This is a genomic window from Pseudidiomarina sp., assembly GCF_048267825.1.
In the GTDB taxonomy this organism is placed as follows: domain Bacteria; phylum Pseudomonadota; class Gammaproteobacteria; order Enterobacterales; family Alteromonadaceae; genus Pseudidiomarina.
Map to the genome: position 1 here is coordinate 57672 of NZ_JBLWWR010000008.1, position 45043 is coordinate 102714.

Sequence of the window (45043 nt, forward strand, 5' to 3'; positions counted from 1 at the left end):
GTTGTTCGAGAAAGTCTATCGCAGCGGTGTTTGTAAGGGCTGGCCGCGTTTTGGCCTGGTGGTGCAAGCGTATTCCAAGCGTGCGCTACCAACCCTGTGCTGGGTTACTGCGTTAGCACGCGAATGTGGTGACGAAATTCCCGTGCGTCTGGTAAAAGGTGCGTATTGGGATACCGAAATCAAACTTTGCCAGGTCAACGGCCTGCAAGGCTATCCAGTATTTACGCGCAAGGCGAACACCGACGTTTCTTATTTGGCATGTGCGCATTACTTACTCAGTGAAGCCACTGATGGCGCAATTTATCCTCAGTTTGCCACGCACAACGCACAAACTGTGGTTGCCATTAATGACCTTAATAAAGCCTACCAGCGCCGCATTGAGTTTCAGCGCTTGCATGGTATGGGTGATGACTTATACGACACGTTACTGGAACAAGACTCCAATATCACGGTCCGAATTTATGCACCGGTTGGCGCCCATAAAGATCTCCTACCCTACTTGGTACGCAGACTGTTGGAAAACGGCGCAAATACATCGTTCGTGCATAAATTGGTTGACCCACAGACGCCTGTGGCAGAGCTCACTGAGCACCCGCTACGCATCATGTTAAAGCATGAACATTTTGCAAATAACAAAATTCCATTACCGACGCAGATATTCAGTGATCGGAAAAACTCGTTAGGATTGAATATGAACATTCACTCACAAGCTGATGACTTTATTAACGCGGTTCACCAATACAGTGACAAACAATGGCAAGGTGGTCCAATTGTAAATGGCGATGTGGTCGATGCGCATCACCGCGTGGCAATTCATAGCCCGCAAAAAACTGATCACCAAGTTGGTACCATCTGCTGGGGCGACAAAGCGTTAGCGGAACAAGCATTAACAAGTGCTAATGCCGCTTACCGCCGCTGGCGCGACACTGATGTTGAAGTACGCGCAAAGTCGCTTGAGAAGCTTGCCGACTTAATGGAAGCGAACCGCAACGAACTGATTGCGTTGTGTAGCGTAGAAGCAGGTAAAAGCTTGCAAGATGGCATTGACGAAGTCCGTGAAGCTGTCGACTTCTGTCGCTATTACGCGCAGCAAGCGCGCGAGCTTATGGGTGAAGACACCACGCTTCCTGGGCCTACCGGCGAAACCAACGAACTATTGTTACAAGGCCGCGGTACATTCATTTGTATTAGCCCTTGGAACTTCCCGTTGGCAATATTTGTCGGTCAAGTTGCCGCAGCATTGGTTGCCGGCAACTGCGTTATTGCCAAACCTGCGGAACAAACGGGTCTTATTGCATTCCGTGCAGTTCAATTAGCACTTGAAGCCGGTATTCCTGGCGATGTATTGCACTTTATGCCGGGTAGCGGCGCAGAAGTAGGTAACTTTTTGGTGTCGCAAGAAGACATCGGCGGGGTTTGTTTCACCGGCTCAACCTACACTGCACAAGCTATAAACCGTGCATTAGCAGCACGTACTGGCGCCATCGTGCCATTTATTGCTGAAACCGGTGGCCAAAACACCATGCTCATCGACTCAACCGCATTACCTGAGCAAGCAGTAACGGACATTGTTGCCAGCGCATTTAAGAGTGCCGGCCAACGCTGCTCTGCGTTGCGTGTTTTGTTTGTTCAAGATGATATTGCCGACCGCATTATCGATCTACTGAAGGGCGCCATGGCGGAATTGAAAGTTGGTGACCCAATTTTCCATGAAACTGATGTTGGCCCAGTTATCGATGGCGTTGCGAAAAGTAACTTGGAACAACACATCAATGATATTTCTCAGGCAGGACGTCTGATTGCTCGTGCCCCCATGCCAGAATATACTGACGGCGGTACTTTCGTGGCGCCGACAGCCATCGAAATCGATAGCATTAACCAGTTAGTCAAAGAGAACTTTGGCCCTATCCTGCACGTGATTCGCTGGAAAACAAACGAACTCGACGATGTGATTAACAGCATTAACGGAACAGGTTTTGGTTTGACGTTTGGTATTCACAGCCGCAACGAAACCTTCGCTGCAGACGTGGCACGCCGCATGGATGTTGGTAACGTTTACATTAACCGTAATCAGATTGGTGCCGTTGTTGGTGTGCAGCCGTTTGGTGGCCGTGGTATGTCTGGCACTGGCCCGAAAGCTGGTGGCCCACATTACTTAGCACGTTTTGTGACGGAAAAAACACGCACCAACAACATCACTGCTGTTGGTGGTAACGCAACGCTGCTGTCGTTAGGTGACTAACGCCAACAGCATTGTCCTGTCTTAGCTATTGCAAAGTGGGCGATTAAAACTCGCCCACTTCATGCCGATACAAACTTTCACTGCCATCTCGAATAGCCCCAGCTAAACCATGAATACGTGGCAAAATACGAGCCATGTAAAACTTCGCTGTTTTTACCTTACTTGCCAAATAAGGGCGTTCAGCCACCAACGGGTCGGCGACAACGGCCATGCGCAACCATATATAGGCAAATGCGACGTATCCCACCAAATAGAGGTATTCAACGGCAACACTGTTGATAATATTTTCATCGTCACCAACGCGGTTAAGCACCTCACCCGTGATAGTGCGCAATAGCTCTGTTGCTTCAGCAAGTTGCTTAAACTCAGCCTCTAAACCTGCGAGTGGCTGATCAAGCAAGTCTTGAATGTCCTGCAGCAATGGTTGCAGTAACTCGCCACGCGAACCGGCTATCTTGCGTCCCAATAAATCAAGCGCTTGAATACCGTTGGTTCCTTCATAAATCTGAGCAATCCGCGCATCACGGACAAGCTGTTCTTGACCCCACTCGCGAATAAAGCCATGGCCACCAAACACTTGCTGGCCAATTACGGTCACTTCAAAGCCTGTATCCGTGAGAAATGCCTTGGCTACCGGTGTTAACAGCTGCACTAATGCTTCTGCGCGCGCCTTTTGTTGCGGTTCTTGTGCATATTTTGCAATATCAAGCTGTTGCCCAACGTAGGTAGAAAACCCTCGTCCACCTTCAACAAAGGCCTTCATCGTCAACAGCATGCGACGCACATCGCCGTGCACAATCAGTGGGTCAGCTTCTTTTTGCATCTCGCGAGTTGCTTTAGCGCCACGACCTTGCAGCCGATCTTGTGCATAGTCCAGCGCATTCTGATATGAGCGAGCGGCAGCACCAAGCCCCTGAATACCAACACCTAAACGTTCATAATTCATCATGGTGAACATTGCTGGCAAACCGCGATGGGGCTCGCCAACCAGCCAACCCTTGGCGCCGTCAAAGTTCAAGACGCACGTTGCCGAGGCGTGAATACCCATTTTATGTTCAATAGAGCCGCAATGAACACCATTGCGCTCCCCTAACGAGCCATCTTGCTGAACTAAAAATTTCGGTACAAGGAACAAGCTGATGCCTTTGCTACCCGCCGGTGCATCCGGTAATTTAGCCAGCACCAAATGCACAATATTGTCGACTAAATCATGCTCACCACCGGTAATGAATATTTTCGTACCGGTAATTGCAAAACTGCCGTCTTCGTTAGGCTCAGCCTTGGAGCGAATTATTCCCAAGTCAGTTCCTGCATGCGGTTCCGTTAGACACATGGACCCCGTCCACTGGCCACTAATCATTTTTTCAAGGTAGGTTGCTTTCAAACTGTCGTCAGCGTGCTGATCAATGGTCATGATCGCGCCAGCTGTTAAGCCAGAATAGAGCGAGAAGGAAATATCGGCGGCACATAACATTTCTTCGTATTGAGCAGAGATGCTTTTCGGAAGCCCCATGCCCCCAAATTCTGGATTGGCCGTAACGCCAACCCAACCGCCTTCAGCGAGCTGTTTAAAGTTCTCTTTGTAGCCTTTTGGCGTTGTCACGTTGCCGTTTTCGAACGTCACACCTTCTTCGTCAGCGGCACGAGCATTCGGTGCGATAAGCGTTTCTGCTAATTTGGCACCCTCATCAATAATCGCAACAGCAGTGTCCATATCTAACTCAGACAACTCAGCGAATTGGGCCCAATCCTGCTCAACTTTAAAAACATCTTGCAGCACAAACTGCATATCTTCACGAGGAACGCGATAGTCCGCCATGACAACACCTCTTAAATAACGCTGACTTCACTACGAAATCAAACAGTGGATTTAAACAGGTGTTTTAATAACAGATTAACTAGGGCTTTGTCCAGTCTTCCAAAGCGGGCTGTTGAAATGCTTGATTATTTCGTGACAGTACAACATGTGCCGGAGCTATTGTCAGTACAGTTAACCCCTGCCAACGCTCGCCCTCAAATAGCCTGACACCAGCTAATTCCACCCAGCGTGCTTGTGCGCGGGATGAATATTGATGCCCGTCATAGCTAAACGAAGGTACGGTGCGCTGAAAGTCCCGACTTAAGGTAGCCAAGGTAGGTACAACGCTTCGCCCTTCACCATCCTCATTAAGAGCATTCTCAAAAGCGCTCAATAATTCGGGAGAAACTTGATTTAAGTCAATGGTTTGATCATCGCTAACGACCGAATTTTCTGCCTGACGCTGTGCGGAGCTGGTAATAGCTTCACTCGGTTCCACTGCAGTAATTTGCTCGGCGGTTGATTGTTCTTGTTCTGGTTCTGATTCTGGCCACTGTGGCTCGATTACGGCTGCGATTGTTCCCAGTTGATAGGATGCCTGCGGTGCTGGCTCTACAACCGCTACGGTGTTGTTTGACAGCCAATACTGAACCCCTAGCCAGCCAATGCCAGCAGCAACGATGAGACTAACAAGCAGGATAACGATACGCCCTAGTGCCATTGCTGGCTTAACGGCCGATTCCAACGCTACTTGCGAATGCGCTTTAAGCAGTGGCGACTGTTGATTTCTGAGTGCTTTAAGTACCGACGACATTACTTATTCTCCTGCTCAACACTGTCTTGCAACCTTGGTCCACTAGGCGTGCTTTGAGCGGTCAACCACGATAAGGTTAATGCATCAAGGTGCCCTGTTACACGTAACCCTGCCTGTTGTTGCAACTGTTGCAATTGCTCCGAGAAGGTTGCCTCTGGTGCGCTGTCTGAATCCATAAGCTGCTGCGCTAGCCAGCGTTGATAAACCGATTCAGCCGTTTGCGCGTCGGCCGCCGAGTAACCCGGTGGTTGCGGCAATACCGCAATAAATTCTCCGGTCCAGTTGGCGTCAGGTTGCGTGTTCATACTGTCAACAAATTGCAATTCACCACCGCCTAAATCAAGTAAAACCGGGAATTTCGGAATTAATATCTGATCAAAACGCGCGCTACCACGCACGCACAACAATTCAAAGGTTCGTACCCAATCACAAAATGCAGGTTCTTGTGGGGGCCGCGGTAATTGCCAGGCAGCAGCTAATGATGCGATGGGGGATTCGCCAGAACCTCCCTGCTCCGCGCCATGAATTGGCGTGTTCTTATTCTCGAGATACCCAACATACCAAGCGGTGGTTGCACTCAGCGCAGCCACCAGCACGCTGGCAGCAACGATGCGAGTAAACCGGAATGCATTTGAACGCTGACTTTTTGCTTCGCCACCATCAAGCTCACGCACCGCAAGTTGAATGTGCTTAACTGAAACAACCGATTGCTGGTCATTGTACGCTGCCAGTAGGGCTCGATCACAAAGCAGATTCAAGCGCCGTGGTATCCCCTCACTGGCAATATGCACTTTCTTGATCGCTGCCCTGTCAAATAGACCACGTTGCGCGCCAGCAACCTGCAATCGGTAATTAATATAACGTTCTGAGTCAGCTAACTGCAGCGGTAACAAGTGATAGCGGGCAGTGATACGCTGTGCAAGTTGGCGCAATTCGCGCCGACGCAAAAGATCTTGTAGTTCAGGCTGACCAATGAGAATCACCCGCAGCAACTTTTGCTGGTTGGTTTCCAGATTCGTCAATAATCGCAGTTGTTCAAGAACTTGTGGCTGCAGGTGCTGAGCTTCATCAATAAGAACAACACACTGCGCATTATTGGCATGCGCCTGCAATAGAAAATGGCTGAGCTTGTCGGTGAGTTGTTTGGACGTGACGTGCCGTTTGTCGTAGCTGATACCGAATTCATCACACAACGTTGCCAGTAACTCATCAGAGTTAAGCATCGGGTTCAATATAAATGCGGTTTGAGTTTGCTCGGGCAACTGTTCGAGCAGGGCACGGGAAACTGTGGTTTTCCCGGTGCCAACCTCGCCGGTTAGCAGAATAAAGCCGCCGCTGCCTTGTAGCCCATAGCTCAAATGCGCCAGCGCTTCCTGATGCCGTTCACTAAGATAAAGAAACTGCGGATCAGGCGCTATTGAAAAAGGCTCTGTGTGCAATCCAAAATAATTGAGATACATAGTAACTTCACTGGGATAGTGGCTATTTTACCCATCAGTGTAACGACTCGCTTGCAACAGAGCCAGTGATTCGCGATCATCTTATGAAATGATAAGGAGTGAGCGTGAAAATATATTTAGTTGGTGGTGCTGTTCGTGATCAATTGCTGGGTAAACCAGTGCATGAGCGTGACTACGTTGTAGTCGGTGCTCGTGCTGAAGACATGCTGGCACGCGGCTTTCGCCAGGTAGGTAAGGATTTCCCGGTGTTTCTGCACCCCAAAACTGGGGAAGAATACGCGCTCGCTCGCACTGAACGTAAACAGGGACAAGGCTATACTGGATTTGCCGTGAGTGCTGATACGACAGTGACACTAGAAGAAGACCTATTGCGACGCGACCTCACCATCAATGCGATTGCACAAGATGACACTGGCCAGCTCATCGACCCCTACCATGGCTTAGATGATATTAAGCAAAAAAGTTTACGTCATGTGTCGCCCGCCTTTGCTGAAGATCCGTTAAGGGTATTACGCGTCGCGCGCTTCGCCGCACGTTTTGCTGAAGATGGATTTACCGTTGCACCCGAAACGCTTGCGTTAATGCAGGCTATGAGCGCTCAAGGTGAACTGAGCACGCTTGCTGCAGAGCGTGTGTGGCGGGAAACCGAAAAGGCACTGACCAGTTCATCGCCACATGTTTACTGGCAAGTTTTAACTGCGGCAAACGCACTGACACCGTGGTTTTCAGAACTCGCAAACACACTCAATACACGTGATATGGCCAGCCAACTTAAACGCATTCAGAGCGAAGCGGACACCACGATTGCCTGGGCGTTGACATGCCAGCGGCTTAACCATGTGCAACTAACCAGCTTACAACAGCGCTTGCGGGTGCCAAATGACTATCAAGACTTAACTGCGGCAGCATTAAAAATAAACTATCAGCCCCATCACGCTATTGACGCAAATTGGGCCTTTAATGCTATCGGCCAAGCGGATGGATGGCGTCGCCCTGAAAAGTTTGCGCGGTTAGTGACATTATGGAGAGCGCTGGGCCTGCCTGCGAGCGAAGCACAGCAGCTACGCTTGGCATTTGAACAAGCACAATTAGTGAAAGCCAAAGATGTTATCGCTAAAGCGGCCCAACACGGTGAGTCATTAAATGGGCCTGAGATTGGAGTGGCAGTAAGAGACGCGCAGCGTACTGCCATGCTGAATGCATGGCAGTAACGCAATTATATGAACAAGATAAATAAAAATGTACCAAGCGCGAGCCGATAAATAACAAACGGCAACATACCCATCCGGCTGATAACCTGCAGAAACACGTGAATACATACATAGGCCGCAACAAAGGATGTGAGCACGCCAATGATTACCGGCGACCAAGCCACGGGTTCAGCTTGCTGCACTAATTTAAGCCCTTGATAACCACCAGCCATAATAATTATCGGTATCGATAGTAAAAAGCTGAACCGCGCCGCATCCGTTTTAGTCAGCCCAAGCAACATGCCTGCAGTCATTGTTATTCCTGAACGCGATGTGCCAGGAATCAGGGCTAATGCCTGCATTGCGCCTATTATCATTACTTGTTTAAATGTTAACTGCTCCAGCTGTTGTTGTTGAGATGCCCGCGCGTCAGCAAACCAAAGCAATAAACCAAAAACAACTGTACTGGTTGCGATGACCAACGCTGAACGTCCGAAGTTTTCGACTAAATCACTGCCGAGTAATCCAGCTAAGCCAGCGGGAATAGTGCCCCAAATAATTAGCCACGCCAGTCGGCTATGCGCGTTGTGCCGACCACGCAAGCTAGCGACCCAATTCACCAGCAGCTCGCCCACTTCATTTCGGAAATATAAAACAACAGCCAACAATGTGCCGACATGAACAGCGACATCAAACGCTAAACCTTGATCTTCCCACCCAAACAATTGCGACGGTAAAATTAAATGTGCCGAACTCGATATCGGCAGAAACTCAGTAAAACCTTGAATTAACGCGAGAATAATAGCTTCCAAAGTGCTCACGATAATGACTTCCTTGTAGATGGTTGAATACGTTTAAGGTGTGGTAGTGCATCAAACTCGAAAGATAACGGCTCCAGCACTTGTTCGCCACGATAGTTTTGCCAATGTTCTGCAAAGCTTTTACCTGTTTGTGGATGCCGACTATTTGGACTGATTTCTGCCAATGGCCATAACACAAAAGCGTTGGTCAATATTTCGGCGCGTGGCAGTTGCACCGGACTCTCACTGATCACGTCGTCATAAAGCAGAATATCGATATCTAAAGTTCTCGGACTAAACCGCGTTGCACCATCGGCATGCCCGTGTTGGCGCTCAATGTCTTTACAAATAGCACTGACCGACTCAATGCCTAAATCAGTTGTAACGCGGGCCACGAGATTAAAGAAACGGTTCCCGGAAAAGCCAACGGCGTCACTTTCAAACACTCGTGACACGTACATTGGTTGGTCTGATGTTGCAAACGCATCATGTAATGCACTAATGCCAGCTCGCACGAAGCGCTCGCGCTCGCGGTTACTGCCAATACCAAACCAAACCGTACTCACACAGCAACCCTCACAATCTCAACCGCAGTTTGGCGCGCATTTGCAACCGCTTGAGGCTTACCGACTTTAACCCTGACGCGTGGGCATTTAAATTCCGTTAGTACAAGCGTCGCAACTTCTTCTGCGACCGTTTCGATTAAGGCACGAGGCCGCGATTGGATAAGCGCAGTCACGGCCTTACTCAATGCATCATAATCAAGTGCATCATTTAATTGCTCGGAGCGCGCTGCGGCCTGGTTATCCCAATCCATTTCTAGATCAAGCACCAACGGCTGAGTTTGCTCATGTTCCCAGTCATACACACCAATGTAGGCGTCAACAACCAAGCTCTCGATAAAAACTTTATCCATGCGTGGTACCGTATTAATAGAATTTCAGCGCTAAAGCGCTTATGCTATGGGTTTTGAATAGTAACGGAAAGCGGACCAGAAGCAAACGGCTTGTCTGCCGGTTTAAGTGACCTATGGGTGCATTAATTTTACTTGCCATTATCTCAGCCTATTTATTCGGCTCTATTAGCAGTGCTGTGCTAATTTGCCGCTTATTTGGGTTGCCAGACCCCCGCACCTCCGGCTCGAACAATCCAGGTGCCACCAATGTTTACCGTTTAGGCGGCAAAATTCCAGCTGCGTTGACGCTCTGGTTCGATGTACTCAAAGGGATGATTCCGGTTTGGGTATCGTATTTCCTTGGTATTGAACCCTTCTATCTCGGTATTATTGCCGTTGCCGCCTGCTTGGGTCATATATTCCCGCTGTATTTCCATTTTCGCGGTGGTAAAGCAGTTGCAACCGCGCTTGGTGCCATGTTCCCAGTTGCGTGGGAAATGGCTTTATTACTCATTGCTACTTGGTTACTGGTCTTTCGAATTAGCCGTGTATCATCAATGGCCGCGCTGGTTACGGTTAGCCTGGCACCCTTTTTCGCCTACTGGATTAAGCCCCAATATACCGTGCCAGTGATTATGATTTCGGTGCTGATTATGTGGCGCCATCAATCCAATATTGTGCGCTTACGTACTGGGCAAGAAAAGCGTACGACGCGCCGCAAAGACTAAAGTCATTTAACCAGGTGCGGTAAGCTGCTCAAGTGGCCAACGCGGAAAGGTTTTTATGTGAATGTCTGAGCGTTCACCAGCAACCAAGCGCTGCGCACCAGCAAATGCAATCATGGCGCCATTGTCAGTACAAAACTCGGTTCTCGGAAAGTAAACTTGCCCACCAATACGTTTGGTAAAATCATTCAGTTGCTGCCGCAGATGTTGGTTTGCACTTACGCCACCAGCGACCACCAAGCGCTTTAAACCCGTTTGCTCTAACGCTCGCCGGCATTTAATCACTAAGGTATCCACTACGGCATCCTGGAATGCCCGCGCAACATTGGCGAGCGCTTGCTCGGAGCCATCCGTACTGGCAATCGTATTGGCCGCAAAGGTTTTAAGGCCACTAAAAGAAAAATTCAAACCGGGACGGTCGGTCATCGGCCGAGGAAAGCGATAAGCGCCTTTCTCACCATGTTCGGCCATAGCCGCCAAGCGCGGCCCTCCGGGATAGTCCAGCCCCATCAGTTTCGCAGTTTTATCAAACGCCTCACCCGCGGCATCATCAACCGACTCACCCAGCAAGGTGTATTGGCCGATGCCGTCAACTTGAACCAGTTGGGTATGCCCGCCCGACACCAATAACGCCACAAATGGAAATTGCGGTGGTTGGTCTTCCAGCATCGGCGCCAATAAGTGGCCTTCCATATGGTGCACAGCGATTGCAGGAACATTCCAACCGAAAGCCAAACTACGACCAATGCAGGAGCCAACCAGCAGAGCACCAACAAGGCCAGGGCCTGCCGTATAGGCAACGCCGTCAATATCGGAGGATTTCAGATTGGCCTGAGTCAGTGCAGCTTGAATTAAAGGCAGGGTTTTACGAACATGATCACGTGACGCCAGTTCTGGAACAACACCGCCATAATCAGCATGCAACTTCACTTGGGAGTAAAGCTGGTGTGCCAGCAATCCGTGCTCGGTATCGTAAATAGCGATACCCGTTTCATCACAGGATGTTTCTATTCCTAGCACACGCATGAAAGCCCTCGAAATTCAGGTTAAAAAACGGCGCACAGTTTAACCCAAATTTCAGCCGAAGTCAGTCAAGATCAACTGTTGCACCTTGCAACGCGCTGTCATCGTCACTTGCATTACTGTCGCCACTGAGTTTAATCCGCAAGCGCAAGTCATTCGGCGCATCGGCATGACGTAACGTTTCTTCGTAACTGATACGCCCTGCTTTGTACAAATCAAATAAGGCTTGGTCAAATGTTTGCATACCGAGCTCGCGCGATTTCGCCATGATTTCCTTTATTTCACCCATGTCATTGGTTGCGATTTTTTCCGAAACAATTGGGCTATTTAGGAGAATCTCAATGGCTGCCACGCGGCCACCATCAATGGTAGGAACTAACTGTTGCGCGACAATTCCACGAAGGTTTAATGACAAATCAAACATTAATTTGCCAATTTTTTCCTTCGGCACCATATGCATGATCCGTTCGATGGCTTGGTTAGCGTTATTGGCGTGCAAGGTTGCAACACACAAGTGGCCCGTTTCAGCAAAAGTAAGTGCATACTCCATGGTTTCCTGCGAGCGAATTTCACCAACCAAAATTACATCTGGGGCCTGCCGTAGTGAACTTTTAAGCGCAGCTTCAAATGACTCTGTATCAGCACCCACTTCGCGCTGTGTCACCATCGACTTGCCGTGTTCATGAACAAATTCCACGGGGTCTTCAATGGTTAAAATATGGCCTTTTGAGTGATGGTTGCGGTAACCGATTAAAGCCGCGAGCGTTGTTGATTTACCGGTACCCGTTCCGCCAACGACCAACATCAAACCACGTTTATTCATGATTAACTTGGTCAGTACTTCAGGTAATTTCAATTCATCAACGGTTGGAATGTCAGTAACGATACGACGAACAACCATACCTGCGCGCTGACGCTGCCAGAATGCGCTCACCCGAAAGCGGCCGATGCCCTCACGAAAGATAGCGAAGTTAGATTCTTTCTCTTCCATAAATTCTTTAAGATGTTTTTCGCCAAGCGCTTCTTTCACGATGCCTAAGGCTGCATTATCGCTAAGCTTCTGCTCACTAAGCGGCAATAATTCACCGTTTATTTTGGCGCTTGGTGGTAAGCCCGCTGAGATAAACAAGTCAGAGCTGTTACGCTCGACCATTATTTTCAACAGTTTGTCTAAAACCATAATTAGAAACTATCCTTATTGGCCGATTTCGCCTTCGCATCAGCGCGTGACACCAGCCCTTGGTTCAACAAGTTCTGTAAGCACTGATCAAGTGTTTGCATACCGTGCGCTGCACCGGTTTGAATCGATGAATACATCTGCGCAATTTTATCTTCTCGAATCAGATTTTTAATTGCCGACGTTGCAATCATAATTTCATGCGCTGCGACACGGCCCCCGCCGACTTTCTTCAAGAGTGTTTGCGAAATAACAGCACGTAATGATTCTGACAGCATAGAACGAATCATCGGCTTTTCATCGCCAGGAAACACATCAACAATACGATCGATAGTTTTTGGTGCAGAGGTTGTGTGCAACGTACCAAATACTAAATGGCCGGTTTCCGCGGCCGTCATTGCCAGGCGGATGGTTTCTAAGTCACGCATCTCACCGACTAGAATAACATCAGGGTCTTCACGCAGTGCCGAACGTAACGCATTACTAAAACTATGCGTGTCGCGATGAACTTCACGTTGGTTAATCAGGCTGCGTTTATTTTTATGCACGAATTCTATTGGGTCTTCAATGGTGAGAATGTGGTGATACTTATTTTCATTCACATAATCAATCATTGCCGCCAAGGTAGTTGATTTACCAGAACCTGTCGGGCCGGTTACCAAGACTAGCCCACGGGGGTTATCAGAAATATTCTTGAATATCTCAGGCGCGCCTAACTGTTCAAGGGTCAAAACGTCGCTAGGAATGGTACGAAAAACCGCACCGGCGCCTCGGTTTTGCACAAATGCGTTAACACGAAAACGCGCTAAGTCTGGTACTTCAAATGAAAAATCGCACTCAAGGTTTTGTTCATATTCCTTGCGCTGGCGGTCATTCATAATGTCGTAGACCAGTTCCTGCACCTCTTTGTGACTCAGTGCTGGGATATTTATTTTACGAACGTCACCGTCTACCCGTATCATAGGAGGCGAATCTGCGGATAAATGTAAGTCGGACGATTTATGTTTAACAGAGAAACTGAGTAGCTCAGTGATATCCATATAACAGCCTCTTGTAAGTGAGTTTTAGCCATTGATGAATAGCATAGCTGAACGCATAAAAGAAGTCCGTAATGAAATTGCGCAGGTGTGTAGCACCAATAAGCGCAGTGCACAGAGCGTGCAATTAATAGCGGTGAGCAAAACAAAACCCGCAGCAGACATTGTCGCAGCCTACAATGCTGGGCAACGAGACTTTGGCGAAAATTATGTCCAAGAGGCTATTGCAAAAATTGTGCAATTGTCTGATTACCCGATTACCTGGCACTTTATTGGCCCCATTCAATCAAACAAGACCCGCGATATTGCAGAACATTTTGACTGGGTGCATAGCGTCGATCGAGAAAAAATAGCACGGCGTTTAGCGCAGCAACGTGCCGATGAACGTGAACCACTAAATGTATTAATTCAAATTAATATCGACGACGAAACGTCAAAAGCGGGCGTAGCACCAACACAAATGCTTGAACTCGCCGCGGTTATCTCAGAATTACCCCAGTTGCGCTTACGTGGGCTGATGACGATACCAGCCGCTCGGAGTGATGCGTCTGCCACATCTGAAAGCTTTGCCGCCATGCAGCGGTTGTTTTCTGAGTTAAAAGCCCAATATCAACAAGTAGATACATTATCAATGGGGATGAGTGCCGACTGGCCGTACGCTGTTGCGCAAGGCGCGACCATGGTTCGTATTGGCACGTCGTTATTCGGCGATCGGCTACCCAAAAATGAACAAACAGGAGAGATTACATGACGACATCGCCTCGTAAAATCGCATTTATCGGCGCGGGAAATATGACTCAAAGCATTGTTGGCGGCATGGTCAAAAGTGGCTATCCCAGCGATCTCATTTACGTGAGCAACCCAAGCCCAGCAAAACTAGAAAAGATGCGCGACACGTTGCATGTACACACCAGCCAAGATAATGCTGAAGTAGCGAACGCTGCAGACGTTATTGTGCTTTCTGTAAAACCACAACTCATGGCTGATGTTTGTGCTGCCCTAACCGAGCAGGTTGCCAATCTGAGTGATAAACTCATAGTAACCATCGCCGCGGGTATTCGAATTGAAAAATACCGCCAATATCTTGGTCATTCAATTCGTATGATTCGCGTTATGCCAAACACACCGTCTCTTGTCGGTAAAGGAATGTCTGGCTTAGTTGCCGATGACAGAGTCAGTGATGATGACCGTGCTTACATCACTGAAGCATTCGACGGTGTTGGCGCAACCTTGTGGGTTGCGAATGAAGATGAACTGGATATTTTAGGTGCCGTAGCAGGCAGTGGCCCTGCATATTTCTTTGAATTTATGGCCAGCTTGCAAAAAGCTGCGACCGCGCTAGGCTTTGACCGAGAGAAAGCGCGTCTTATGGTGCAACAAACCGCCTTAGGCGCAGCTGAAATGGCTATAGCAAGCGACTTGGAGCTGGAAGACTTACGTAAACAAGTGACCAGTAAAGGCGGCTCAACAGCTAAAGGTGTTGAAGTCTATCAAGGTGCTGACATTGACGATATATCTGCTAAAGCTGTGAAAGCTGCCGTAAAACGCAATCAAGAAATGGCAGAACTGTTTTAATGAACTGTTTTATTAACTATTTAGAGAGCCACTATGGATGCTTTTCGATTTTTGGTTGAAATTGTATTCGACCTGTTTTTAATCGTTGTCTTGTTGCGCGTGTGGATGCAAGCAGCGCGTGCCGACTTTTATAATCCAATGAGCCAGTTTGTGGTTAAAATGACCAACCCTTTAGTGCAACCAATGCGGCGCCTATTGCCGATGGTGGGCAACTGGGACATCGCAACGCTGTTGCTCGCTTATCTTGTCGGTATTGGAAAAATACTCGTGCTATCCAGCATGAGTGCTGGCATGACGCCGATGATAACGGATACCCTGATGATGGGCTTGGCCGTGGTGTTATTTCAGTTTTTGTCGCTGCTGTTCTGGCTGACCATTATCATGGCGATCATGAGCTGGTTTAATCGCGGTTACCATCCAATGATGGCTATTTTAGGTCAGTTAACCGAACCATTTTTAGCGCCGATACGGCGAATAACCCCCCCGATTGGTGGGCTTGACCTTTCTGTGCTAGTTCTTATTGTAGCGATTCAATTTGCTAGAATCTTACTCAACAATCTACTTAGTTTAGGTATGGGGTTATGAAACACGCACTTGTTGGGGCTGTAGCCCTTATCAGCATGCTTATTATGCCGGGTACTGCGGTAGCCGAGCAAAGTAAGCGAATTGGGCCGTGGGAAGTACACTATAATGCGTTTAACTCAACCTTGCTGCGGCCAGAAATGGCTCAGCAATATCAGTTGTCGCGCAGCGAAAATTTAGCCACGGTCAATATTTCAGTGCTGGATGCAGCAACTGCTGATAAGCCAGCTCAGCGAGTTACCTTAAGTGGCTACGTGATGAATCCACTGAGCCAGCAGCAGCGTCTCGAGTTTCGTGAAGTCATTGAAGGCGATGCCATTTATTACCTGGCACAAACACGCTTTTCGAATTTAGAAACCTTGCGCTTTTTCATAACCATTACGCAAGGCGATGAAACGCATGAATTGCGTTTTCATAAAGAATTTTGGGTCAACTAACGGCTGCTTTTATCTTCGAGCAGCTTTACACCCACTTGGCGGATATAACCTTCATCGGTAACCTCTCGCACTGTGAGCCGCACTGAGCCCAACTGAAGATGATCACCGACCACCACGCGTCGGTGAAACTTCTGGGTGAAATAGTCATGCAATGACATATTCATAATCCCGGAGTCTAATTCACCAACTGGATAGAACCCCGCCACTTCTTGTATGAGCAAGTCACCACGTAAGCTAAAGTCACCAAAGAATTGACTGGTTTGCAGCTCGGTTTGCTTACCACCCGCTGCCAGGACTCGGCTAATCGCGTCAACATGCTCCAGCTTGGCGACAACCAATACCGTGTCACCTTCACAGAGGCGCGGTTTGCTCATAGGCAACAGCCACTCGCCCCGGCGAATGACGCCGACAAATTCAACGGCGACATCCCAACGTAAATCATTCCAGTAATGGTCACACGCTGGTGAGCGCTCTGTGACCTGATAAGCCCAAAGCTCCATAGGATCATTACTGCCAACCCTATCTAATGGCATGCGCCGGTCAGGTTCGGCTGGTGCTGGCACTTCAAGACCTAACCAACGCGCCATAGGAGCTAACGACCATCCCTGTACAATCAGGGACACCATAACCACCATAAACGCGATATCAAAATACAATTCTTCGTTCGGAACACCCGTTAGCCAAGGATACAAAGCTAAAATAATAGGCACTGCACCGCGCAACCCTACCCAGCTAATAAATACTTGCTCACGCCACGGAAAGGAAAAAGGAATCAAGCTGGTAATCACCGCCAACGGCCGCGCAACGAAAATCATCAGTACGGCAACCGAGAGTGACAATGCCCAGTGTTCAACTAAGTGGGATGGCGTAACGAGCAGCCCTAATATCAGGAACATCATAATCTGACTTAGCCACGCTAAACCATCTTGCACTTGCAAAATATGGGGCAACTGCGGCAGTCGGGAGTTACCGATTTTATAACCCATCAAATAAACCGCGAGATAGCCACTCCCGCCTATTCCACTGGTGATAGAGAAAATAACGACCGCCGTTGCAGCCGCCAACAATGGAAAGAACGAAAATTGCACCGATATTTTTTGTGCCATCCAGACAAAAAAGCGTCCACCTACCCAACCCGCAAGATAACCCAGCGCAAGTTGCTGGAGAATATCAACGGTCATCCAGCCCCAAGAAAAACTCTCAGCGGCCGCAATCATCGATGTGAGCGTCATTGTGAGAATAATGGCCATGGGGTCGTTGGTGCCTGACTCAATTTCTAATGTTGAGGCTACCCGTTGTTTTATTTTTAAATTTTGAGATTGGAAAATACTGAAAACCGCGGCCGCATCGGTTGAACTTAGAATTGCACCAATTAATAGCGCTGTTGGCCAAGGTAAATCGAACAACCACACAACACCTGCTGCAGTTATTGCACAGGTAAGCGCAACCCCTACAGTTGCTAAGCTAATGGCAGGCCAGAGTGCAACACGAAAGCGCTCTTTATGCGTGCGCATGCCACCATCAAAAAGAATAATAACGAGTGCTAATGAACCAATGAAAAATGCTAATTCAGGATTACTAAACTCAATGCCCAGCAAGCCCTCTTCGCCAGCTAACATGCCGACGATCAAGAAAGTAAGTAGTAGCGGTGCGCCAAGTCGATTCGACACAACTGCAGCTAAAATGCTGATGAGCAACAGCGAGCCCATTAAAAGCATGATTCCTGTAATGCTGGTCAAACGCATCTCTCCTTGGTGACATAGCTAATGCCCCGTATAATAACAGGCAAATATTAAAAACGGGTGAAAACTTCATGCACGAATTAGTCTTAGCGACCGGCAACAAAGGTAAAGTTTCTGAGCTAGAAGGGCTACTTGCCCCACTGGGGTGGCATGTGCGTCCGCAGTCTGAGTGGTCATTTGAAGAAGTTGAGGAGACCGGACTAACTTTCGTCGAAAATGCGATTCTAAAAGCTCGTCACGCCGCCGCACACACTGGCTTACCCGCTTTGGCTGATGATTCTGGCCTTGCTGTTGATGCCTTGAACGGCGCACCCGGCATTTATTCAGCTCGTTATGCCGGCACCGGATGCAGCGATGCCGATAACATCGAAAAACTACTTGCCGCCATGGCCGGAGTTCCTGATGCACAGCGCCAAGCGAGCTTTCACTGTGTTCTAGCCTACCTTCGTGGGCCGAATGATCCAACCCCAATTATCTGTCATGGCCGCTGGGATGGCTATATTTTGAAAGCACCACAGGGAAATCAGGGGTTCGGTTACGATCCAGTTTTCTGGGTTCCCAGTGCACACTGCAGTGCCGCACAATTGTCGCGTGAACAAAAGCAGGAATTAAGTCACCGTGGCCAAGCTCTCAAACAACTGGTAGAAATGCTCCAACAGGCTAGCCAATGAGCTTATTACAACTTCCACCACTTTCTTTATATGTTCATGTGCCTTGGTGTATTCAAAAATGTCCGTATTGTGATTTTAATTCGCATGCACTGAAACACGACATTCCGGAAGCGGAATATGTCGGCCGTTTGCTCGATGATCTTCGCGCTGACTTAAGCTGGGTTCAAAACCGAGAATTAACGAGTATTTTTATCGGCGGCGGCACCCCGAGCCTATTTTCAGCCGAAAGTATCGCCAAATTACTGAAGGGTATCGGTAAATTAATCCCGCTTAGCCCAAACTGTGAAATCACGCTTGAGGCCAATCCGGGCACCTTTGAAACAGAGCGATTTTCTGGGTTTGTTGATGCCGGCGTAACACGCCTTTCCATTGGCGTGCAAAGCCTCCAAGACGAACAATTAAAGGCCTTGGGCCGTATACACGATCCCGAACAAGCTAAACAAGCTGCTGCGCACGCAGCTAAATTGCCATTGAAAAGCTTTAATCTTGATTTAATGCACGGATTACCCGGGCAGACAATTGACCAAGCTATGGCCGATTTAGACGGGATTATAGCTCTGGCTCCACCACATATTTCTTGGTATCAATTAACCATTGAGCCGAATACGGCTTTCGCCAGTCGGCCACCGAAGCTGCCCGAAGATGATGTTTTGTGGGACATTCAGGAACTCGGCCACGCGAAATTAGCTGCCGCTGGCTACCAGCAATACGAAGTGAGTGCTTACGCGAAACCTCAGCATCAAAGTCAGCACAACCGAAATTATTGGACCTTTGGCGATTATTTAGGGATAGGCTGCGGCGCTCACAGTAAAATCACCCTACCCACAGAAAATAAAATCATTCGCTGTGAGAAGATAAAGCATCCTCAAGGTTATTTAGATCTGACGAAACCGCTTCGCTATCGGCAGTGGGATGTGCCTACTGAAGAGTTAACGTTTGAGTTCTTTATGAACTACTTTAGACTCTATGAGCCTGTGTCTAAACTAGAATTTGAAGCTCGAACCGGCCTCCCCGCATCTGGGGCTGACCGCCTGCTTCAACAAGCAATTGAAAAGAACTTAGTTCTCGATAAAGGCGACGCCTGGGAAACCACAAGCCTGGGGCGCCGCTACCTGAACTCAGTATTGGATATGCTTATTTAGCTTCTGTTAGGCGGTGCGCTCGAACTTCAGATCCCAAACGCCATGTCCAAGCCGCTCGCCACGTTGTTCGAACTTGGTTAGCGGGCGTTCAGCTGGACGAGGCACGTAGGTATTGTCAGCAGACAGGTTGCGCCATTTGGGTGCAGCCTGCATCACCTCTAACATATGCTCGGCATAATTCTGCCAGTCTGTTGCTAAATGCAACACCCCACCGATAGCTAGCTTTTTACGCAGCAGCTCAACAAACTCAGGCTGAATCAAACGACGCTTGTGGTGACGCTTCTTATGCCATGGGTCTGGGAAAAACACTTGCACAGTGGCTAAGCTCCCGTCCGCAATGCAGTCTGCCAAAACTTCGACAGCATCATGCTCATAGACCCGTAAATTGCTGACCTCAGCCTCCTCGGCTTCTAGCAAACAAGCGCCGACACCCGGCCGATGAACCTCAATACCGATAAAATTTTTCTCGGGGGCAGCTTTAGCCATTGCAACCAACGAACGCCCCATACCGAAGCCGATTTCTAGTACGGTGGGAGCTTCACGACCAAACACCTCGGTCAAATTCAGTAAACCTTGACCATGAGTCAACCCCATCGTTGGCCAGCTTCGTTCTAACGCTGCAGCCTGGCCTTTGGTTAGTCGGCCCTCACGCTTAACGAAGCTGCGCACTTTGCGTATGTATTTACCCTCAGCTTGGGCTTTTTCAAGATTATCGGAGCTCATGAGGCCTCTATTTGGTTACACGACTTAGGTTAGTTATACGATTTAAATTTTTGCCGCGCTCATTATGCAAAAAGGCGCACCAAACGCAAGTTTGGCACGCCTCTTATCTTCTAGCTACAGGCAAGTTAGTCTTGAACTGGAACCTGCTTAGTAACTGACATTACAGCTTCAATGCGACGGTTTTTCGCACGGTTTTCAGCTGAGTCATTCGGGTACTTCGGACGGCTTTCACCGTAACCAACTGTGGTTACACGAGAAGCTGCAATACCGAAATCGTTGATTAAGCTGTCACCAACAGCATTGGCTCGACGATCGGATAACTGCTGGTTATAGGTTGCAGCACCGGTATCATCGGTGTGCCCTTCAATCACCACGTCTAGTTGCGGATATTCTTTTAAGAATTCTGCAGTATCACGGATGTCTGAGCTTTGCGCAGAAGAAATTTCTGCTGAATTCAATGCGAAGGTAACTGTTAATTCACGTGTTACCGTTTCATTTTCATACATGACACAACCGTCGGCATCAACTTTAAAACCAGCCTGAGTATTTGGACACTTGTCTTTGTCATCCATCACACCATCACCGTCCGAGTCTTTCATTACCGGAGGTGCAGGCTCTGGTTCTGGAGCAGGTGCTGGTTCAGGCTTGGTATAAGTCGGTTCTTGGCTGCCACCAAAATAATAGCGCAGCCCGGTCATGAACATAAACTCAGTCAAGTCACCATCATTCTGTTGCACAGCACCTTCTAAGGTAAGTGCCCAATTATCGTTGATATACTGTTTATAACCGGCACCAACACGTACAAATTGGTTGCTGAAATCACTAAACTCAGTTGAGTTGATACCAATCGAGCCAAAAACGTTCGGTGAAAAGTTGTAAATGATATCCATACCAAAGGCAGCGCCACTGGAGCTATCGTTCGAGGTTTCTAAGTCACCGCGTAAATAATCGTAGTAAACCCGGTAACCCCACTCTGGAGTAAACTGGTAACCACCTTCAATGCCGCCGAAGAAACTGTCAAAGCCACCACCAAACGATTGGACTTGGTTGTTTTCAATGACGCGACGGTCTGAGTCTGTTCCGAATAAGCCAATTCTTGGCCCAACATAGATGCTACCTGCCTCGTCACCCGAGACGGCCATTGCTGGCGCCGCAACAATCGCCGAAAGTACTGCTGCAGATACTATTGATAACCGTTTCATGAGATGCTCCTTTTATGTTCTCATAGGTCAATTTCAAATTGTTGGGCTTATTATAGGGTAAAATGGAAAAAAATGCCTGTAATGACACAACTTTACGATTTATTTTCTATTTTTTTAACATAGCGTTTACGTAAATTTCATGATTCATAAGACTTCCCAAGACGCGATCACTCCACTACAGCCAGCGGAGTTTGCAGACACCATTATTACTTGGCAGCACCAGCATGGTCGCAATACCTTGCCGTGGCAGCGCGAGGCTTCGCCCTACCACGTGTTAGTAAGCGAGCTGATGCTGCAACAAACGCAAGTGAGCACAGTCATTCCATACTTTGAACGCTGGATGAAGGCTTTTCCTGATCTGGCCACGCTAGCACAAGCTTCCGAAGATGAGGTTTTGGCCCAGTGGCAAGGGCTTGGTTACTACTCACGAGCAAGAAATCTGCATAAAGCTGCTGATTACGTCATGACAGAACTCAATGGGCAAATACCAGCCACGCTGGAGTCTTTGCGCGAAGTTCCAGGGGTCGGCCCCTATACCGCAGGTGCGATAACGGCATTTGCCTTTAATAAGCCTGCAGCCATTGTGGATGGCAACGTAAAGCGCCTCTTTTGTCGTTATTTTGGCATCGATGGCGACCCAAGCACCAGTGCGATAAACCGCCAAATATGGGCAAAAGCTGAAGAATACAAACCTCAAAGTAAAAGCCGCCAATACGCGCAAGCGCTGTTGGATCTCGGTGCGACGATTTGTACACCACGCAACCCGAAGTGCGAACTATGCCCACTGCAAAAGTCCTGTAATGCCTTAGCAACCGAAAGAGTCAATCTGCTCCCGCAAAAACGCGCTAAGCGTACGTTACCCACAAAGGATGGGTACTTTGCCCTTGACGTGAATGCCAACGGTGTCATCTTGGTGCAGCGTTCTGCCAACGGAATATGGCCACGGCTTTGGTGCCTTCCTGAGCTTTCTGAACTGCCACGTCAAGCGCACGTGCATGGAAGTTTTAAACACGTGTTTTCTCACTACCGCTTAAACGCTACGGTAATCAACTATACGCATTCCGATGCTAAGACACGCGTTCCACTCGATGCTTTAGCTCAATATGGACTGCCAGCGCCAATCCGCAAATATATTCATACACATGTTCTGGAAAATTAAAATTTTGGATACCGACAAGGTTTGCAATGGCGTGATTATGCAACGTAAAATGACTGCAACTTAAACTGACATGAGGTTGTCATGAGCCGTACTGTATATTGCGAATACCTAAAAAAAGAAGCTGAAGGCCTCGACTTTCAGCTTTACCCGGGGGAACTCGGAGAAAAGATTTTTCAGAGCATATCAAAGCAAGCGTGGGCTGAGTGGCAGAAAAAACAAACCATGCTTATCAATGAAAAGCGGTTAAATTTAATGGACCCAAATGCACGCAATTTTTTAGAAGAGCAGATGCAAGCTTTTCTGTTTGAAGGCAAAGACGTTGACATTGAAGGCTACACCCCACCAAGTCAATAAACCCCCCAAAAAGCCCCGCAAATCGGGGCTTTTTGCTATTCAAAACTCGTAAAGTTAGGCCTTGTTATCCCCCCATTCTCTTGTTTTATGAGCTTTATAGTGGGCATAGCTGTGGTTTATTGCTCCAAGCTAGAGAAACCCCCGTAAATCTGTTAGACTACATATGAATTTTTTCAAGAGGGAGTAGTTATGGAGATGCCTTCCTGGCGACGCGCTGTACTAAAAGTAGGCAGTGCATTAATCGCGCCAGACGACGCAGGAACGAGCAGTAAATATTTATTAGCCATAGCTCGGTTTATTATCGAGTGCCATGAACGTGGTCAAGAGATAGTTCTTGTCTCATCAGGCAGTGCTGCAGCAGGCCGGAAGCATATCAGCTATGACGGTGATAAGCTGCCAGTTACCATAAAAAAGGCAATGGCCGCTGTCGGACAAACCGACATGATGGCAAATTGGTCACGGTTTTTTGACTTTTCATGTGCCCAAGTGTTGCTAACGCACGGTGACTTGCGCGACCGCGCTCGCTACGTGAGCGTTCGAAACACATTACGTACATTGTTAGAACACAATGTATTACCTATCGTAAATGAAAATGACGCACTTGCCACCGACGAAATGAAAGTTGGTGATAACGATAATTTGGCAGCCATGGTCGCAACTCTAGTTGATGCTGACGCGCTGATTATCTGCTCCGATATTGACGGTCTTTTCGATGCTGATCCACGGGTTAAACCTGATGCTAAAAAGATTCCAGTCGTCGATGAGATTACTGAAGAAATCTTCGCACTCGCTGGCGGAACAACAAATAAAATCGCAACTGGCGGCATGCGTACCAAGATAGAGGCAGCCGAGAAAGCAACGTCTCATGGTATCGACACCTATATAGTGAACGGCCGCAAAGGTGCCACGTTTGAGCATTTGCTCCGCGGCAACAATCCGGGCACGTTATTTAAGCGTCAGCAAGACCCAATGAGTAATAAGAAACATTGGCTTCGCCATACATTAATTTCTCAAGGTGAGTTAGTCATTGATGATGTTTCAGCCGATGCACTTAATCGCGGCGAGTCGTTAACAATTAGCGGCATTATAGATGTTCAAGGCGACTTTAACCGTGGTGATGCAGTTGTCATTCGCAGCGCAAGTAACGCCGAAGCCATTGGCAAAGGTATTTGCCAATACAGTTCGCACGAGTTGATGCATATAAAAGGGCAAGAAGTCAGCGACATCGCTGAAGCTTACGGCTACAGCCCTATCTCGGAAGTGATTGAGAGCAACGATTTAATGATTCTGGAGGACGAATGAGTAACCAGTTAGCAGAACAAATTTCAAAACGCGCCGCCGTTGCGGCACGCGCAGTCGCAAATTTATCTGAAGCAAAAAAGAATCAGGTACTACAACGCATGGCTGATGCCATCCGTGACATGCAAAGTGACATATTAGAAGTTAACGAAAAAGACATGGCTGCAGGCCGTGATAAAGGCCTTTCTGATGCAATGCTCGATCGGCTGCAATTAAACGCTGAACGCATTGAAGGTATGGCGACAGCGATTGAAGAAATTATCGAACTGGCCGACCCAGTTGGCGAACGTACACCATTTGTGACACGCCCAAATGGTATTCAAGTGGACAAAATGAGAATTCCACTTGGTGTCATTTGCATGATTTACGAAGCACGCCCAAATGTAACAGCCGATGCCGGTGCGTTATGTTTCAAATCGGGTAACGCAGTTATCCTGCGTTGTGGCCGTGAAGCGATTGAAACCAGTAAAGCTATTGCCAAAGCATTACATAAGGCGCTACGCGATAGTGACTTACCGGAAGACGTTATCACTGTCGTGCCAAGCCCCGATCGTGAGCTTATGACCGAACTGCTAAAACAAGACAAATACATTGACTTGGTCATTCCACGTGGTGGTGAAGGCCTCATCCACTTTGTCAGTGATAACAGCAAGATTCCTGTCATTCAGCATTACAAGGGCGTTTGCCACTTGTACGTCGACAAAGATGCCGACCAAGAGAAGGCTCTGAACATTTTGTTGAACGGTAAAACACAACGAACGGGTGTGTGTAACGCTCTGGAAGGTTTGGTCGTGCATCAAGAAATTGCAACGAGCTTTCTACCCAAAGCCGCTGCGGCCTTAGCTGAAAAGAATGTAATTATTCACGCTGACGCAGCTTCAGCTGAATACTTTGAAGGTGCCGATGTGATTGCCGATGATGCCTACGGTGAAGAGTACCTCGCGCTCGAAATCGCAGTGCGTAGTGTTCCTGATTTTGATGCAGCTTTGGATCACATTCACACGTTTGGTAGCGGCCACACTGAAGTCATTGTGACTGAAAACCAAGCCGCAGCAGATCGTTTCATCCGCGAAATTGACTCGGCTGTAACCATGGCAAACACCTCGTCACGATTCAGTGATGGTGGTCAGCTTGGTTTGGGTGCAGAAATTGGTATTTCTACCAGCAAATTGCACGCTTATGGCCCAATGGGTTTACAAGCGCTAACAACTGAAAAATTCGTGGTTACCGGTAACGGTCAAATTCGCGAATAGCCGACAATAAGTTTAGGCCAATCACGTGTTTCATCCCAATGAAATACTTGGTTGGCCTCTGTCGCCTTCGTTAGCTCTTTTCTGAAGGAGCGCAGCAATCGCTGTATATTTTTTTCACGCCAATCGCCTTCTGCTCTTATTTCACATTTATCAAAATCAACTATCCAAGCTTTGCCGGCTTTATCAAGCATCAAGTTATGACAATTCAAGTCAGAATGATAAACCTGATGATGGTGCAGTTGTTTTATAGCCAGCCCAAGGCTGTCCCATTCATGGTCGTCTAATTGTCGCTGTTGTAGCAGTTTAAAGGTGTCCTGAGCGTCAGGGATAACTTCGACCAGAATGTCTGCGCGATACCCCCAAATAGGGGCCTTAACGTAGCGAGCTGCTACTGGCCGAGGCACCGGCAGCCCAGCTTCCCGTAGCTTAAGCAGCAATGAAAACTCAGCCATTGCTCGGCTCGTTGCGACTGGCTCGCGTTTAAAACGATCCGTGTTCACCTTCCCAACTAACCCACCCCGATAATAATGGCGGAGTAATAACCCATACTCTGCAGCGTTAATAAACCATGCGGTGCTGCGCCCCGTAGCAGAGCCTTTAATCTGATTGCGAGCGCGCCAGTAATCAGGATCAAAGTAGTCGTTTTTGCAGTCAGTTAAAACTTCAGGGTCGAACCATAACGTTGTGCCACCCGTCGGTTTTACGGTTTGCATCATAAATACTGTCCTCGAAGTCGCTGCACCTGTACGAGCCGATAGCATCTCACGAATGTCCGAAAATACAGCGCTTGTCGCGCCTTGATCATTGGCAAATTCGTTCGCTGCATTGTTGGCTAACTGCTTACAAAGTGCCGGTTGCTGAAGTAATTGATGCCAGCTGCTGGCGAGTTCTTCGGCGTTCGACACCATCATAACGCCATTGGCTTGCTGCAAGCGATCGTAAATGTCCTGAAAATTAAATATATGGCGACCAGAAATTACCGGGGTATGAGTTGCAACGGGCTCCAACGGGTTGTGCCCGCCGCGCTCGATTAAACTCCCGCCAACAAAAGCAACATCCGCGAGTGCGTACCACAGCAATAACTCGCCCATGCTATCGCCTAAAAATACCTGACTTTGATTATCGATTGCGTTACCACTGCTACGCCGAACATAAGTAAAACCTGCTTTAGCAATGGTTTCAGCCACAGCTTCAAAGCGTTCTGGATGGCGCGGCACGATAATAAGTAACGCTGAGGGGTAATGTTTTTGCAGTTTTCGAAATGCACTTAAAACCTGTTCATCTTCACCGTCGTGCGTGCTCGCTGCGAGTAAAATTGGCCTATTCAGCTCTTGCCGCAAGTGTTCAGCTTTAGCGTTTATTTCATTTGAAACTTGAAAGTCGTGCTTTAAGTTCCCTCTCACCACAACCCGTTCGCTCGACATTCCCAACTCGATAAAACGCGTCAGAGTAGCTTGGGTTTGTGCCGCAATCGCACTCACTGCAGGCCAGATTGGCCCCACGAGCCAACTGTACTTGCGATAGCTTTTAGCCGAACGCTCCGACAGCCGCGCGTTAACCACCATCACCGGCACCGCTCGCTGTTGCGCTTGACGCAACATACATGGCCACAATTCAGTTTCTAAGATCACCACCAAGCGTGGCGCATATTTATCGAAAAAACGACGCATCGAGCCCGGTGTGTCAATCGGTAAGTAAGCATGAAATACACGATCGCCAAACAGCTTAACAGCCAGTTCAGCCGCAGTGGGAGTCATCGAGGTTAGTGTAACCCCAAGGTGAGGATAGTCATTTAATATCTGTTCAATTAAGCCTTTCGCCGCGACAGTTTCACCAACTGAAACGCAATGGATAATAATGCCATCGCGCGCCTGCACCGGAACATCTTGCAGCGCCAACCGCTCAGGCCAGCGCTGCCGATATGCTGGCGCCTTTCTGCCGCGCACCCACAAATATATAAATACCAATGGCGTTGCGCAGCGAATCAGCAGTCGATAAGCAAATGTCATTTTCGCTTAACGCCAGTATTCTTTAATCCACGTGGTTGGTAAAACCTTTCTATACCACTTACCACTGCGGCCTGCCATCGCATCATCCGGATGTGGACGCCCGTGAAATATAATGACTTTAGCGCCAGCTGGAATACGCGGCTGCTGAAAAAAGCTAAGCGGGAATGGACGCAAACAATGACGCTTAAAACTACGGCACCACTCGGCCGGCCAGTATTTAAGCTTCCCTTGACGCGCTACAAACTGCGTAATGAATTCTTGTTCATTACGAACGTCTTTACGTGAACCGACTGGATCATTCTTCAGGTGTTCGAGTGCATCCACATGGGCGCCAATATTAAATCGGAATACCGAAGTATTACCGGTCGCATCAGATTTATCCCATTCTTTGATGACTAAGAATTCGCCTTCAGGCTCAAAGAACTCGTCTAAACTTCCAACAATCACTATATCAAGATCTAGAAAAAGTGTTGGCCCTTGTAAGTCATACAGCGGATCAGCAAAACAGGTAAGCTTTAACCAACCATGTGCAAACGTCCATGGCTTGCGCTTATCAAAATCTTCAAAACCAATTTCCGGTATTGGCTTCACCTCAACTTCATCGCGAATACCTTCAGCATCGTCAGTCAAACATACGAATCGAAACGGCAACGAAATATTGCGACTAACCATCGAATACAATGTATTGACGTAATCCGACCCGTATTTCTTACCCCACTTTATACAAATGATGTTAACTGGTTGCATGATTTCCCTGCCTGACGTTGGCCTTGTTTAATAGCGAGTATAATGCCAAATTTTCAGTGATCTCGCCATGCTAAAACACGTAATATCTAATGATATACTTATAACTTAGCGCAGTTTTAACATATGACTAGTTTATCTTCAGAACCTGATGGCTGCCTACTCGACCCAAGCGTACTTACTTCCAGTTCGTTCGAGCGCATCGCATTGATTTTAGGTGACCAGCTCAACGCTTCACACAGTTGGTATCGTGAAGTCGATCCGCAACGGCTGTTTGTCATTATGGAGGTGCGCCAGGAAACTGACTACGCCACTCACCATATTCAGAAGGTCGTCGGTTTTTTTGCGGCAATGCGCAAATTTGCAGCGGCATTAACAAAAGCGGGCCATGAAGTTCTTTATCTCACGTTAAATGCCTCAGTAAATCAGCAAGATGTATGCAATAACCTAACCTATTTAACGTCTCTCGCCCCGAAGTTAACACGTATCGATCTTCAACAGCCCGACGAATATCGCGTTGACGCCTACTTACAAGCGTGGGCAGAGCACCAGTCGCTTACCGTGACCTGGCATGATACCGAGCACTTTTTGTGCGAAAGAAATGTTCTCAGTGAATGGTTTCCCCAAAAACAAAATTTTTTGATGGAAAGCTTTTATCGTCGCGTGCGGAAGCTTACGGGATACTTGATGGAAAACGGCAAGCCGATTGGGGGGAAATGGAACTTTGATAAAGAAAATCGCAACAAACTGCCGACTCATCATGAAGTAACCAACACGTTATGTTTTGCCGATGATGTGGGTACGCTAGTGAATCTGATTAAGAAATCCGGCGTTAAAACCATTGGTGAGATAAATCCGCACCAATTTATCTGGCCCATAACTCGTGCCGAATCTCGTCAACTCTTAGAATACTTTGTACAAAATCTATTGCCGGAATTTGGGCGCTACCAAGATGCCATGCACACAGACCATTGGTCGCTCTATCACGCCAGACTATCATTTGCGCTAAACACAAAAATGATTAGCCCTCGCGAGGTTGTGGAGACTGCAATACGACAGTGGCAACAGCATCCGGACACTATAGATATTGCCCAAGTTGAAGGCTTTGTTCGGCAGATTATTGGCTGGCGAGAGTTTATCCGCGCAATATACTGGCATCACATGCCTGGCTACGAAGATCTAAACTTCTTTAACAACAAACAGCCGCTACCCGACTTTTATTGGACTGGCGACACACGCATGCAATGCCTTGCGAGCAGTATCAAACAGTCGCTCAAATATGCTTACGCTCATCACATTCAACGACTCATGATAACCGGTAACTTCGCGTTATTGATTGGGGCCGCCCCAGATGCGGTGGATGATTGGTATCTAGGAATATACATCGATGCTATTGAGTGGGTCGAGCTACCCAACACACGCGGCATGAGTCAATTTGCTGATGCTGGCATCCTGGCCACCAAGCCTTATGTATCCAGTGGCTCTTACATTAATAAAATGTCGAACTATTGTGCCAACTGTCATTACGATGTGAACCAACGTACTGGGGATAACGCATGCCCGTTCAATAGCCTATACTGGAATTTCATCAATGAACATCAACACAAGCTTAGCAACAATCCACGTATGGGTTTGATTTTGAATCAGTGGCAAAAACGTTCTCCTGAACAACAGCAGGAGTTAGTGCAACAAGCGAAACTTTACTTGGGCTCTATCAATCATCTATAGGGACTTCATATGAAACATTTTATATCAGCGGTTTTAGCTGGCATGGTACTGATGGGCTGCAGCAGCGCACCAACACCCGTGGCGCCGGTCATCAAGGACTTTGAAGCCAAGCGTTACCTCGGCAAATGGTATGAAATTATACGATTACCGCACAGCTTTGAAGAAGGGTTAGACCAAGTTACCGCTGAATATCGGCTGAATTCCGATAACACCATTGAAGTAACAAACCGGGGTTACAATGTAGCCGAAGGTAAATGGGAAACAGCGATTGGACATGCTGAACCAATTGGCTTAGCCATGTACCGTGTTACGTTCTTTTGGCCATTTGACGGTGGCTATTATATTAGCCAACTGCACGAAGATGAGCGCGGAAACTATCAGATTTCTGTGGTAACGAGCGACAGTCATGATTATTTCTGGTTACTGTCTCGTTCACCAGAGGTGCCAGAAGAAGTTATTGAAGGCGTGCTAAAACAAGCTGAGAGTTGGGGATATGATACCAGCCAGATGATTCGAGTAAATCATCTGGCCGGTAGTCATTAATACTTACTGCGGACGACGGCTACGACGCTCGCCTTGGCTACGGCCTGGGCGATCGTTACGACGTTGAGCGCCTTTAAATGCTGGACGTTCACCACCTGGAGGACGCGGGCGACGAGTAATTTGCTCAGTTGGAGCAAGCTCTAAGCCCATCTGTTGCTGACGCACACGAGCACGTTGCAATACACGAACCACTGCCACTGGCATGCCTTTTGGTAATTCGACAAGGCTATGCGCGTCAAACAACTGGATTTGACCAATAAAGCGACTATCAATATCACCTTCGTTTGCAATTGCGCCAACGATATCTTGTGGACGCGCACCGTGTTCACGACCTACCTGAATGCGATAGGTATCAAATTCAATATTAGCATCGCGACCACGCGGGCTGCGTTTTTCACGACCGTCACGGCTATCGCCACGCGCATCGCGTTTGTCACGCGAACGCTCTTCGAATTTACGTGGTGGTGGATCGTCAGAAACAATCAATGGACGCTGCAGATTCTGCTGCGCAAGCAATGCCGCTGCGATTTGATCTGAATTCAAACCAGTTTCTTCCTGCATTTTTGCGATAATCTCGCTCAATACAGTGAAATTACCACCCGCTACAGTATCAACAATTTGCTGCTGCAATTTTTGTTGACGATGCGCGCTCAGCTCTTTCGCATTCGGTACTTCGAAGTTTTCTATGGTGCCGTTGGTTAAACGCTCATAGGTGCGTAGTAAATGTTTTTCTTTACCACGATAAAATAAGATTGCTTCACCACTTCGACCAGCACGGCCAGTACGACCGATGCGGTGTACATACGATTCACTGTCACCCGGCAAGTCATAATTCACCACGTGGGTAATCTCTGGTACGTCAAGACCACGCGCAACGACATCGGTAGCAACCAAAATTTCAATACGACCACTGCGCAATTGCGCGACTGTTTGCTCGCGTTGAGATTGGTTCAAGTCGCCACTCAATGGTGATGCTTTAAAACCTGAAGCTTGTAGCTGCTCGGTAACATCCATGGTGTCTGAACGTGTACGTACGAAAATCAGTACACGTTGATACTCAAGGGTTTCGAGTAAACGGGTTAGTGCCTGCATCTTGCTTAAACCGCGAACCAACCAAGCGCGCTGGCGAATTGTCGCCTGTGCTTTGGTTTGAGCCGCGATTTGGATATTCAATGGTTGCTCACCCGCTTCGTTGACTAAGAAAGTTTTAGCTAGCTTACGAATAACAGGAGGCATAGTTGCTGAGAACAAAGCACGTTGAGCAGTCTTTGGAACAGCTTTCATGATTGTTTCAATATCGTCAATAAAGCCCATATTCAACATTTCATCGGCTTCATCAAGTACAGCAAAACGTAACGCGTTTAAGTTCAATACACCCTTTTTAAGCAAGTCGAGTAAGCGCCCTGGGGTACCAACAACCACTTGAGCGCCACCGCGTAATGCTTTTATTTGTGGACCAAATGCAGCGCCGCCATATACCGTGGTGACTTCGAGGCCACGTATTTGATTAGCAAATTCGTTGATAGCTTCGGCAACCTGCATTGCAAGTTCGCGGGTCGGCGCAACAACCAATAATTGGGTGCTACGTTCGTTAGCATCAAGCATGCTTAAGCCAGGCAAACCAAAAGCAGCGGTTTTACCGGTACCTGTTTGCGCTTCGCCAAGCACGTTTTTGCCTTCCATAAGTGCGGGAATGGCCTGCAATTGGATTGGCGTTGGTTGGGTAAAATTCATTTTTTCTAACTGTTTAAGCACAACAGCGGGCAGGCCCAAATCGGCAAACGATTGGCCAGTCATTACTTCAGACATATTTTTCTCACATGTTTCTGTATTGCGTATATAAAGGGGGTTGATATACGCCACGCTACAGAACACGATGAACACTCTGGCAGGAAATAGGCGCTGTTACCCCAGCAAATTCAGGGGTAAGTCCGCTCCCATCAATAGCGGTAATGACCCTGAGGCCGCGAACTATACGCTAAATGTTAAAAGAACACAAGTTAAACTAGCATTGAACTTATGACGTATAAGCCTAATACTCTGTTATACATTTAAATAAATTAGGAATGCTTATGCCAACCCACACTATGCGATCACTGATTCAAACGAACGCGTTTATTGATGGACATTGGATACCTACAGACGAGCGCTTTGCCGTTACCAACCCAGCTAACGGCGACACCTTGGCTGATGTGGCCAATGGCGATGCGGCGCTTGCTGAGCGCGCAGTTGAGGCTGCTCATAAAGCACTTCCGTTATGGCGAGCAAAAACTGCGAAACAACGTGCTGATCTCCTGCGTCGTTGGTATCAAAGCATGATGGACAATAAACAGGCCCTTGGCGAACTGATGAGTGCCGAACAAGGTAAACCAATTGCAGAGGCGATTGGTGAAGTGGAATATGGTGCGAGTTTTGTCGATTGGTTCGCGGGCGAAGCTGAACGTAATTATGGCGACGTGCTGCCGGTGAGTTCAGCAGATAAGCGCAGTTGGATTATCAAGCAACCCGTTGGTGTTTGTGCAGCGATTACCCCGTGGAACTTTCCAAACGCAATGATTACCCGCAAAGTAGCGCCTGCGCTTGCTGCAGGGTGCACAATTGTGGTTAAGCCGCCACAGCTAACGCCGTTATCGGCTTTGGCACTGGCTCAATTAGCAAGTGAAGTCGGCATTCCGGATGGCGTTATTAATTTCGTGCCCACCACCCACTCGCGCGAAGTCGGTGAGGTGTTCACACAACACCCACGGATACGCAAGTTTACCTTTACTGGCTCGACAGCTATAGGTAAAAAACTTATGGAGCAATGTGCGGGCACGATGAAAAAAGTGTCGTTGGAGTTGGGCGGTAATGCCCCCTTTGTGGTCTTTGATGACGCTGATCTAGACGTCGCTGTTAAAGAGCTTATTGCATGTAAATTCCGCAATGCCGGCCAAACCTGCATCAGCGCTAATCGTGTGCTGGTGCAAGAAAATATTCACGATGCCTTTATTGAAAAGTTAGAAAGCGCTCTAAGTGGCATAAAAGTGGCCCCAGGTGACGCTGATGACGTTGATTACGGGCCCTTGATAGATGCAGGCGCCATTAGCAAGGTCACAGAATTAATTGAAGACGCAACGGCGGCAGGTGCGAAGATTAAAACTGGCGGCCGTGTGCTGAGTGAACTGGGCGAGCTTTTTTATGCACCCACGTTAGTCACAGGTGTCAAACACACCATGCGCATCGCCCAAGAAGAAATTTTTGGTCCTGTCATTGCCGTACAAACCTTTACCGATGAAGCTCAGGGTGTGCAGCTTGCCAATGATACACCGTTTGGTTTGGCTGGTTATTTCTGTGCACAAGACTATGCGCGTATTCAACGCGTCAGCGAACAGCTGGAATGCGGTATGTTAGGTATTAATACCGGCGCTATCTCGCATGCTTACAATGCATTTGGCGGGGTCAAAGAATCAGGCATCGGTCGTGAAGGTTCGCGCTATGGTTTGGCGGAATATCAAGAAACTAAAAACATCACATTAGGCGGTCTTGCATGAGTTCCTCAATAACAACGCAGTTACAGCGTTTACGCGCAAGCTACGACAGCGGATTAACGCGACCACTAGCATGGCGCTTACAACAACTGAAACAGTTGGAAAGTATGCTCGAAATGCATGAACGCGATCTGTTACAAGCGTTGAATGCAGATTTAGGCAAGTCCAATGCCGAGGGCTGGCTCACTGAGCTCGGCTATTTACGCAGTGATATTCGGCATACAGCCAAACATTTAAAAAAGTGGATGCGCCCTACTCGCGTTTCACAACCACTTTTAGCATGGCCGGGCCGTAGCCATTTATACCCGGAACCACTCGGTGTGGTACTAATTATCGGCGCATGGAATTATCCATTACAGCTACTACTTAGCCCGTTGGTTGCTGCTCTCGCAGCTGGAAACTGCGCTGTTGTGAAGCCCTCCGAACTCGCACCGCGCACGGCCGACCTAATCGAGCGCTTACTACCGGATTATCTGGCACCGGAAGCCGTGCATGTGGTAACCGGTGGTGCGGATGTAGCTACGGAATTGTTGGCGCACAAGTTTGATCACATCATGTACACCGGCGGCGGACGGGTTGGCCGTATTGTAATGAAAGCAGCCGCTGAATTTCTGACGCCCGTTACACTAGAACTTGGTGGGAAAAGTCCTGCCGTGGTGCTCGCCGATGCGGATATAAAAGTTACCGCCCGCCGCATAGCTTGGGGCAAGTGGCTAAATGCTGGGCAAACCTGCATTGCCCCTGATTATGTTTTGGTGGATGAAACCGTACATGATGACTTAATCGCTGAGTTAAAGCAGGCGACGGTTGAGTTCTTCGGCAACGACCCAGAACTGGCTGATGACTATGGCCGTATTGTAAATAAGGCACACTTTGAACGCTTACGTGCTTATCTTAACGATGGGCACGTGGCTTTTGGCGGGGATACCGATGCACAAGAACGGTACTTGCAACCAACGGTATTAACTAATGTGTCCCCCTCAAGTAACGTTATGCAAGAGGAAATTTTTGGTCCTATTCTGCCGGTTATTAAAATCAAGAATCTCGCTGAAGCCATTGAGTTTATTCGTGAGCGTGACAAACCATTAGCACTTTATGGGTTCAGCCGTTCACAGCGCCAACTCGCGCACCTGACTGAGCACACCCATGCGGGCAACCAGTGTAATAACGACACTCTGATGTTTATGTTAAACCCCAAATTACCATTTGGCGGTGTTGGTGCAAGCGGAATGGGCCGTTACCACGGCAAGTTTGGTTTTGATACTTTTAGCCACTTGAAGTCAGTAATGACGAGACCCTTTAAAATAGATCCTAGTTTTCGGTATCCTCCTTACACGTCCTTTAAACAAAAATTAATGCGCTGGTTTTCTTAAATAAGAGGTTTCTGTGACTCAAGCTGTGGTAATTGATATAAATTTGGAAAACGCTCAACGCGTTATTATTGAAGGCTCTCAAGATAAGTTAGTCATTATCGACTTTTGGGCGGACTGGTGTGAGTCTTGCAAGCAACTCATGCCGACATTGGAAAAGTTAGCAGCCGCATTTTCTACTCAGGTGGTGCTGGCGAAAGTTAACTGTGATGAGCAGCAGCAGTTGGCTACTCAATTCAATATTCGCAGTTTACCCACTGTTATCTTTTTTAAAGACGGGCAACCGGTTGATGGCTTTGCTGGCGTTGAACCAGAGTCCTCCATTCGTGCTCGTATCGAAAAATATTTACCCACGGTAGATGATGAACTCGTGACGCAAGCGTTAAATTGCGTCGAAGCAGGCGAGTATGAACAGGGTTATACTCTGGCCAAACAGGCCAACGATATTAATCCTGATAGCAGTCAAGCCCAGATAGTACTTGCCCATGCAGCGTGTGAACTCGGTCGCTTAGACCAAGCAGAGCAGTTACTCACCTCTATTCGTATGGCCGACCAAGATCAATATTTTCAGCATGTTATGAGTAAGTTGAATGTAGCCAAGCAAGCTGCCGACTCACCAGAACTACGGCAGCTTGCGGAACAACTTACACGCGCACCTGACAATCACGAACTGCGACTGGAACTGGCAGCCAAACTCTATGCTGCCCATCGCGCTGAAGAAGCACTGGAACATATTTTTGCTGTGTTGCGACAAGATCTAAATTTTGGTCAGGCCAAACAGCAGGCATTGGACATGTTAAATGCTTTACCAAAAGGTGACCCTTTAGCGGCAAGTTACCGACGCAAACTCTATAGCATGCTGTACTAACTTGCCGGTTCGGCTGTTCAGGCGCAAATTTCAGGCTATTGGTCTGGTCTGCTTGCCGGAGCCTTGTGCATGCGCTAGGATTGGCCAGTTTGCAATCCATTATAATAACGATGAACAAGGGTTCTCTCTATGAGCGCAGCGCGTGAGCATTTCAGCTCAAAAATCGGATTTATACTAGCCGCAGCAGGTTCAGCCGTAGGTATCGGCAACTTGGTCGGCTTTCCTGTAGCAGCCACCAAAAACGGTGGTGGTGCTTTTTTACTTATTTATGCATTGTTTGTCGCTTTCATTTGTTTGCCGGTTATGTTGGCAGAGATGGGGCTTGGACGCCGCTCACAGCATAGTCCCTACCGTGCCTATTCCGAGCTTGGCCAAGGTTTGAAACGCTGGCGAATTGCTGGCTTACTCGCTACCATCACGCCGTTTATGATTGCTGTGTTTTACATGGTGATTACGGTATGGATATTTGGTTATCTGGTGCAATCATTAACGGGTAACCTCGATGCCCTCGCATCCGAGGGGTATTTCGGCAAGTTCGTTAATGATTATGATTTCATCTGGTATTTAGCCGCTGTAACCATCATCATCAATTTCATCTTAGTTGGCGGCGTTCGCAAAGGTATTGAGCGTGCATCAAAAATTCTGATGCCTACGCTATTCCTGATGCTGCTGCTTTTAGTCGCTTTCGTGCTTACTCTTGATAACGCATGGGCTGGTGTTCAATTTTATCTGGTGCCTGATTTTAGCCAAATTGATGGCTCAGTAATTAATGGCGCACTTGCCCAAGCTTTCTTCTCGCTTTCATTGGGTATGGGTATTCTTATCACCTACGGCTCATATTTCCGCCGCAGTGATGATATTGTTACCTCCGGTAAGTTGGTTGCGCTAACAGATACAGCGGTAGCCTTTATTGCGGGCTTAATGACCTTACCGGCTATTTTTGCAATCTATCCAGAAACGAATCCAGAAACTTTAAGTGATTCATCGGTAAGTATGATTTTCTCATTTTTCCCGAATATCTTCTTAGCGTTGTCGGATTCAGTGGGTTATTTTGCCGCCAGCGTCGCAGCAACAGTTTTCTTCTTGTTGGCTTTTGTAGCCGCTATAACGTCGCTCGTTTCAATTATTGAGGTGCCTACATCTTCATTAATGGAGAAGCGTGATATTTCTCGTAAACGCGCTCTACTGATGATGGGCATTGCCACAACGATTCTGACACTGATTGCAGCTACTTCGTTTGGCCTGGTCCCCTGGTTCACCACATTTACCAGCTACGCTGGTGCCGATAAGTCGGTGTTCGACGTTATTTACGATGTTTTTTATGACACAATTTTACCGTTGAACGGCCTGTTGATCTGCTTATTCGTTCGTTTCCGTTGGAAGCGCGCTCAACTTACTGCAGAGTTGAGTGAAGGTAACCAAGCGTATGCTACGTCGTGGTTAGAAAAATACGTAAGCTTCTCTGTTGGCACATTTATCCCAGTTATCTTGGCAGTCATTTTCTTAAATACAGTGCTGACCAAGTTCTTTGGATACTCATTCCTGTAAGTTATGAGCCTTCAACGTATCGCCAAACATTTAAAAACTGCTCGGGTTCGAGCAGTCTTTTTGTTTGACGGCCCATCAGACTGGCTGACGTTCCATAAACAAGCCATTTTAAGGCAGCATGACGCTGTTTTACACTTATCTGATAGCAACACCACAGAAGTCGCTGTGCATCGATACCGTGATTATCTTGGCACCAATAATAATGCTGTGTTATTAGAGTTTAATCAGGTCATTCATGCCGATGCGCTCGCTGCGCTGGCCGGAACTGTCAACGGCGGCGGCATACTTTATGTATTCTTACCTGCGGCTGACACGCCTTTCAAAAAAAGATTGATACAAAGTGCTGATCGTTTCGAACGTATCGAAGTTATTCGCCCCAATGTCGATTTGAAGCGACTTACTGAAAAACTTTGCACTGAACAGCTCCCTGAGGTCGACGAGCCTACACTGCCAAACGCTGATCAAAAGCAAATTGTCGACTGCATGATCGATTTACCAGGAACCTGCCATATTCTGATGGCGGACCGCGGACGTGGAAAAAGCACAACACTCGGGTTGGCTTGTCAGGCGTGGATACGTAATTACCGCGGCCGTGAACTGGTCGTGACGGGTCCCCGTCCATCAGCGGTATCCACGTTACTGGAGCATGCTGCTCAATCAGTGCGGTTCGTGGCTTGGGACAAACTGCTGTCTGACTATCCTGCACAAAGCGTTCGCTTGATTATTGATGAGGCTGCTGCCATTCCTATGCATGTGTTACAGCAGCTCGCGCAACGATTTACAGTGTGGGCCATTGCAACCACCGTCGACGGCTATGAAGGCTGTGGCAGAGGCTTTGCGGTGCGCTTCTTAGAATGGATACAACAGCAACGAGTCTGTAAAGCACATGCTCTCGAGCAGCCCATCCGTTGGTCTGCTTTTGACACCTGTGAACCCTGGCTTAATCATGCTCTGCTCATGCAAGTGCAGCACACGCAAATGACAACTGAGGCGCTTGCCTCGAAAGCACCGCTAGAGTTTCAGGATACTCACGCCAGCGAATTGAGTGAAACTGACTTAACCGAAGTGATTATATTACTTCTGGAAGCGCACTATCAAAGTAGTCCGAATGATTTACGCTTATTGCTCGATGATAATGAGCAGCGGTTAATGTTGGCCCGCCGTAACCGCCTACTTATTGGCGTAATTTGGTACAGCCACGAAGGGCCTCTTCCTGAACCATTGCATACGCCGATTAAGGCAGGCGAACGTCGTTTAAATGGCAATATTTTACCGCAAGCCATTGCCTTCTACTTACAGCAACAAGAAGTTCTGAATTGGCAATGGTGGCGCGTTACGCGAATTGCGGTGCATGACAATGTAAGGCGTCAAGGCGTTGGGCTGCAATTACTAACCCATCTTACCAAGCTCGCAGAAGGTGCTAAAATCGACGCGCTTGGCTCAAGCTTCGGTGCCAGCCCCGATGTCTTAGAGTTCTGGACGCAAACATCTTTCCAGATAATTCGTATGGGGCGTAAATTGAACATGGCGAGTGGTTACCCCAATGCCATAGTAGCGAGCGGTCTATCCAGCCGTAGCCAAGAGCTGATTCGTGTTTTGCATGACTATTGCAATGCAGAGCTTGATTGGAAAGCGCATACGCCCGTGAATATCTCAACAGCCACACATCAAGTTGCCCGACAGATACTCGGTGGGTTTGCACATGGCAACCTGCCCTTTACTGAAGCCCAGTTCGCATGGACAGTGTGTGACATGAAGCTGCCTATTAAAGCGGCCGGACTCACGCTACCGGGGCAAATTCTTAATACCACCGATGACCTTGCTCGCCTGACACAACGCTACGGGTACAGCAGCCAACAAACCATGCAGAATCAATTGCGCCAAATAGCCCGCGAATACCTCGAACTCACCCGCTAAAGACTGTTAAAATAATCATCTAAATATGCTGTGTTAATAAAATTATGCTATCGTTTAGCCTTTGTATTCACCCGCAACAAAAGGGTTATATTTCATGTCTCGAGTATTAATTATTGGTGCTGGCGGAGTTGCCGGCGTAGTGGTAAAGAAGTGTGCAATGTTGCCAGAATACTTCTCTGAAATTCACCTTGCTAGCCGTACTGTTTCCAAGTGCGAAAAGCTTCAGGAAGAAGTGGGCAAAGATCGGGTTGTCGGTGTGTACACCGTCGATGCTGACAATGCCAGTGAAGTGGCTGATTTAATTCGCAAAGTACAGCCTAGTCTGGTTATTAATGTTGCTTTACCTTATCAAGATTTACCAATTATGGATGCTTGTCTCGAGACTGGCGTACATTACTTAGATACCGCCAATTATGAGCCAAAAGACGAAGCTAAATTCGAATACTCTTGGCAGTGGGCTTATCAGGATAAGTTCAAAGAAAAAGGTATCATGGCGCTATTGGGAGCTGGTTTTGACCCAGGCGTGACCAACGTATTCACTGCGTATGCAGCCAAGCACTACTTCGATGAAGTACATTATTTAGACATCGTCGACTGTAACGGTGGCGACCATGGTCAAGCTTTTGCGACCAACTTTAATCCAGAAATTAATATCCGCGAAATTACTCAACGCGGCAAGTACTGGGAGAATGGCGAGTGGCATGAAACTGATCCAATCAGTGTTCGTGAAGACCTGGACTATCCAGGCGTTGGCGTTCGTGCATCGTATTTGCTATTCCATGAAGAATTAGAATCGCTTGTTAAGCATTTCCCGACCATTAAGCGTGCGCGCTTCTGGATGACATTTGGCGAGCAATATTTGACCCACCTACGCGTTTTAGAAAATGTAGGCATGACATCTATTCAACCCGTCGAATTTCAGGGTCAAAAAATCGTACCGCTTGAATTCTTAAAGGCTGTGTTACCTAACCCAGGGTCATTAGCGGAAGGTTACACCGGCATGACCTGCATTGGTACGTACGTAACAGGTATCAAAGACGGTAAAGAGAAAACAATCTTCATCTACAACAACTGTGACCATGCAGTTTGTAATGCAGAAGTCGGTGCTCAGGCAGTTTCGTATACAACGGGTGTTCCAGCAATGATTGCCGCGTCAATGATGCTGCAGGGCCATTGGATGAAACCTGGTGTATGGAATATGGAACAGTTCGATCCAGACGAGTTCATGAACCGTTTAAACCAATACGGCCTTCCATGGAAGGTGGTAGAAACTGATTCTCCATTTAAGCGCTAACAACTATGACAAACCCGTTCTTAAATTCGGACATCCCGTCGCCTTGTTACGTCTGTGATGAGGCGGCGTTAGAGCAAAACCTAAAATTGATGCAGCGTGTGCAACAAGAAAGTGAAGCGCATATTATTCTTGCGCTTAAAGGCTTCTCGATGTGGAGCACGTTTCCGCTGGTGCGTGAATACCTAAAAGGCTGCACGGCAAGCTCTGTGTGGGAAGCTCGACTCGCTGCCGAAGAGTTTGGTCGCGAAGTGCACGCTTACGCGCCGGCATACAAGCAAGCCGATATCGATGCTCTACTACCACTGGTGCATCACATTTCGTTTAACAGTATGTCGCAATGGCACACCTACCGTGAACAAGTGCTCGCCGCCGGTGTTTCCGCTGGTTTGCGTATCAATCCAGAGCATCAAGAAGCCGAAACTGAACTCTACGACCCAAGTGCACCTGGTTCGCGTTTAGGGATTCGCCTGCGAGATTTAGAGGGTGCAGACCTCACCGGTATTGAGGGGTTACATGTACATAATCTATGTGAATGTGACTCGCTCGCACTTGAGCGTACGCTAGAAGCCGTCGAGGAAAAGTTTGGCGATATCTTGCACAAGATGAAATGGCTCAATTTGGGTGGCGGTCATCTTATGACCCGACAAGGTTACGATGTTGAGCATCTCATCAGCCAATTAAAACGCTTGAAGCAAACCTATAACCTTCAAGTTATTCTCGAGCCTGGTTCAGCGGTTGCTTGGCAAACGGGCCCGCTTATTGCTGAAGTAGTCGATATTATTGAGAACCATGGGCACATCGCACTGCTCGATATTTCCGCCACTGCGCATATGCCTGATGTTTTAGAAATGCCGTATCGACCAGCGATTACCAATGCGCGAGAGCCGGGTGTGCTGCCATATACGTACAAGCTCGGTGGTAATTCGTGTTTGGCGGGAGATGTTATTGGGCTCTACAGTTTCGAGCATCCTCTACAGCCAGGTGATCGGATAATTTTTGAAGATATGATGCATTACACCATGGTAAAGACATCGTTTTTTAACGGCGTTGAACACCCTGGCATCGGCATATTGAGACGCGATGGTCACTTCGAACTCATTCGTAAGTTCACTTACGAAGATTTTCGCGACCGCTTGTCATAAGCCTAGTAAGCAAAAAAAAGCACAGCCAAGGCTGTGCTTTTTTGTATCGAGTTTATATCATTTTTCCTGACGCGCGTAACAAGCCAAACCTTGTAAGACTAATTCAGTACGCACTTCGCCCCTGCGTTTGATATCCGCCGGTAACAACGGTATTGAGCCGCCGCTATATAAAATACGGTAATCGAACCAGTCGAGCTCAGTTTCAGAAACCGAAATAGCCTGCCGAACAAGCCCAACAAAAGTGTTCACGCAACCATTTAATAGACAGTCTGGTGTACTTTGTCCGAGTTGCTGCGCTTTTCCCCAATGCTCGTCGGCTTGTATCTCTGCAAAAACATTTGGAGCGCGATCCAGTACTGAGGTTTTCATTAGGTTAACCCCTGGCGCTATCCAGCCACCAAGATGTTGTCCATGTTCATCAATCCAATCGACTGTAATTGCGGTTCCAGCATCAATAATCACTGTTGCTTTAGGTTGTTCATCAAAAGCACCAAGCATTGCCAACCAGCGATCAACACCTAAATTATTAGGCTCTGAGTAAGAATTTTTAACGCCAAAAGCAGCCGCTTCAGAGACCACCGAATTGACCTTTAGAGACGGAACCTGGCTTAACCAAGCCTCAACGACTTCTTTGCGATTTTTGCTGCTTACAGCAGCAAGCCACACGCTCTCAACGTCCGATGAAATCGTGTGCCCAGCCAGTTCATCATATGCAACGTTCAACCATGGCTCTAGATGCCCTTCTGCGTCCATCAGTGCAGCTTTTACTCGGGTATTACCTGCATCTATAAGTAATTTATGCGCCATATCGTAAACTTACCTCTCCAGCGTGGAATCGTTCTAAATTTCCTTCACGTTTTACAAGCAACGCACCGGTTTCGTCTATACCTTCGGCAATACCATGCAGTTCTTTATCGCCCATTAAAATACGAACGGGTTGCTTCGCCAACCGATCATATTTCTCCCAACTTGGGAGGAAACGATTGAGCCCAGATTCATTATACGCCAGCAATGCCTTACGGCACTTGATAACCAACGCTGCCGCCACTTCGTCGCGGTTAAACTTACCATTCAATAACGTGGAAAGATCAGTCCAAGGTTGATCAATTTGATCAGCCAACCAAGGTGGCATCGTTAAGTTTAACCCAATTCCAATAATCGAATGAGCAACACCAAGAGCTTGCCCCTCGAGTTCGATTAAGATACCGGCCACTTTTTTACCGTTAACTAATACATCGTTGGGCCACTTCACTTCCACATCGAACACACCCAGTTCAGATAGCAGCTCGGCGATAACGGTGCCCAAGGCGATACTGAGCCCCATAGCGGCGCTCATACCCTGATCAAGCCGCCAATACATACTCATGTACAAATTGCTGCCGAATGGCGACACCCAGCGCTTACCACGGCGACCCCGGCCTTGCGTTTGAGCCTCCGAGAAAACCGTAAAACCAGAATCGATTTCCGGGCCAATATTTTGCTTAATATAATCATTCGTTGAAGCTAAGATTCGTTCAAGATGGATATTATCAACCCGCTCACCTTGAGCCGCAATATTTGCTTTGATTTGTTCCATATTGATAAGTGCTAACGGCGCGGCAAGGCGATAGCCCTTTCCTGTGATACGAAACACATCCACACCAAGGGCTTGAATATCCTTGATATACTGGCTTACGGCGGTACGACTTACGCCTAAAAGCGCCCCAAGAGCTTCACCTGAATGAAAGTGACCATCACTTAGTCGCTCTATTACCTGAACTACTCTATCGCATCGTTGTGGTTTCATAGTGAAATCATTCCTTGTCCACCTATCAGACGCACTTCAGCTTCAAGGTTAACACCGAACTCAACGTTAACTTTATCCTGAATATATCGCGCAAGATTTAATACATCATTCCCGGTAGCCGAGCCGTTGTTAATTAATACCAATGCCTGTTTATCATGCACCCCTGCGCCACCTATTGAATACCCCTTCAATCGCAGATAATCAATCATCCAACCCGCAGCTAATTTAATCTTCCCTGAGGGGCTAGTGAAATGAGGCATTTCAGGATAACGAACAATTAATTGCTTCAGTTGAGAAGGCTCAACTAATGGGTTTTTAAAGAAGCTTCCAGCGTTTGGAACAATCGCGGGGTCAGGTAACTTCGCAGTTCTAATTGCGATAACTTTTTCAAGTATATCTGCAGGCGTAACCGGCAAGCCGAGGCTTTTTAGTTCTCCATAACTGACTTCAGCTCGCCATTTTTTTGGAATATTGAACCGTACGCTCGTTATCAACCAACGCGACGGATTTTGTTTAAAAATACTATCGCGGTAGGAAAAATCACAGGCATCGTTCGTTAATGTATACCGAGATTGATTCTGGCGGTCCCATACTTCAACACTTTCAATAAAGTCACTTACTTCGCGACCATAAGCGCCAATGTTTTGTACTGGGGCGGCACCAACCGTGCCAGGAATCAGGGCTAGGTTTTCGAAGCCAAAGATACCTTGCGCGTGCAGTTTACAAACGAGTTCATGCCAATTCTCTCCCGCTGCAACATCCACCCGCCAAAAATCCAAACTTTCATGGATCTCGATGCCCTTTAAACACACATGTAGAATCGGAAACTCGACATTTTCAAGAAATAGAGTATTTGATCCGGCACCTAATATATAGGCTTGGCCCGGTATGGAATTAAGCTGTGAGAGATCGTCAAGCACAATAACTTGTTTCGCTTCTGTAGGCAGGCGAAAGCTATGAAAATAAGACAGGTTCTTTGATTCGATAACATCATTCATTCCGCAATTATACGGCGATGAGTATGGAAAGGCGAGATCGTTGGTCGTTATTCGTTAATCGTTATTCGTTGCTCGAAGTGGTCTTTTCTTTTTTTCCAATAACCAATAACGATTAACCAGTAACGCGTTTGTTTTTCAGGCATAAAAAAACCCCGAGCGTTTGCTCGGGGTTCTCGATTTAAAGCCTGGCGGTGTCCTACTCTCACATGGGGAAGCCCCACACTACCATCGGCGCTGAAGCGTTTCACTACTGAGTTCGGAATGGATCA

General features: G+C 47.7%; 40 protein-coding genes (1 of these 40 running past the window's edge). 22 read left to right on the forward strand and 18 right to left on the reverse strand.

The annotated features are described in order from the left end of the window. A protein-coding gene (putA, locus tag ACN0UN_RS08115; RefSeq protein ID WP_417659527.1) for a bifunctional proline dehydrogenase/L-glutamate gamma-semialdehyde dehydrogenase PutA crosses the window boundary here: on the forward strand, nucleotides 1-2242 show its 3' portion. It extends 926 nt beyond the left edge of the window; only the last 2242 of its 3168 coding nucleotides appear in the window; the start codon falls outside the window, past its left edge; the stop codon is at nucleotides 2240-2242. A gap of 43 nt (nucleotides 2243-2285) precedes the next feature. On the opposite strand, the gene ACN0UN_RS08120 is transcribed toward putA, so the two are convergent. The 3 genes from ACN0UN_RS08120 to ACN0UN_RS08130 all read right to left on the reverse strand — a co-directional run bounded on the left by ACN0UN_RS08120 (nucleotide 2286) and on the right by ACN0UN_RS08130 (nucleotide 6314). Next, nucleotides 2286-4061: an acyl-CoA dehydrogenase C-terminal domain-containing protein gene (locus ACN0UN_RS08120; RefSeq protein ID WP_417659528.1), complete on the reverse strand. Its 1776-nt coding sequence runs from the start codon at nucleotides 4059-4061 to the stop codon at nucleotides 2286-2288. Between the two features lie 79 nt (nucleotides 4062-4140). After that, complete coding sequence (locus ACN0UN_RS08125; RefSeq protein WP_417659529.1) at nucleotides 4141-4854, reverse strand: general secretion pathway protein GspB; 714 nt, start codon at nucleotides 4852-4854, stop codon at nucleotides 4141-4143. Continuing rightward, the gene (locus ACN0UN_RS08130) at nucleotides 4854-6314 is read right to left on the reverse strand and encodes an ExeA family protein (protein ID WP_417659530.1); all 1461 of its coding nucleotides are present in this window, start codon (nucleotides 6312-6314) and stop codon (nucleotides 4854-4856) included. Before ACN0UN_RS08130 ends, ACN0UN_RS08125 begins: the two co-directional genes overlap by 1 nt. Nucleotides 6315-6418: 104 nt before the next feature. Between ACN0UN_RS08130 and ACN0UN_RS08135 the strand changes: the two genes are divergently transcribed. Further along, a complete protein-coding gene (locus ACN0UN_RS08135) occupies nucleotides 6419-7525 on the forward strand; it encodes a tRNA nucleotidyltransferase (RefSeq protein WP_417659531.1) in 1107 nt (368 codons plus the stop codon). Nucleotides 7526-7530: 5 nt separating this feature from the next. Here the strand turns inward: ACN0UN_RS08135 and ACN0UN_RS08140 are convergent, their stop codons facing one another. Genes ACN0UN_RS08140 through folB form a run of 3 tightly spaced genes read right to left on the reverse strand, consistent with a single transcriptional unit; the run spans nucleotide 7531 to nucleotide 9220 of the window. Beyond that, entirely contained in the window at nucleotides 7531-8325 is a 795-nt protein-coding gene (locus ACN0UN_RS08140) for an undecaprenyl-diphosphate phosphatase (RefSeq protein ID WP_417659532.1), read from the reverse strand. After that, nucleotides 8322-8870 carry a 2-amino-4-hydroxy-6-hydroxymethyldihydropteridine diphosphokinase gene (gene folK / locus ACN0UN_RS08145; protein WP_417659533.1) on the reverse strand — a complete coding sequence of 183 codons (549 nt, stop codon included), beginning with the start codon at nucleotides 8868-8870 and terminating at the stop codon, nucleotides 8322-8324. The genes ACN0UN_RS08140 and folK overlap by 4 nt, the downstream gene beginning before the upstream one ends. After that, on the reverse strand, nucleotides 8867-9220 hold the full coding sequence (gene folB, locus ACN0UN_RS08150; RefSeq protein ID WP_417659534.1) for a dihydroneopterin aldolase: 354 nt from the start codon (nucleotides 9218-9220) through the stop codon (nucleotides 8867-8869). Before folB ends, folK begins: the two co-directional genes overlap by 4 nt. Before the next feature lie 113 nt (nucleotides 9221-9333). Between folB and plsY the strand changes: the two genes are divergently transcribed. Beyond that, on the forward strand, nucleotides 9334-9927 hold the full coding sequence (gene plsY / locus ACN0UN_RS08155; protein ID WP_417659535.1) for a glycerol-3-phosphate 1-O-acyltransferase PlsY: 594 nt from the start codon (nucleotides 9334-9336) through the stop codon (nucleotides 9925-9927). Nucleotides 9928-9933: 6 nt separating this feature from the next. Here plsY and tsaD read toward each other — a convergent pair whose 3' ends face one another. From tsaD to ACN0UN_RS08170, 3 genes are all read right to left on the reverse strand, one after another. Then, entirely contained in the window at nucleotides 9934-10950 is a 1017-nt protein-coding gene (gene tsaD, locus ACN0UN_RS08160; RefSeq protein WP_417659536.1) for a tRNA (adenosine(37)-N6)-threonylcarbamoyltransferase complex transferase subunit TsaD, read from the reverse strand. 61 nt (nucleotides 10951-11011) lie between these two features. Continuing rightward, nucleotides 11012-12127, reverse strand: coding sequence for a PilT/PilU family type 4a pilus ATPase (locus ACN0UN_RS08165; RefSeq protein WP_417659537.1), 1116 nt, complete (start codon nucleotides 12125-12127; stop codon nucleotides 11012-11014). Nucleotides 12128-12129: 2 nt separating this feature from the next. Further along, entirely contained in the window at nucleotides 12130-13164 is a 1035-nt protein-coding gene (locus ACN0UN_RS08170; protein WP_128352063.1) for a type IV pilus twitching motility protein PilT, read from the reverse strand. A gap of 34 nt (nucleotides 13165-13198) precedes the next feature. Here ACN0UN_RS08170 and ACN0UN_RS08175 point away from each other — a divergent pair, with 34 nt between their 5' ends. From ACN0UN_RS08175 to ACN0UN_RS08190, 4 genes are read left to right on the forward strand one after another with little or no spacing between them, the layout of a single operon-like run. Continuing rightward, the gene (locus ACN0UN_RS08175) at nucleotides 13199-13912 is read left to right on the forward strand and encodes a YggS family pyridoxal phosphate-dependent enzyme (RefSeq protein WP_417659538.1); all 714 of its coding nucleotides are present in this window, start codon (nucleotides 13199-13201) and stop codon (nucleotides 13910-13912) included. Continuing rightward, nucleotides 13909-14736: a pyrroline-5-carboxylate reductase gene (gene proC, locus ACN0UN_RS08180; RefSeq protein ID WP_417659539.1), complete on the forward strand. Its 828-nt coding sequence runs from the start codon at nucleotides 13909-13911 to the stop codon at nucleotides 14734-14736. The genes ACN0UN_RS08175 and proC overlap by 4 nt, the downstream gene beginning before the upstream one ends. 33 nt (nucleotides 14737-14769) lie before the next feature. Then, complete coding sequence (locus tag ACN0UN_RS08185) at nucleotides 14770-15321, forward strand: YggT family protein (protein WP_417659540.1); 552 nt, start codon at nucleotides 14770-14772, stop codon at nucleotides 15319-15321. Further along, nucleotides 15318-15755, forward strand: a complete 438-nt coding sequence (locus ACN0UN_RS08190) for a DUF4426 domain-containing protein (RefSeq protein WP_417659541.1) — start codon at nucleotides 15318-15320, stop codon at nucleotides 15753-15755. The genes ACN0UN_RS08185 and ACN0UN_RS08190 overlap by 4 nt, the downstream gene beginning before the upstream one ends. Here ACN0UN_RS08190 and ACN0UN_RS08195 read toward each other — a convergent pair. Then, the gene (locus tag ACN0UN_RS08195) at nucleotides 15752-17500 is read right to left on the reverse strand and encodes a potassium/proton antiporter (protein WP_417659542.1); all 1749 of its coding nucleotides are present in this window, start codon (nucleotides 17498-17500) and stop codon (nucleotides 15752-15754) included. The two genes, ACN0UN_RS08190 and ACN0UN_RS08195, sit on opposite strands and share 4 nt — an antisense overlap. Before the next feature lie 68 nt (nucleotides 17501-17568). Here ACN0UN_RS08195 and ACN0UN_RS08200 point away from each other — a divergent pair, with 68 nt between their 5' ends. Both ACN0UN_RS08200 and hemW read left to right on the forward strand, forming a co-directional pair. Further along, the gene (locus tag ACN0UN_RS08200; protein WP_417659543.1) at nucleotides 17569-18168 is read left to right on the forward strand and encodes an XTP/dITP diphosphatase; all 600 of its coding nucleotides are present in this window, start codon (nucleotides 17569-17571) and stop codon (nucleotides 18166-18168) included. Beyond that, nucleotides 18165-19310, forward strand: coding sequence for a radical SAM family heme chaperone HemW (hemW, locus tag ACN0UN_RS08205; protein WP_417659544.1), 1146 nt, complete (start codon nucleotides 18165-18167; stop codon nucleotides 19308-19310). Before ACN0UN_RS08200 ends, hemW begins: the two co-directional genes overlap by 4 nt. 6 nt (nucleotides 19311-19316) lie before the next feature. Here the strand turns inward: hemW and trmB are convergent, their stop codons facing one another. Together trmB and ACN0UN_RS08215 are read right to left on the reverse strand one after the other, a co-directional pair. After that, on the reverse strand, nucleotides 19317-20033 hold the full coding sequence (trmB, locus tag ACN0UN_RS08210) for a tRNA (guanosine(46)-N7)-methyltransferase TrmB (RefSeq protein ID WP_417659545.1): 717 nt from the start codon (nucleotides 20031-20033) through the stop codon (nucleotides 19317-19319). Between the two features lie 125 nt (nucleotides 20034-20158). Continuing rightward, nucleotides 20159-21235 (reverse strand): OmpA family protein, encoded by a 1077-nt coding sequence (locus tag ACN0UN_RS08215; RefSeq protein WP_417659546.1) that lies wholly within the window; start codon nucleotides 21233-21235, stop codon nucleotides 20159-20161. Between the two features lie 139 nt (nucleotides 21236-21374). Between ACN0UN_RS08215 and mutY the strand changes: the two genes are divergently transcribed. From mutY to ACN0UN_RS08235, 4 genes are all read left to right on the forward strand, one after another. Beyond that, nucleotides 21375-22394 carry an A/G-specific adenine glycosylase gene (gene mutY / locus ACN0UN_RS08220; RefSeq protein WP_417659547.1) on the forward strand — a complete coding sequence of 340 codons (1020 nt, stop codon included), beginning with the start codon at nucleotides 21375-21377 and terminating at the stop codon, nucleotides 22392-22394. 81 nt (nucleotides 22395-22475) lie between these two features. Next, complete coding sequence (locus ACN0UN_RS08225) at nucleotides 22476-22748, forward strand: oxidative damage protection protein (RefSeq protein ID WP_417659548.1); 273 nt, start codon at nucleotides 22476-22478, stop codon at nucleotides 22746-22748. 189 nt (nucleotides 22749-22937) lie between these two features. Beyond that, nucleotides 22938-24050, forward strand: a complete 1113-nt coding sequence (gene proB / locus ACN0UN_RS08230; protein ID WP_417659549.1) for a glutamate 5-kinase — start codon at nucleotides 22938-22940, stop codon at nucleotides 24048-24050. Further along, nucleotides 24047-25300, forward strand: coding sequence for a glutamate-5-semialdehyde dehydrogenase (locus ACN0UN_RS08235; RefSeq protein ID WP_417659550.1), 1254 nt, complete (start codon nucleotides 24047-24049; stop codon nucleotides 25298-25300). Before proB ends, ACN0UN_RS08235 begins: the two co-directional genes overlap by 4 nt. On the opposite strand, the gene waaA is transcribed toward ACN0UN_RS08235, so the two are convergent. Continuing rightward, complete coding sequence (waaA, locus tag ACN0UN_RS08240; RefSeq protein WP_417659551.1) at nucleotides 25285-27309, reverse strand: lipid IV(A) 3-deoxy-D-manno-octulosonic acid transferase; 2025 nt, start codon at nucleotides 27307-27309, stop codon at nucleotides 25285-25287. The two genes, ACN0UN_RS08235 and waaA, sit on opposite strands and share 16 nt — an antisense overlap. 6 nt (nucleotides 27310-27315) lie before the next feature. Continuing rightward, on the reverse strand, nucleotides 27316-28056 hold the full coding sequence (locus ACN0UN_RS08245) for a glycosyltransferase (RefSeq protein WP_417659552.1): 741 nt from the start codon (nucleotides 28054-28056) through the stop codon (nucleotides 27316-27318). A gap of 123 nt (nucleotides 28057-28179) precedes the next feature. On the opposite strand from ACN0UN_RS08245, the gene ACN0UN_RS08250 reads away from it, so the two are divergent. Next, entirely contained in the window at nucleotides 28180-29781 is a 1602-nt protein-coding gene (locus ACN0UN_RS08250) for a cryptochrome/photolyase family protein (protein ID WP_417659553.1), read from the forward strand. A 9-nt stretch (nucleotides 29782-29790) separates the two neighbouring features. Continuing rightward, complete coding sequence (locus tag ACN0UN_RS08255; RefSeq protein ID WP_417659554.1) at nucleotides 29791-30324, forward strand: lipocalin family protein; 534 nt, start codon at nucleotides 29791-29793, stop codon at nucleotides 30322-30324. Between the two features lie 3 nt (nucleotides 30325-30327). On the opposite strand, the gene ACN0UN_RS08260 is transcribed toward ACN0UN_RS08255, so the two are convergent. Then, nucleotides 30328-32133 (reverse strand): DEAD/DEAH box helicase, encoded by a 1806-nt coding sequence (locus tag ACN0UN_RS08260; RefSeq protein WP_417659555.1) that lies wholly within the window; start codon nucleotides 32131-32133, stop codon nucleotides 30328-30330. 263 nt (nucleotides 32134-32396) lie between these two features. Between ACN0UN_RS08260 and ACN0UN_RS08265 the strand changes: the two genes are divergently transcribed. The 7 genes from ACN0UN_RS08265 (at nucleotide 32397) to nspC (ending at nucleotide 41990) form a co-directional block, all read left to right on the forward strand. Continuing rightward, nucleotides 32397-33854, forward strand: a complete 1458-nt coding sequence (locus ACN0UN_RS08265) for an NAD-dependent succinate-semialdehyde dehydrogenase (RefSeq protein ID WP_417659556.1) — start codon at nucleotides 32397-32399, stop codon at nucleotides 33852-33854. Beyond that, the gene (locus tag ACN0UN_RS08270; RefSeq protein WP_417659557.1) at nucleotides 33851-35224 is read left to right on the forward strand and encodes an aldehyde dehydrogenase family protein; all 1374 of its coding nucleotides are present in this window, start codon (nucleotides 33851-33853) and stop codon (nucleotides 35222-35224) included. The genes ACN0UN_RS08265 and ACN0UN_RS08270 overlap by 4 nt, the downstream gene beginning before the upstream one ends. Nucleotides 35225-35237: 13 nt before the next feature. Then, nucleotides 35238-36089 carry a thioredoxin gene (gene trxA, locus ACN0UN_RS08275; RefSeq protein WP_417659558.1) on the forward strand — a complete coding sequence of 284 codons (852 nt, stop codon included), beginning with the start codon at nucleotides 35238-35240 and terminating at the stop codon, nucleotides 36087-36089. Between the two features lie 129 nt (nucleotides 36090-36218). Next, entirely contained in the window at nucleotides 36219-37637 is a 1419-nt protein-coding gene (locus ACN0UN_RS08280; RefSeq protein ID WP_417659559.1) for a sodium-dependent transporter, read from the forward strand. 3 nt (nucleotides 37638-37640) lie between these two features. Next, on the forward strand, nucleotides 37641-39554 hold the full coding sequence (locus ACN0UN_RS08285; protein ID WP_417659560.1) for a GNAT family N-acetyltransferase: 1914 nt from the start codon (nucleotides 37641-37643) through the stop codon (nucleotides 39552-39554). Nucleotides 39555-39648: 94 nt separating this feature from the next. After that, the gene (locus tag ACN0UN_RS08290) at nucleotides 39649-40848 is read left to right on the forward strand and encodes a saccharopine dehydrogenase family protein (protein WP_417659561.1); all 1200 of its coding nucleotides are present in this window, start codon (nucleotides 39649-39651) and stop codon (nucleotides 40846-40848) included. 5 nt (nucleotides 40849-40853) lie between these two features. Further along, a complete protein-coding gene (gene nspC, locus ACN0UN_RS08295) occupies nucleotides 40854-41990 on the forward strand; it encodes a carboxynorspermidine decarboxylase (protein WP_417659562.1) in 1137 nt (378 codons plus the stop codon). A gap of 57 nt (nucleotides 41991-42047) precedes the next feature. Here nspC and ACN0UN_RS08300 read toward each other — a convergent pair whose 3' ends face one another. From ACN0UN_RS08300 to murB, 3 genes are read right to left on the reverse strand one after another with little or no spacing between them, the layout of a single operon-like run. Beyond that, the gene (locus ACN0UN_RS08300; protein WP_417659563.1) at nucleotides 42048-42797 is read right to left on the reverse strand and encodes a type III pantothenate kinase; all 750 of its coding nucleotides are present in this window, start codon (nucleotides 42795-42797) and stop codon (nucleotides 42048-42050) included. Beyond that, nucleotides 42787-43776, reverse strand: coding sequence for a bifunctional biotin--[acetyl-CoA-carboxylase] ligase/biotin operon repressor BirA (gene birA / locus ACN0UN_RS08305; RefSeq protein ID WP_417659564.1), 990 nt, complete (start codon nucleotides 43774-43776; stop codon nucleotides 42787-42789). The genes ACN0UN_RS08300 and birA overlap by 11 nt, the downstream gene beginning before the upstream one ends. Next, nucleotides 43773-44774 (reverse strand): UDP-N-acetylmuramate dehydrogenase, encoded by a 1002-nt coding sequence (gene murB / locus ACN0UN_RS08310; RefSeq protein ID WP_417659565.1) that lies wholly within the window; start codon nucleotides 44772-44774, stop codon nucleotides 43773-43775. The genes birA and murB overlap by 4 nt, the downstream gene beginning before the upstream one ends. Nucleotides 44775-45043: the final 269 nt, after the last annotated feature.

What these genes read in the sequence shown, in the direction of transcription:
- birA (WP_417659564.1), bottom strand. Translation starts at nt 43,776, where the DNA reads ATGAAACCACAACGATGCGATAGAGTAGTTCAGGTAATAGAGCGACTA.
- murB (WP_417659565.1), bottom strand. Translation starts at nt 44,774, where the DNA reads ATGAATGATGTTATCGAATCAAAGAACCTGTCTTATTTTCATAGCTTT.
- ACN0UN_RS08250 (WP_417659553.1), top strand. Translation starts at nt 28,180, where the DNA reads ATGACTAGTTTATCTTCAGAACCTGATGGCTGCCTACTCGACCCAAGC.
- ACN0UN_RS08280 (WP_417659559.1), top strand. Translation starts at nt 36,219, where the DNA reads ATGAGCGCAGCGCGTGAGCATTTCAGCTCAAAAATCGGATTTATACTA.
- ACN0UN_RS08300 (WP_417659563.1), bottom strand. Translation starts at nt 42,797, where the DNA reads ATGGCGCATAAATTACTTATAGATGCAGGTAATACCCGAGTAAAAGCT.
- nspC (WP_417659562.1), top strand. Translation starts at nt 40,854, where the DNA reads ATGACAAACCCGTTCTTAAATTCGGACATCCCGTCGCCTTGTTACGTC.
- ACN0UN_RS08215 (WP_417659546.1), bottom strand. Translation starts at nt 21,235, where the DNA reads ATGAAACGGTTATCAATAGTATCTGCAGCAGTACTTTCGGCGATTGTT.
- ACN0UN_RS08125 (WP_417659529.1), bottom strand. Translation starts at nt 4,854, where the DNA reads ATGTCGTCGGTACTTAAAGCACTCAGAAATCAACAGTCGCCACTGCTT.
- ACN0UN_RS08270 (WP_417659557.1), top strand. Translation starts at nt 33,851, where the DNA reads ATGAGTTCCTCAATAACAACGCAGTTACAGCGTTTACGCGCAAGCTAC.
- trmB (WP_417659545.1), bottom strand. Translation starts at nt 20,033, where the DNA reads ATGAGCTCCGATAATCTTGAAAAAGCCCAAGCTGAGGGTAAATACATA.
- ACN0UN_RS08265 (WP_417659556.1), top strand. Translation starts at nt 32,397, where the DNA reads ATGCCAACCCACACTATGCGATCACTGATTCAAACGAACGCGTTTATT.
- ACN0UN_RS08245 (WP_417659552.1), bottom strand. Translation starts at nt 28,056, where the DNA reads ATGCAACCAGTTAACATCATTTGTATAAAGTGGGGTAAGAAATACGGG.
- ACN0UN_RS08235 (WP_417659550.1), top strand. Translation starts at nt 24,047, where the DNA reads ATGAGTAACCAGTTAGCAGAACAAATTTCAAAACGCGCCGCCGTTGCG.
- ACN0UN_RS08175 (WP_417659538.1), top strand. Translation starts at nt 13,199, where the DNA reads ATGAATAGCATAGCTGAACGCATAAAAGAAGTCCGTAATGAAATTGCG.
- folB (WP_417659534.1), bottom strand. Translation starts at nt 9,220, where the DNA reads ATGGATAAAGTTTTTATCGAGAGCTTGGTTGTTGACGCCTACATTGGT.
- ACN0UN_RS08195 (WP_417659542.1), bottom strand. Translation starts at nt 17,500, where the DNA reads ATGCGTTTGACCAGCATTACAGGAATCATGCTTTTAATGGGCTCGCTG.
- ACN0UN_RS08185 (WP_417659540.1), top strand. Translation starts at nt 14,770, where the DNA reads ATGGATGCTTTTCGATTTTTGGTTGAAATTGTATTCGACCTGTTTTTA.
- ACN0UN_RS08255 (WP_417659554.1), top strand. Translation starts at nt 29,791, where the DNA reads ATGAAACATTTTATATCAGCGGTTTTAGCTGGCATGGTACTGATGGGC.
- ACN0UN_RS08290 (WP_417659561.1), top strand. Translation starts at nt 39,649, where the DNA reads ATGTCTCGAGTATTAATTATTGGTGCTGGCGGAGTTGCCGGCGTAGTG.
- ACN0UN_RS08225 (WP_417659548.1), top strand. Translation starts at nt 22,476, where the DNA reads ATGAGCCGTACTGTATATTGCGAATACCTAAAAAAAGAAGCTGAAGGC.
- ACN0UN_RS08200 (WP_417659543.1), top strand. Translation starts at nt 17,569, where the DNA reads ATGCACGAATTAGTCTTAGCGACCGGCAACAAAGGTAAAGTTTCTGAG.
- proC (WP_417659539.1), top strand. Translation starts at nt 13,909, where the DNA reads ATGACGACATCGCCTCGTAAAATCGCATTTATCGGCGCGGGAAATATG.
- ACN0UN_RS08120 (WP_417659528.1), bottom strand. Translation starts at nt 4,061, where the DNA reads ATGGCGGACTATCGCGTTCCTCGTGAAGATATGCAGTTTGTGCTGCAA.
- hemW (WP_417659544.1), top strand. Translation starts at nt 18,165, where the DNA reads ATGAGCTTATTACAACTTCCACCACTTTCTTTATATGTTCATGTGCCT.
- ACN0UN_RS08130 (WP_417659530.1), bottom strand. Translation starts at nt 6,314, where the DNA reads ATGTATCTCAATTATTTTGGATTGCACACAGAGCCTTTTTCAATAGCG.
- ACN0UN_RS08190 (WP_417659541.1), top strand. Translation starts at nt 15,318, where the DNA reads ATGAAACACGCACTTGTTGGGGCTGTAGCCCTTATCAGCATGCTTATT.
- ACN0UN_RS08165 (WP_417659537.1), bottom strand. Translation starts at nt 12,127, where the DNA reads ATGGTTTTAGACAAACTGTTGAAAATAATGGTCGAGCGTAACAGCTCT.
- proB (WP_417659549.1), top strand. Translation starts at nt 22,938, where the DNA reads ATGGAGATGCCTTCCTGGCGACGCGCTGTACTAAAAGTAGGCAGTGCA.
- waaA (WP_417659551.1), bottom strand. Translation starts at nt 27,309, where the DNA reads ATGACATTTGCTTATCGACTGCTGATTCGCTGCGCAACGCCATTGGTA.
- plsY (WP_417659535.1), top strand. Translation starts at nt 9,334, where the DNA reads ATGGGTGCATTAATTTTACTTGCCATTATCTCAGCCTATTTATTCGGC.
- ACN0UN_RS08170 (WP_128352063.1), bottom strand. Translation starts at nt 13,164, where the DNA reads ATGGATATCACTGAGCTACTCAGTTTCTCTGTTAAACATAAATCGTCC.
- mutY (WP_417659547.1), top strand. Translation starts at nt 21,375, where the DNA reads ATGATTCATAAGACTTCCCAAGACGCGATCACTCCACTACAGCCAGCG.
- tsaD (WP_417659536.1), bottom strand. Translation starts at nt 10,950, where the DNA reads ATGCGTGTGCTAGGAATAGAAACATCCTGTGATGAAACGGGTATCGCT.
- ACN0UN_RS08285 (WP_417659560.1), top strand. Translation starts at nt 37,641, where the DNA reads ATGAGCCTTCAACGTATCGCCAAACATTTAAAAACTGCTCGGGTTCGA.
- ACN0UN_RS08260 (WP_417659555.1), bottom strand. Translation starts at nt 32,133, where the DNA reads ATGTCTGAAGTAATGACTGGCCAATCGTTTGCCGATTTGGGCCTGCCC.